Here is a 57,671-nt window from a genome sequence, read left to right on the forward strand (position 1 = left end):
GACTTGCTCATTACTTTTTTATCGCTTTTCTCACAATCCGTTAGGATTGCAAGGGCAGTTTCACTCGTTGTTCAGTTTTCAAAGAGCAATCTTTTCATTCGTGTAGCCGTATGTTTCAGCGGCGACTTAGATAATATATCACATTAGCCCATACGATTGCAAGTACTTTTTTTAATTCACACGTCATCCTATCAAATTAACAAGAAAACAGCGAGCACCCATACTATGCAGGAGCTGGCTTAGCCTCGATACAACGTATATTGGACCCGCTGATTGATTCGATTATCTCAATACTTCTTTTATATGAAGATGTCTTTCTATAGACAGGTTAATAATCGTTCCATTAATGGTTACCCATGGTCTGGTTAGGTGAGTGCGGTCCGTAAAAACGATTTCTCCGATACGCTCATCGCTCAGCTTAACTACGGTTCCATTATGGAACTGGGTTGCTTTCTCTACGAACGTACGAACGTAAGCAGGATCCAGCTTGCCGAAAGCATCGCTTTGAATTTGCTCCAAGACCAAATATGGAGAAACGGCTTTGCGATAGGCTTTGTTCAAGGTCATGGCATGAAAGATATCTGCTATCGCCACAATTTTAGCATAAGGATGTATTTTGGTTGAGTCGATGCCAAGGGGATATCCTGTACCATCTACCTTCTCGTGATGCTGCAGCGCGGCTAACTTGACCCCTTCATTCAGTGCGGGTACATTTTTAAGCAATTGATATCCAAGGACAGTATGCTTCTTCATTTCTTCCTTCTCATCTGGCGATAATGCGTTAGGTTTCGACAAAATCGCTTTGTCGATACGTACGTTTCCTATATCGTGCAAAAGGCCGGCGAATGCGATTTGCATCCAATCCTTTTGCGGGAATCCGGTCCACTGCGCAATTTGATAGGAAGTTAGTGCCGACGCGATACTATTATGAAGCAGATAGTCCTTCTCCATAAATTGCCGGGGCATAAAGGTCAACAAGTTATAGGTTTTTATATTCTCGAGCGTATTCTCGAGCTGCTTCCGAATATCCATAATTGGTAAGCTTGAGCCCGCAACGAAGGAGTTAAATACGTTGCGCAATACTTGAACCATTTTGTCATACTCTTCATGAAGCGAAGTGGTAACGAACGATACGTTCGTTACCTGCACGGCATCTTCATTTGTATTTTCGCGCGCTTTATTGGATGTGCCGCCTTCTATATCAACGCTCGCGACTAGGAATGCTTGCAATATTTCTATTTCTTTGGGGGTAATGACCTTCCCCTTTTGAAGTAGTATACTTCCCAGTGGAGTGAGGACATCTTCACTGATTTTGTCGCCTGGATTTAGTTGTGATAACGTTACCGCTGCCACGTGTGTCCTCTCCCCCTGTACCCGAAATATGACTTGCGAGCGTTATTCTAATGGCGTTTCACCGCTATCTTGCTCATCTATCTCATCCAATGCCTCATTATCTTCGCTGCGTGCTACACGAGTAACCGTTGCTACTGTATCGTCATCACGCGTATTGATAAGCCTTACACCTTGCGTATTGCGGCCCATGGTTGAAATGCCTTCCATGCTTGTGCGGATCATCGTACCGGAAGCGGTCATAATCATAAGATCCTCATCATTCTCCACGACCTTAAGCGATACGATCGGACCATTCTTTTCCGTAACGTTTAGCGTCTTAATTCCTTTGCCGCCACGGTTTTGAATACGGTAATCCGCTACTGGTGTGCGCTTTCCGTAACCCCTCGACGTAACGATTAGAATATCTTTGTCCGGGACAATAACATCCATATCGATAACCGAATCATCATCGTCCAGCTGGATACCCTTAACGCCCGTCGCCGAACGCCCCATCGAACGGACATCCTGCTCAGAATAACGAATCGACATGCCTTGCGCGGTTCCCATTATAATTTCTTGGTTGCCGTCCGTTAGCTTCACGCCGATTAAATCATCGTCCTCGCGCAGCGAGATTGCGATCAATCCGACTTTACGGATGTTGACGTAGTCATCAAGCGGCGTCTTCTTCACAACCCCTTGTCTCGTTGCAAAGAACAGGTAATGCTCCGAGTCGAACTCTTGCACCGGTATAACGGCATTGATCGTCTCGCCTTGTTCAATTTGAATGAGATTAATGATCGGTGTTCCGCGAGCTGTACGGCTCAAATCCGGAATCTCATAAGCTTTGAGTTTATATACCTTTCCTTTGTTCGTAAAGAACAAGAGAAAGTGATGAGTGTTGGAAACAAAGAGATGCTCGACAAAATCATCATCCTTGGTTCCCATTCCCACTACGCCCTTGCCGCCGCGTTTCTGGCTGCGGTAAGTCGTAACCGGAAGACGCTTAATGTAGCCGGAATGGGTAATGGAGATAATGACATCCTCGCGAGGAATCAGATCCTCGTCTAAAATTTCTTCATCGCTGGCCATAAGCTCCGTACGGCGCTCATCGCCGAAACGCTCCTTCACCTCTGCAAGCTCCGTGCTGATGATATCGAGCACAAGCTGCTCATCGGCTAGAATCGCTTTATATTCCGCAATTTTACGCATAAGCTCTTCGTATTCTGCTTCGATTTTGTCTCTTTCCAGACCGGTCAGACGCTGCAAACGCATATCCAAAATCGCCTGTGCCTGTTCATGAGTTAACGAGAACCTGTTAATCAATCCTTCACGGGCCTGATCGGCTGTTTGGGAGCCGCGAATTAATGCGATAACCTCGTCCAGATGATCGAGTGCGATTCGCAAGCCTTCCAAAATGTGCGCACGCGCTTCGGCCTTCTTAAGGTCGAACTCGGTCCGACGGCGAATAACCTCGATTTGGTGCTGCAAGTAATGGTAAAGCATATCGCGTATATTCAGCGTCTTGGGCTCACCATTCACAAGCGCAAGCATATTGATACCAAAATTAGATTGCAACTGCGTATGCTTATATAAATTGTTCAGAATGACGCCCGGATTGACATCGCGGCGAAGCTCTATAACTACACGCATACCGTTACGGTCCGACTCATCACGCAAATCGGTAATGCCTTCAATTTTCTTCTCGCGAACAAGCTCGGCTATTTTCTCAACCAGACGAGCTTTAATGACCTGGTAAGGAAGCTCATGCACGATAATGCGCGCTTTGCCTCCGTTCTCCTCAATGGTTGCACGCGCACGCATCGTTACCGATCCGCGGCCTGTCAAATAGGCTTGACGAATGCCTTGGCGCCCCATAACGAAAGCAGCTGTCGGGAAATCCGGTCCTTTAATATAATCCATTAACTCCAGTGGCGTGATATCTGGATTGTTTATTAATGCTTGGACGCCATCAATAACTTCGTTCAAATTATGCGGCGGAATATTTGTAGCCATACCGACGGCGATTCCTGTCACGCCGTTTACGAGCAGATTCGGATAACGTGCCGGCAATACAACCGGCTCCGATTCCTCTCCGTCATAGTTCGGAGCGAAATCAATCGTTTCCTTGTTGATGTCCCGAAGCAGCTCCATCGCAATTTTCGAAAGACGAGCTTCCGTATAACGCATAGCAGCTGCAAAGTCGCCATCAATCGAACCGAAGTTTCCATGTCCATCAACGAGCATATAACGCATGGAGAAATCTTGCGCCATCCGAACCATCGATTCATACACAGCCGAATCGCCGTGCGGATGGTACTTACCGATTACTTCCCCTACGATTCTCGCCGATTTCTTGTGAGGCTTGTCCGGCGACATGCCAAGCTCTGACATCGCATATAAAATTCGACGATGTACCGGCTTAAGTCCGTCCCTAACATCGGGAAGAGCACGGCTTACTATGATACTCATTGCGTAATCCATAAAGGAATCCCGCATTTCTGTACCGATATCCCGATCCTTTATTGATATACGTTGTTCTTCCGCCATGATTTACCTCCTTGACGCCATCTATCGCTGCTCTTTAATCAACATAACCTTATATTACTTTCTCAAAAAGCGGGCATATAAACCTGCTTTGCCCAAGCTTTTGGAATTCCTTCGAAATTGTTGCAAAACGTGATGAAAAATAGGTGAATCGCCGCTTTCCACATGCGAAATACTTCCATAAAATAAACAGACCCAACTTCCATTATATCACTCAATCCAAAGTCTGTCTCCTGATCATTTGGAACCCTACCTAAACGAAAACGGTCTACGAGAGGAGAAACTACGTTGCGTATTCAACGCGTCAAGAGTAAATGGGCAAAGACAAATATTATGCTTAAATCAGATTATTTACGCCAGTATATGCCCTCTACCAAGCTGTTTAGCCGCAGCAACGTACAATCTATGCTTGAAGAATACGGAATGGTCTACGTCAAACCGATAAACGGAACCTTCGGTAATGGCGTTATTCGCGTGGAAAGAACAACTGTCCCTTCTCTCGGCTATCGTTACCAGCTAGATACGGCGATTCGTTTCTACCCAACCTTCGAACAGCTTTATCAAAACCTTGTAAAGCAAAAGAAAAACCGAAAGTATATTGTGCAAAAAGGAATTCATTTGCTTCACCACCAGAAGCGGCGCTTCGATATTCGCGTAATGGTTCAAAAGAATCTTAGCAATGAATGGGAGGCTACCGGCATTATCGGACGCTTGGCACATCCGGCCAAAATCGTAACCAACTACCACAGCGGCGGAACTCCAATGGCGCTCGAGCGTCTTATGACCGATCATGCAACAACCTCCGAGCTGGCCTCCTTCAAAAATAGACTAAGAAAGCTTAGCATCACGATCGCGAACAATCTGCAGTCCGCCTATCCGAACATAAAGGAAATTGGCGTGGATATTGCCATTGATACGAAACTTCATCCTTGGATTCTTGAAGTCAATACATTTCCTGATCCCTTCATCTTCCGAAAGCTGCCGGACCAGAGCGTCTTTCACAAAATATATCGCTATGCGGTTGGATATGGCAGGTTTAAAAAAAGAAGCAGTCGTCCATAGCGGGCGGCTGCTTCTTCTCTAAACTGTCTTCTAGAAATCCAGATTCGTCACATATCGTGCATACTTCTGAATAAACTCACGGCGCGGCTCTACGTTATCGCCCATGAGCGTATCAAATACGACATCGGCTTCAATCGCATCTTCTATCGTAACTTGCAGCATCGTACGGCTTTCCGGATCCATCGTCGTCTCCCAAAGTTGGGTAGCATTCATCTCGCCCAGTCCTTTATAGCGCTGAACGTTAACCTTTACGCCTTCGCCAAACTCAGCGATAATCTGATCGCGTTCCTTCTCGGTTTGTGCGTAGCGAATCACCTTGTTACGCTCGACTTTGAAGAGCGGCGGCTGTGCGATATAAATGTAGCCCGCATCGATGATTTGGCGCATATACCTGTAGAAGAATGTCAACATCAGCGTACGAATATGAGCTCCGTCGACGTCGGCATCTGTCATGATAATGATTTTATGGTAACGAGCTTTGGCTAGATCAAAATCATCACTTATACCGGTGCCAAGCGCCGTAATGATCGCCCGGATTTCCGCATTGCCCAAAATGCGATCCAAACGAGCCTTCTCTACGTTCAATATTTTACCGCGAAGCGGCAAAATAGCTTGGAAATGCCGGTCACGCCCTTGCTTCGCGGATCCTCCCGCAGAGTCTCCCTCTACGATGTATAATTCACTGATCGAAGCATCCTTAGACGAACAATCCGCCAGCTTACCTGGCAGCGATCCAACCTCAAGCGCGCTCTTACGACGAGTCAGCTCGCGTGCTTTACGCGCTGCTTCACGAGCGCGTGCCGCTTGAAGACCCTTCTCGACAATTTTTCGCGAAACCGACGGATTCTCCTCCAAAAACTCCTGCAATTTTTCGGCGAAGAAGGATTCGACTATGCCTCGCACCTCGCTGTTGCCAAGCTTCGTCTTCGTCTGCCCTTCGAATTGCGGCTCTGGAATCTTGACGGAAATAATCGCAGTCAAACCTTCGCGCACATCATCACCGGAGAAGTTCGAATCATTATCCTTGATCAAATTCGTCTTCCGCGCATAATCGTTAATGATTCGGGTCAGAGCGCTCTTAAAGCCAGATTCATGCGTACCGCCCTCATGCGTATTGATATTGTTTGCGAATGAGTAAATGTTCTCGCTATAGCTGTCATTGTATTGCAGAGCTACTTCTACGTGGATATGATCCTTAGCGCCCTCTACATAGATCGGCGCCTCATGAAGCGCTTCGCGATTACGGTTCAAATAGAGAACGAATTCATTAATACCGCCCTCGTATTTGAACGAATTGGAGACGCCGGTCCGCTCGTCGGAAAGGACAATCTCGATTCCTTTATTCAAAAACGCCAGCTCGCGGATCCGCGACTGCAGCGTGTCGTAATCATAAACGGTCGTTTCCGTAAATATTTCCGGATCCGGAGTAAACGTGACCTGTGTACCCGTATCCTCTGTATCTCCGATGATTTTGATATCGTATTGCGGAGCGCCCTTGCGATATTCCTGCTGGAAAATATGACCCTCGCGTTTTACTTGAACAATAACGAGCTCGGACAGGGCGTTTACGACGGATACGCCTACGCCGTGCAGGCCTCCGGATACCTTATAGCCCTCGCCGCCGAACTTACCTCCCGCATGCAATACAGTCATAACGACTTCTAGCGTGGATTTTTTCAGCTTCGCATTCTCGCCTACCGGAATACCGCGTCCGTTATCGATAACGGTAACGCTGTTATTCTCATGGACGATAATTTCGATTTTCGTACAATAACCGGCCAAAGCCTCATCAATACTGTTATCGACTACCTCCCATACGAGATGGTGAAGACCTTTGCCACTAGTGGAGCCAATATACATCCCCGGACGTTTGCGAACCGCCTCTAACCCTTCCAGGACCTGTATCTGACTCTCGTCATACGTATGCTGCTCCAATGACATGCAAGCTCACTGCTCCTCTCAACTGCTCTTCCTGATCGCCTTCACTCTACCCGTTCGCCGCAAAATGATGGGCTCGTTTCTTCAAAGTAGAGGACGAAATAGGCGAATAATATATTTTCTGCTTCGTCACTACGATCGATTTCGGCTCTTCCTCGCCTATCGTTTCGACGTCCTTACGCTTACGTGCTCCTGCAACGAATTGCTTGGATAGTTTAGAGGATTGCTCGATCGAAATATCAAAAATGGCCACAAGCTCCGCAGCCCGAATAATTTTCTCGCCGCCTAAATGAATATACATATCCTCCGCTCACCTCTCCAATTCGCACTCTAACGCGTCACTCGGCCGTCTTGCACATAATAGATACCGGCATCCTGAAGCTTGCTCACATTCACGCTTTCAAGGCCGGTTGTTGTTATGAAAGTTTGTACTTTGCTTTGAAACGTCTCGATAAGCTGCGTCTGACGATTCTGATCGAGTTCCGACAACACGTCATCAAGCAACAAAAGCGGATATTCTCCGATTTCTTCGTTAATGAGCTCTATTTCCGCTAATTTTAAAGATAGGGCCGTCGTTCGCTGCTGCCCCTGTGATCCGAATATTTGCGCCTCCTTGCCGTTTATAAAAAACGCCAGATCGTCGCGATGCGGACCCACGAGCGTGACGCCTCTGCGAATCTCCTGATCTTTCACCTGTGTTAACTTTATCATAAATTGATCAAATAAAACAGATTCATCTTGAAGAGCGTCCGCATCATACGAAGGACGGTACTCAATTGTGAGCGTCTCTGACCCGTTCGTAATACCCGAATGGATTTGTTCCGCATACGATTGTAATTTATGTATAAAGTGTTTCCTTTTTTTCATGATTTTAACACCGTGCTCCGCCAACTGCATATTCCACACCTCGAGCATTGTCAAATTCGCGCCGCTTGAGTAGGATGCCTTCAAAAAATTGTTGCGCTGCTGAAGAACTTTGCCGTATTGCTGGAGCGTATGCAAATAGCCGGGCTGCACCTGTCCGATTTCCATATCAAGAAACCGTCTTCGCACACCCGGCGTTCCTTTTACAATTTCGAGATCCTCCGGCGCAAACATAACGACATTGACGGAGCCGATGAAATCGCTCAGCTTACGCTGCTCGAGTCCGTTAATTTTCGCTTTCTTGCCTTGCGCGGAAAACAATAAATCAAGCTTGATCGAGCCATACCGCTTATCGACCCCGCCAGAAATGCGAGCGGAATCGCTTTGCCAGCCTATGAGCTCCTTATCCTTCGACGTTCGATGCGATTTCGACAGCGCAAGCACAAATATCGCTTCAAGCAAGTTTGTTTTCCCCTGGGCATTTGGTCCGAGAAAAACGTTAACCTTATTAGACGTATGCAGATCCAGCTCGATGTAATTACGATAATTTTGCAGCTGTATGTTCGTTAAAAACACGTTTTGACCTCCCGGTCCGTTTGGGCGTTACGCTCTGCCAACTGTAAATACGCCGCAGCCCTCAACCTCAACTTTATCGCCGCCATACAGCTTTCTTCCACGGCGGTTATCCGTTTCCCCATTAATCAGAACTTTGTTTTCTTGCAGAAAAAACTTGGCATGGCCGCCTGTGGAAATACAATCCGACAGCTTTAGAAACTGTCCTAACGTTATATATTCGGTTTGAATGGCGATTTCTCTCATTGGAGCGATTCATTCCCTTCTTATGGTGGAATTTCGACCGACTAGCCAGTCGTACGGTAAGGCAAGATCACGTACATGCTGTATGCATGATCTACCGGTCGGATGATAATTGGGCTCATGGCGCCGGTGAAGCCGATAAAGAGCTGCTCGCTATCGATAACCTTGAGCACGTCGAGCATATATTTTGAGTTAAAAGCAATGCGCAGCGGTTCGCCGTTAAATTCCTTCGCTTCAAGCTGCTCCGTTACACGGCCAAGCTCGGTGGAGCTGGATGATATCTCAATCGAACCATCCTCTAGCGTCATAAGACGAACGATATTCGTTTTTTCCTCGCGCGACATCAAATAAGCACGGTCGATCGCGTCCATTACATTTTTTGTATCAAGAACAAGTTCTGTTTTGAACGTTTGCGGAATAATTTTAGAAGTATCAGGATAAGTTCCGTCCAGAATGCGTGTGTAGAACAAAACATTGCCAAGCTTAAATAGAACCTGATTGTCTGCTACTACGATATCGATAAGCGCGTTTTGCTCCGGCACCAGCTTTGACAGCTCTATAAGCGTCTTCGCAGAAATAACGACATTACTGAATTTGAAATCAGCTTCGATGTCGACTTGAGCGGTTCGGCTTGCCAGTCGATGGCGGTCAGTTGCAACGAACTTCAGCTCGCCTTCAAGTAAATGCCACAAAACACCGGTCAAAATTGGCGTTTGTTCGCTAACTGATGCGGCTAGCACAGTTTGACGAATCATCGCTTTCAATAAATCGCCAGGTACTTGCAGCAGCTCATTTTGTTCTATAGAAGGGAGAACCGGGAATTCCTCCGGATCAAGTCCGACCATTTGAATTTCAGTTGAGCCGGAGCGAATGATCGTTTGGTAAGTGCTGCTTACTTCAATTGTGATTTGATCGGATGGCAGCTTTTTCACGATTTCGACAAAAAATTTGGCTGGCAATACGACGCTTCCGGGCTTATCCACATGTGCATAAACGAATTGATCCTTTTCCACAGGGATAAAGCTTTGAATAGAGATATCGGTATCGCTCGCGGTCAGCGTAACGCCTAAATGAGTGACTTCGATTTTGATTCCGCCGAGTATCGGGATGGCTGGACGTGAGGATACGGCCTTCGCTACTTGTTGGATTGCATCATTTAGTTCATTTTTTGAGATCGATAATTTCATGGTTTCACTCCTAGCGTTCATATAGGTTTATCCAAGTATGGATAACGCGCGAATGTCGGTTGCTGTCAGGAAAAGGCGAATGCCGTTTTCCCCTTGTTTAGATGATGTTTTTTTAAAGATTTTTAGTAGTCGTAGTAGTAGGGGGCCTGAATATGTGGATAACCCCGTGGAATACCGATAAAGCAAGCCTATCCACATGTGCATAGCGTGTGCATAGGCTTGCTTGGTTGTTCACATATGATTTTTGATCTTTTCGGACAGGTTTTGAACAATTTTGTACAAGTCTTGATCAATCTTAAGCTGCTGCGTAATTTTCTCATGGGCATGGATGACTGTCGTATGATCGCGGCCTCCGAACGCCTCGCCGATTTTCGGTAAAGAGAAGTCGGTCAGCTCCCGGGATAAGTACATGGCAATTTGACGCGGATAAGCGACAGCCTTCGTACGTTTACGCGCTTTAAACTCCTCAAGCCGGAGACCGTAAAACTCGCCGACCTTCATCTGAATATCCTGGATGGTTATCATCCTTGGCCTGCTCGAAGGAATAATATCCTTAAGCGCTTCTGCCGCCAGGTGCGACGTAATATCGGCGTTTATCAAGGAGGAATAGGCGACGACCCGAATAAGGGCGCCCTCCAATTCACGAATATTCGTATCGATTTGGCTTGCAATATAGATCATCGCTTCATTCGGAATATCCAGATTTTCGGCCCTGGCCTTCTTGCGCAAAATTGCAATCCGGGTCTCTAGATCCGGTGGCTGTATATCGGTAATAAGTCCCCACTCAAAGCGGGACCGCAGCCGCTCTTCCAGTGTCGGAATTTCCTTTGGAGGCCGGTCACTCGAAATGACAATTTGCTTTCGTTCCTCGTGGAGAGCGTTGAAGGTGTGGAAAAATTCCTCCTGCGTCTGTTCTTTTCCCGCCAAAAATTGAATATCGTCAATAAGCAGAACGTCGATATTGCGGTATTTGGTCCGGAAGCTCTCGCCTCGATTGTCGCGGATTGCATTAATAAATTCGTTCGTAAATTTCTCCGATGAAATATAGAGAACCCTCGTATTCGGGTTATGATCCATGATGTAATGGCCGATCGCATGCATTAAGTGGGTTTTTCCAAGCCCTACGCCGCCATACAAAAACAATGGATTATAAGCTTTGGCCGGCGCTTCCGCAACGGCTAATGAGGCCGCATGCGCGAAGCGGTTATTTGCCCCAATGACGAATGTATCAAACGTATACTTCGGGTTAAGCATATGGGTATGCGTTTCTTCGTTCACGGCAGGCGAGTGTACCACCTTCGGCGGGAACAGCATAGCCGGCTCGGTGCTTCTAAGTTCTTCTATAGAGAAGCGAACGTCGACCTGTCTGCCCAAAAACTCATACAGAGTCGTTCTGATCAGCTTCGTATAGCGGCCTTCCAGCCATTCGGCCGCAAATGTTGTCGGCGCGGTTACTTCAAGCACGGATTCATCGACAAAAGAAGCTTTCGTTGCTTTGAACCAGGTGTCAAAGCTCGGTTTGCTTAGTTTAGTCTGGATGATCGACAATACTTGCTGCCATAAATCATAGGTATGGCTGTCCACAGACTGTCACTCCTTATCCAAATCGCCGCCAAGGGCGCAGTTACGTAGAAAAATGTCGAAAACAAGGGTATTATAACGAAAGCATCCACATTATGAAGAGAAATAAGCGAATGAGTTATAAATAGGGGAAGAGTTTGTTCACAATTTTATCCACAGGCTGTTGATAAGATTGAGGCGATATTGCTGTAATCCACAATGAAAACATAATTATCATAGCAAAAGATGCCTTATATTTCAACGGATTCGCATATTTTATCCACATACTCAACTGCTTGTGCATAAAAGTTATCTACACCACTACATATTGTTTATATCTTGTTAAGATTTCGACAAAGTTCGTTTTCCGCATCTGTGGATTATTCACATGTTATTAGTTTTTGATTATCGAAGCCGTTTCATGCGTTTATCCACAGACGTTACATCAAAATACATTGCAGGGAGGTGCTGCTGCGTGGGGAGTCATTGACTTTTGGCGGCTGACGTGGTTTAATAAAAAAAGCGTTTTTTAACAGGATAGAGCTACACGCTATATAGGAGGTGCAGAACGATGAGACCTACATTTAAACCGAATGTAAGCAAACGCGCGAAAGTGCATGGATTCCGTAAACGGATGAGCACAAAGAATGGACGTAAAGTTTTGGCAGCGCGTCGTCAAAGAGGAAGAAAAGTACTGAGCGCATAAGCAGAAGACCACGTCCGGTGGTCTTTTTTTTTTAGAAATATAAGAATGTATAAGTTTTACCCTTATACTTAGCTTATATTTCACCGCGAAACGAGCTTTTACCGCCTAAGGGTGGAGTCAGCCGTTTACGCTAGCATGAATAAGAGAACGGTGGCTGGCAGTCGTGCATAGAAAATTGCGTCTTCGCAACCGGGAAGACTTTAGCCGGATATATAGAGGCGGCAAATCATTTGCTAACGGGCAATTTGTCGTCTATTGGTCGAAGCAGCACTCGGCGGATCCTTTCCGCGTAGGGGTGTCCGCCAGCAAAAAGATAGGCAATGCGGTTGTACGCAATCGAATGCGCCGAATGATCAAGGAAATCGTTCGACAGCATGCAAACCGGATCGTTCCGAAGACCGACTTCATTCTAATCGTAAGAAAGCCAGCGACGCTGATGAAGATGAAGGAGATGGAGAAGAGCGTTCTTCATGTGCTGAAGAAGGCCGGTTTGCTGAAGAATGCGGGTCCTACCAAGGTTAAGCAGGCAGATTGACGCTATACTGCAGGCTTGATTTTGCATGCCCGGAAAACTCATCTCTTATACGCTGAAGAAAGCGGATGCATGGACAGGCTCCATGTTTCTTTGTCCCATAAAATATGGTATAGTCTAGATTGAAAATATAAGCGAGTGAACGCTTGATGTAATGGCTCTCAGAGAGGAGTTTTAATGTTGTTTCGGAACACGAAGAAAAAATGGATTTTAGTGGCTGGTTTAGTACTGTTGATGGGTTTGCTCGCGGGCTGTGGCGCCCCTACGGACCATACAACGGAAACCGCGGATTTGCTTGAGGGTAACTTTTGGGAAAAGAACGTCGTCTATTATTTCGCAATTACGCTCGATACGTTTGCCAGCTGGTTTGGTGAATCGTACGGACTTGCTATATTGCTTCTGACGATTATCGTAAGAACATTGATTTTACCTTTAACACTAAAGCAATACCGCAGTTCGAAAGCTATGCAAGCCTTACAGCCGGAAATGGCTGAGATCAAGAAGAAGCACAAGGATAACCCGCAGAAGCAGCAAGAGGAAACGATGAAGCTGTTCCAGAAACATCAGGTGAATCCGATGGCGGGCTGCTTGCCTTTAATTGTTCAAATGCCGATATTTATCGCATTGTACAATGCCATTTACATGAATCCGGATATTCGTGAGCATACGTTTCTGTGGCTCCAGCTTGGCGAGAAGGACCCGTATTATATTCTTCCAATCCTTGCTGCGGCAACGACTTATATTCAATCGAAGATGATGCAGAAGCAGCAAACGCAAATGATGCCTGGCATGGGTATGATGCTGGCGATCTTCCCGGTGCTTATCTTCGTCATGGCGATTTCATTCCCAGCGGCGCTTCCGCTTTATTGGGTATACAGCAACATTTACACCATCGTTCAAAACTACTTCCTGTACGTTCGTTCCTCTGACAAAGTCAAGGAGGTTGCTGTGAAATGAAGAAAATCGTTGCATCGGGCAAGACGATAGACGATGCTGTACGTAATGGATTAACACAATTGCAAGTGACTGAAGACCGCGTTAAAAAAATTGTGCTTGAGCAGCCCACTAAAGGTTTTCTGGGATTGTTCGGCGCAAAGGAAGCGAAAGTTGAGCTTGAGCTAATACCCGATCCTGTGCTGGAAGCGGAGCAATTTCTCCGTGAGGTGGCTAGTACTATGGGGCTGCAAGTGAACATCGATCGAAAGCACACGAGGGAAGGGACTTTTCTGGCCGTATCGGGCAGCGGAGACCTGGGTATGCTGATTGGACGTCGCGGACAAACGTTGGATGCACTACAGTACTTAGTAAATATTGTGGCTAACCGTTACTCAAACAGTCATTTGCGGATCGTGCTTGATGCAGAGGATTTTCGTGAGCGCCGCCGCAAGACGTTAGAGGATTTATCTGAACGTTTGGCAGGGCGCGTCATTAGGACCAGGAAAGAGGTTATTCTGGAGCCGATGTCGCCGCATGAGCGCAAAGTGATTCATTCGCAATTGCAAAACCACCCTAAGGTGAAAACATTCAGTAAGGGCGATGAGCCGAATAGGCGAGTCGTCATTGCGCTGAGGCAATAGAAGACGCGGTAGAAATTTATAGGATACTATATGCTATACGCAGCAATGGCTCTTAATGGTCATTGCTGTTTTTCCATTTGAGAGGTGCTGACAGCTAATGGTATACGATACGATTGCGGCCATTTCGACAGCAGTCGGAGAAGGCGGCATTGCCATAATACGAGTAAGCGGACCGGATGCAATAGAGGGGATTGCTCGTATTTTTCGTTCGAAAATAAGTCTAAAGGATGCGGAAACGCATACGGTTCATTACGGTCATATTGTTGATTCCACGTCTGGTGAGCCGGTTGAAGAGGTGCTCGTAACATTAATGCGCGGGCCTCGCTCCTTCACCGCTGAAGATGTTGTTGAAATAAATGCGCATGGAGGCGTCATCGCCGTTAAGAAAGTGCTGGATTTGGTTTTGCAACTGGAAGGCTTTCGCACGGCAGAGCCTGGAGAGTTTACGAAACGGGCATTCCTGAACGGCCGTATCGACCTGATGCAGGCCGAAGCGGTTATTGATTTGATTCGATCCAAATCGGACCGGGCTTTCTCAGTTGCGCGCAAGCAGGCGGAGGGAGTATTGTCCAAGCGGATCAAGGCGCTCCGCCAAACGGTTATTGAGCTGCTTGCGCATATTGAAGTGAACATTGATTATCCGGAGCATGACGTGGAGGAAATGACGAGTGCATTCATTCGTGACCAATGCGGCTTAGCTATTCATGAGATAGAGCGTTTATTAAAAACGGCGAATGAAGGCAAAATATTACGTGAAGGCATTGTGACAGCGATCGTGGGACGTCCGAATGTGGGCAAATCCTCGCTGATGAATGTGCTTACGCAGGAGAACAAAGCGATCGTTACAGATATTCCGGGGACGACCCGTGACGTGATCGAACAGTTTGTTTCGCTTAACGGGATTCCGCTTCGATTGCTTGATACCGCAGGTATTCGCGATACGGATGATGTCGTAGAGCGAATCGGTGTAGAACGATCCCGAAGTGCGCTTGAAGAAGCGGACCTCATTTTATTCGTTCTTAATTATAATGAGAAGCTGCAGGCGGAAGACCGCGAGCTCCTTGAGCAATTAAAGGACCGGCCGGTAATAATTGTTATAAATAAGACGGACTTGCCGCATCAATTAGAAATTGAGGTGGTGGAGGAAGCGCTTTTGGCAGCTCCTGTCGTGAAGATGTCGGTTGTTAAGGAAAAGGGACTAGACCGTTTGGAGCATGAGATCAGCGAAATGTTTTTTGAAGGACAGCTGGAAGCGAATGATTTGACCTATGTCAGCAATGTTCGACATATTTCTTTGTTGAAGCGGGCGAGGCAATCGTTGGTCGATGCAATAGAAGCATCTGATATGGGAATCCCTATCGATGTTATTCAAATTGATGCGAGGTCCGCATGGGAATCGCTTGGTGAGATTCTTGGCGATGAGGCCGGAGATTCATTGATCGATCAGATTTTCTCGCAGTTTTGTTTAGGGAAATAGATGGAAGTGAAGGTGAAGAACAATGGGATATATAGCTGGTGATTATGACGTAATTGTCATTGGAGCAGGACATGCAGGTTGCGAGGCGGCGCTTGCGGCTGCGCGTATGGGATGTGAAACGCTGCTGCTCACGATAAACCTCGATATGGTTGCCTTTATGCCATGTAATCCATCGATTGGCGGTCCGGCCAAAGGTCATGTCGTACGTGAGATTGATGCGCTTGGCGGGGAAATGGGACGGAATATTGATAAGACTTTTATTCAGATGAGAATGCTGAATACGGGGAAAGGTCCTGCTGTTCATGCGCTTCGCGCGCAGGCGGACAAATTCGATTATCAGCATTTGATGAAGAAGACGATTGAGGAAACTCCTCATTTAACGCTTCGCCAGGGCATGGCCGAGGAACTAATTGTAGAGGACGGAAAATGCTTAGGAATTGTGACAAAGACCGGTGCCGAATATCGCGCGCGCACAACGGTTGTCACCACAGGTACGTATTTACGAGGTAAAATCATAATGGGCGAGCTCATGTATGAGAGCGGTCCGAACAATCAGCAGCCGTCCGTGAGGCTGTCGGCAAGTTTAAAGGAGCACGGACTCGAGCTCGTACGTTTTAAGACGGGTACGCCCCCGCGCGTGCATAAGGATACGATTGATTTCTCGAAAACCGAGATTCAACCAGGGGATGAAAAACCTAAGTTTTTCTCGCATGAAACGGAGTCCTCCAATAACGAGCAGCTTCCATGTTGGTTAACCTATACGTCGGAAGCGACTCATAAAATTATTAACGATAATTTACATCGCGCTCCGATGTTTTCAGGCGCCATTGAAGGAACGGGTCCGCGGTATTGCCCTTCGATCGAGGATAAGATCGTCCGGTTCGCAGATAAACCGAAGCATCAAATTTTCTTGGAGCCTGAGGGCAAAAACACTTCCGAATATTATGTGCAAGGGCTGTCAACCAGCATGCCTGAGGATGTTCAATTAGGTATTTTGCGATCTATCCCAGGTTTGGAAAAAGTTGAAATGATGCGTAACGGTTACGCTATTGAGTATGACGCAGTAGTGCCTACGCAGCTGTGGCCGTCCTTGGAAACAAAGGTGATTGACAGTTTATTCACCGCCGGACAAATCAACGGAACCTCCGGTTACGAAGAAGCAGCAGGTCAAGGTGTTATGGCCGGCATTAATGCGGCTCGCAAGGTGCAGGGCAAAGAGCCGATCGTTATTGGACGTTCTGAAGGATATATCGGTGTCATGATCGATGATTTGGTGACGAAAGGAACGAATGACCCCTATCGTTTGCTCACTTCCCGTGCTGAGTATCGTCTGCTGCTTCGTCATGATAATGCAGACCTGCGGTTAACGCCAACTGGCTATGAGATCGGATTGATCCCGGAAGAGAGATACAATAAATTTTTACGTAAAAAAGAGCTCGTTGAGCTCGATATCGAACGGTTGCGCAGCGTCAAAGTAAAACCTGATCAAGTCAATGCTATTTTAGAGGCTGCCGGTACGGCTCCGATGGTGAATGGTACGGATGCGTTGTCGCTGCTGCGCCGACCTGAAGTGACCTATGCCATGCTTGAAATGGTTGTTCCTTCCACTCCGGAAATGACGGAAGAAATGAAGGAGCAAGTTGAGATTCAAATTAAATATGCAGGCTATATTGAAAAACAGCTGGTACAGGTTGAGCGATTGAACAAAATGGAGAAAAAGCGTATTCCGGATGACATTGATTATAGCGATGTTCACAGCTTAGCATCGGAAGCGAAGCAAAAGTTGACCTTAATCAGACCCCTATCGATAGGGCAGGCATCGCGTATTGCTGGTGTTACGCCAGCGGATATCTCCATATTGCTTGTATACTTGGAGCATTACAACCGAGTAACGGCTGCGAGAGGTTCATAAAATGGATACTACTTTGCTTTGGTTCACGAAAAGGATGGAGGAGAGTGGTCTTTCACTCTCTCCCGTTCAACTCGATCAATTTGAGTTATATTATCAATTGCTTGTCGAGTGGAATGAGAAAATGAATCTGACTGGAATTACGGAAAGAGATGCCGTTTACGAAAAGCATTTTTTCGATTCCGTGTCACTTTCATTTTTCACGAATATGAATGCGGTACATAAGCTGGCCGACATCGGTTCAGGAGCGGGTTTTCCCAGTATCCCTCTGAAAATTTGCTTCCCGCATTTGCAGGTTATGATAGCAGATTCCTTGAATAAGAGAATTCAATTTCTTGCCCATTTAACGGCAAAACTCGGATTGAATGATGTTGTATGCCTTCATGGCCGAGCAGAAGATATCGCTCAATTACCCGCCCATCGAGATTGTTATGATCTAGTGACGGCACGCGCAGTTGCACGCCTTAATGTATTGAATGAGTTCTGTTTGCCCTTTGTCAAAAAAGGTGGATTATTCGCGGCTATGAAAGGCTCTCAATCAGATGAAGAGGTGCGTGAGGCTGCATTCAGTCTCCGGGAGTTGAAGGGGAGATTTAAGTCGCAGCATCAGCTAACGCTTCCAAATGAACAATCAGAGCGGCATATTGTTTTCATTGAGAAGACAGAGGTTACACCTCGAAAATATCCAAGAAAAGCGGGCATTCCTCTCAAACAACCACTTATCTAATGACTATGAATTGTTTCACGTGAAACAAAAATAGGTGTCAAGCAGGAGATCGTTTTGTAATAGTCGAATGATTGTAGGTAGATGAATAGACTTACGATATAATAAATCGAATAGGATAGTTAAACGTGTTAGCGGTATGTTTGAATACCGCTAAATAACGGTTTAGCCATATTTAAATGAATACAGTAACGCTTGAGATAATAATGATGTAGAATTCATTGACCGGGTGTGAAATTAAGCCTTATTCTGAAGCATGTTTATCGCAAAAAACCTTGCAGCTGCTACTAACTGTATGAAATATAACCTGTGAAAATAGGAACGATTTCAGCGCAGATGCTATTCTCAAGGTTTATCTCATGATCGGGTGGTAATTATCGATATGAAAGAACAATTTTCTCGTTTATTCGGATTGTCCGATCAGCGCATTCCTCAAGATGAGGTTAGACAAATACCGATACATGAAATCGATGCTAGTCCGTTTCAACCGCGCACTATTTTTGATGACGAACGGATAGATGAGCTATGCCAAACGATTAAAACGCATGGCGTCATTCAACCGATCGTTGTTCGTATGCGCAACGGGAGATATGAAATTATTGCTGGTGAACGTCGTTGGCGTGCCGTTACAAAGCTTGGCTATGATACTATTCCGGGTATTATTCGTGAATTCAATGATTCACAAACCGCTTCCATTGCTTTAATTGAAAACCTTCAGAGAGAAAACTTGTCTGCGATTGAAGAAGCGATTGCTTATCAGAAACTCATTGAGCTGCATCAATTAACGCAAGAAAGTCTAGCTCAGCGCTTAGGCAAAAGCCAATCTACTATTGCGAACAAATTGCGATTGTTATTGTTAAGTGATACTATTAAAATGGCGTTAATGGAACGGAAGATTACGGAACGTCATGCGCGTGCTTTATTGTCATTAGATAATGAAGAGCTTCAACTGAAAGTATTAGATGAAATTATTACTAAGGATTTAAACGTTAAGCAAACAGAAACTAGAATATCCTTTTTGAAAGAATCGACGAAAATTAAAAAGGCGAAACGGGTGTCTTTTACAAAGGATGTGCGTTTGGCTCTTAATACGATTCGGCAATCGATCGAGATGGTTTCAGGATCTGGACTGCAGATAAAAACAAATGAGAAGGATCATGAAGACCATTATGAAATCGTCATTCAGATTCCTAAACGATAAAAATTTAGTTACCAATGCTATTATTAATAGAAATTAAGTGCCGTCCTCATTGAGGGCGGCGATGCCATTTGTAGATAAGTTAATAGGTTAAACGAATTGGCTTCACACTTAAAACTCGGCTTAAATTTAACAGTGCAATAAGCTTTTTGCCCTCTAACGAATGCAAGAGCCGTTTGTGTTTGCCGTTGTCCATTCAACATGTAAAACTAGCATATTAAAGTTGCACACATAGAGGTGAGCCGGTTTTGTCGAAAATTATTGCAATTGCAAATCAGAAGGGCGGTGTCGGAAAAACGACAACGTCTGTCAATTTAGCTGCTTGTTTAGCATCATTAGGTAAGAAGGTTCTGCTCGTTGATATTGATCCACAAGGGAATACAACGAGTGGACTTGGGATTAACAAAGGCGATGTAACGAACTGCATTTATGATGTGCTTATTAATGATGTGCATCCGAGGGATGCAATGTTCGAGACTTCTGTCCCTGGTTTGAAGATTATTCCCGCGACCATTCAATTAGCAGGTGCAGAGATAGAACTCGTACCTACAATTTCCCGTGAGCTGCGCTTGAAGAAGTCGTTGCATATGGTAAAGGATGATTTTGACTATATTTTGATTGATTGCCCGCCATCGCTTGGTATTTTGACAATCAACTCTTTAACAGCGGCAGATTCCGTACTAATACCTATTCAATGCGAATATTATGCGCTTGAAGGATTGAGTCAATTGTTAAATACGGTTCGACTCGTTCAAAAGCATTTGAATACATCGCTTCAAATCGAAGGTGTTCTTTTAACTATGCTGGATGCCCGAACGAATCTTGGTATTCAAGTTATTGAAGAAGTTAAAAAGTATTTTCAGCAGAAAGTATATCATACCATTATACCGCGTAACGTTCGTCTGAGCGAAGCGCCATCACATGGACAAGCTATTATCACATACGATCCACGATCTAAAGGTGCAGAAGTTTATACTGAACTTGCGAAGGAAGTGATCATGTATGAGCAAGCGGCTAGGTAGAGGGCTGGATGCGCTTATTCCATCGCTTTCTGTTAACGATGATGATAAGGTTATTGAAATTTCATTATCACAGCTTAGACCCAATCCATATCAGCCTCGTAAAACGTTCGACGAAGATTCCATCAAAGAGCTGGCGGAATCGATTAAACAGCATGGCATCATTCAACCGATAATTGTTCGTACCGTTCTAAAGGGCTATGAAATTATTGCTGGGGAAAGACGTTTCCGTGCCTCGCAATTTTGCGGGAACCCAACGATTCCTGCTGTAGTAAGATCATTCACGGATCAACAAGTGATGGAGATTGCTTTAATTGAAAATCTCCAGCGTGAGGATCTGAATGCGATTGAGGTTGCGATTGCGTATCAAGCGTTAATTGACAAATTTAAACTTACGCAAGAAGAACTTTCGATGAAGGTAGGAAAATCAAGATCACACATCGCTAACTTCGTAAGGCTGCTAACTTTGCCAACTGAAATAAAAGATAATGTTTCACGTGGAACAATTTCAATGGGGCATGCCCGAGCTTTAGTAGGCATTAAAGATGTAAAGACGCAGAAGGAACTGGCAGAGCTTACCGTTTCATTGGAATGGAGCGTTCGCGAGCTCGAAGAGGCTATTCAAAAACTTGATTCTAAACAGCCGGAAGATAAAGCAAAGGCAAAACTGAAAAAACGCGACCCGTATATCGATCACCTGGAGGAATCATTGCGTGAGCGCTTTAAAACAACGGTGAAGATTAAACAGCAAAAGGATAAAGGAAAAATCGAACTGCAATATTATAGCAAACAGGATCTGGAGAGACTGCTGGAGCTGCTTCAATACATGGCTTAATAACATATGTAATGCTCATACAATGGCATACCTAAGTTGTAATCTTGCTTTTGAAAGATTAAACTAAGGTATGCCATTGTTGTGGAATAACAGAAGTGGAGTGTGAGGTAAATTGGTTACTAATGAACAATCGGTTATTTACTTAGATCATGCAGCAACTTCATGGCCAAAGCCGCCAACGGTTACCGATGCGGTCGTACAGGCGATGCTTCATGATGCGGCAAATCCAGGCCGAGGCAGTCACGCGATGGCCGTACGAGCAAGTCGTATATTATTTGATACTAGGAAACAATTAAGCAAGCTGTTTAATATAAAGAACCCAAATGATATTGCATTTGCCTCTAATACGACGATGGCATTGAATATGGCAATCAAAGGCTGGCTTAAGCCAGGTGATCATGTCATTGCGACCTCAGTGGAGCATAATTCGGTAAGGCGTCCGTTGTATTATTTGGAGCAAAAGATTGGAATTGAAGTGACCTATATAGAAGCGGATGAGAGAGGGAATATTAAGCTGGATGAAGTGGCGAATGCCGTAAAGACGAATACTACTCTTGCCGTCGTTAATCATAGCTCGAACTTATTAGGCACCATTATGCCGATTGCTGAAATAGCTGAAATCACAAGGAAACATGGGATTAAGCTGCTTGTTGATGCGGCGCAAAGCGCAGGCATAATACCAGTAGACGTACGCGCGATGGGGATTCATATGCTGGCCTTTCCAGGTCATAAAGGATTACTTGGCCCGCAGGGCACAGGAGGGCTTTACATCGATCCTGAGCTTGAATTGGAACCTTTACTGCATGGCGGGACCGGAAGTCAATCAGAGGCACGTGAGCAGCCGCAGGTAAGGCCTGATCGATATGAGGCGGGTACGCAAAATACGCCGGGTATTGCGGGCTTAAAAATGGGTGTCATGCATGTTTTGAATGAGACCGTGCAGAACATCCATACTAAAGAATGGACATTGGCGCAAAGATTAATACAAGGACTTCAGCAGATAAAGGCGGTCAGACTTTTAGGTCCAAAACTCGGGGAGCAGCGCACTGGTATAGTCGCTTTTAATGTGGAGGGTATCGATCCTTCGGAGTTATCGTTTATTTTGGATCAACATTATCAGATAGCTGTGCGAGCAGGCTTTCATTGTACGCCATTAGCGCATGCATGTGCGGGCACTTCTGCGACAGGCGCTATCCGTGCAAGCGTAGGTATCTATTCAACGGAAGCAGAGGTAGATGCCTTAGCAGAAGCGATCACAGAAATAACGAAGCAATATGGGGTTTAGTTTTTATATGGGGGCGGAATAGCAACAATGGAAGATTGGACAACAAATCCGATGAATGCAGTAACGGCAGGTTTATTTTTATTAGTCATTATTTTATTCATCTGGATTGCAGTAATTGGCGGGCGGCTGAAAAAGCTTAGAAAACAATATACAGCGGTCATGGGGAATATGGGCGTGACGAACCTGGAAGATGTGATCATGGAGATTAAGGAAGGTCTTGCCGAACAGCAGCAGGAAACGAAACAATTGCAATCGCAGCTTAAAGAAATAAAAACCTCTTTGCCGCGGCAAAAAGGCAGAATAGGAATTATACGCTATAATGCATTTGCCGAGCAGGGCAGTGATCTAAGCTTTTCCATCGCCATTATTAATGACGAGAAGGATGGAGCCGTGTTCTCCGCTATTCATAACCGGGAAAATTCGTATGTCTATGCGAAGCCGCTTGCCAAAGGAGAATCTAATTATCCGTTAACGCCGGAGGAAAGAAAGGCGATTCTGGAAGCGAAATAAGATCCTCAACAATCGTCCATCAGCTGTTATCCGCTACGGCCGTTTGTTCCCTTGCACGGCTTGCATTGGTATGGTTAACAATAGCCGTAAATAAGCTTATCGAAATCGTATCAGCCATCTTCATCACGAGATGGAGCCGCGTATTTTGCAAAACGAAATATTCCATGAAGCCTCCTACGTTCACGATTCCGGTTATATGGATATCGCCGACAGGAGGCAGTTCTTTATTAACGCCTGCACCTGGGCGAACAGGGCCCATACCGACCTGAATGGAGCCAACGCTGGCAACCTGACCGAGGCAAGCATCAATGCCTATAATAAACGGCTTATGAAAACGGCGGTTAATTTCCATTAACGTGTCATCGAGATTCATAGCATGAACGGGTTCTTCCAATGTGCCAAACAGACTAAAATGAGGACTGCGGTACTTGGACAAGGACGTGCCGATGAGCGGACCAAGCGCATCGCCGGTGGAACGGTCGGTACCGATGCATACGACGACGATAGGACGGCCATCAGCCAATTCCTCAAGCATGGCAGTCAGACGATTGACAAGGATGCCAATAACGTTAACCGTAGTGTACGGTACCTTTAATGGTGTCTCTTTCATAAATGGAAGCTTCATAGAACCCCTCCAATAGAACAATATGTTACTAGTATATGGATGAGACAACCATTTTATACGTCCGATAGTTTAGAATAAAGATTTAGGCTGCAAAGGGGGACGTACTCATGTTAATTGCATTTGATTCGACACAGCAGGCGCTGCGAGCGGAGATGCTGCTCGAGTATGCAGAAGTTGAAATAGATATTTGCCCTACGCCAAAGGAAATAACGGCTGGCTGTGCACTTTCGATACATTTTCCGGAAGAGGATTTAACGATGGTGAAGGATGTCATTGTACAAGAGAATGTTGAGATAAGAGGCATATTTAAGCCCGTCGATAAGGGATATGAACAAGTAGATCTTTAAGCAGGTTTGAGGTTCGACCAAGGGTATAAGGAGGAATAGGCATGGCAATTGAAGAACTATATAAGGGTACGATTACAGGATTAACAGATAACGAGCTGTGGCTGAACTTCGGAAATGCAGCGCTTCGCGTTATTGTCATATTGGTTGTGAGCAGATTGATTGTATGGGCTATACATAAAACCATAAATCGAGGCGTATTAGAGCGTGAGATCAAGCGCTTGCCGAGCCATGTAAGACGTATGAGAACTGTAGGCAAGCTTTTGAAAAATGTTGCCTCCTATGTCGTATATTTTATTGCAGGCATGCTCGTATTGTCCGAGTTCGGAATCGATTTGGGCCCATTGCTTGCAGGAGCAGGCGTACTCGGTTTAGCCATTGGCTTCGGCGCTCAAAGTCTGGTAAAGGATATCATTACGGGCTTTTTCATCGTTCTTGAGGATCAGTTCGCCGTTGGTGACGTCATTCAGACGGGGCAGTTTAAGGGGACGGTCGAAATGATTGGGCTGCGTACGACTCGAATACAGAGCTGGACAGGAGAGGTGCATATCGTGCCAAACGGCATGATCAATGAGGTGACGAACTTCTCCATTAACAACACTTTGGCGGTAGTCGATATCTCGATAGCGTTCGAGGAAGAGGTAGACCGCGCTCTGGAAGTCATTCGATTTACGATGATTAGCATGCAGGATGAAAATTTGGTTAATGCGCCTGAGGTGTTGGGCATTCAGGCCATCGCTCCTACCGGCGTAACGCTTCGAGTGATTGCTGAATGTCGGCCGAACACGCATTCTATTGTTTCCCGTAAACTAAATATGGAGATCAAGAAAGCGCTGGACTCGAGCGGAATTGAAATACCATATCCAAGAATGGTGACTTATCATCGGAATGAAAAGGGAGGCGTGAAAGATGGAGCGTAAGCAGTTTGAGCTCGGCGATGTCGTTCAAATGAAAAAACAGCATCCATGCGGCTCTAATGAAATGGAAGTCATACGAATGGGAATGGACATCCGCATAAAATGCGTAGGCTGCAAGCACAGTGTCCTGATTCCGAGAGCGAAGTTCGAGAAGAATATGAAGAAGGTGCTTCGCTCCAAAGCATCCGATGAAAGCAGCATGGAAGCATAACAAGCACAATTTAAAAATTATTTGAGAAACACTTGCATGAAGACAAGCTGTATGATAAAATAATTTTTACATGCGGAGAGGTACCCAAGAGGCCCAAGGGGGCTGACTCGAAATCAGCTAGGCGTGTCAAAGCGTGCGTGGGTTCGAATCCCACCTTCTCCGCCATAAATGAACTCCTTATTATATAAGGGTTTGGGACTAGCTATTATAATAAATCGTTGCAGGTACATACCTAGATGATTCCATACACCTAACTAATTAACCTTCTACATGAAACCATGTGGGAGGTTTTTTGTTAAGGAGAAAGGGAAATGAAGCGATGAAATTTACTCAATTACAAGGTAACCGAATATCATTAATCCCACTTGAATTTGAGCATGCCGATTCGTTATTTCAATGCTCACGATTTCCTGAAATATGGGGGAGCCTCCCGATAAAAGTCCAAACAATAAAAGAAATGGAGAACTTCATTTATACAGCAATTTCAGGGAGAGAACGCGGAGAACAATTTCCGTATGCAGTTTTTGATCATAAACTAAACAAATTTGTTGGGATGACAAGATATTTGCGGATTTCACAAATACACAAAAATTTAAATATTGGCTGGACATGGTATTCCCCTAAGGTATGGAGAACAGCGGTTAATACAGAGTGTAAATACTTGTTATTAAAATATGCATTCGAGGATTGGAAAGCTGTTCGTGTCGAAATTATAACAACGACAACTCATAGCCGTTCTCAAAAAGCTATCGAGCGGTTGGGAGCAAAAAAGGAAGGAATATTAAGAAAAAAATATAATGAATTAGATTACGTAATATACAGTATTATTGATGAGGATTGGTACGAAGTTAAGAATCGACTTGAGGGATTTTTAGAACATTCATACACTGTATAAATCCATCATAACGCGCTAAACGGGGCTTGGGACCGAGAAGTTACTGTATATCTCCATCATAACAAGAAGCTTGGCATGAATAAAAAAGAAGAGAGCTCTTGCGAGCCCGCTTCATTGACGGTGGTTGATAGTTGAGTCGATCAATTCTCAATAAAGCGTGTGAAACATTGGAGCTGTCATTCGTCAATTGGAGCAAGTCAGCAATCGCTTCGTTAAATCCTCTTGAGCACAATCATACGTATCCGTTGAACGGTTTGACGTACGAATGGTCGAATGCGCGTGTGTTACAGACAAGTGTCTTTGGCACAACCCTCCGCTTCTTTCCTGAGTGAACGAAATCCTCTGGAGTTCCTTTCGAAATACAAGGACGTATAAGTTTTACCTATATACGAGCCATATATTTCACAACGAAACGGTCCAACGGAACCACACCTCTCTTACACCGTCGAACATTAGATTGACCCGCAGAAGTCTTAAATATGCACGACCATTTACAAAATGTTAATGTCCCATCCGCTTCCACTTGCGTTCATGGTTGGTCGTTTGCGGGAAGCGCTCGCCTTTGCTGAGCGTCACCTTCTTTGGGTTTTGAATGCCCATGTGGTACGAATTTGCGCCGTCTTCAATATAAGTTCCGTCATTCGGTGCTCTGTCGCCTTGTTCAAATCTTGTCCATTCGCCCATTCCAATCGCCTCCAGCTTATTCTGGTTTGTAGAACGCATGCAAATCAGCAGTCGTTCGAAACCTTAGTATTCGCAGCAGAGCATTATTGCATAAGTAGCAGAATACGGCTATAAACGTATGCGGCAAACCTTTTCGAAAAATCTTTACTTGTAATAGGCAATTTGATTTGGTATAGTGTAGAGATGCGAGCAGAAGCTCGTTCCTTGCTCCATTTATGGGGCCGTTAGTCCAAAAGGAGGTGAAACAATATGCGCAAATATGAAGTGATGTACATCATTCGTCCAGAAGTTGAACAGGAAAATGTTCAAGCTCTCGTTGATAAATTCAATGGCATCATCTCCAACGGCGGAGAGGTCACTAAGACAGACGTGATCGGCAAACGCCGCCTTGCGTATGAGATCAACAAGCTTCGTGACGGTTATTTCGTTCTGGTACACTTCAATGCAACGACTGAAGTTGTGAATGAACTTGACCGCATCATGAAGATTACGGATGAAGTTATTCGTACGTTGATCGTCAGAGACGTCGCTTAGTCTACGCAGGATTGTTCGATTGGGAGGTCGGAAACGATGTTAAACCGTGTTATATTGATTGGTAGATTGACGAGAGACCCCGAGCTGCGCTATACGCCTGCGGGTGTTGCAGTTACACAATTTACGATCGCGGTAGATCGTCCGTTTACAAGCGGCGGCGGCGAACGTGAAGCGGATTTCATTCCGGTTGTAACTTGGCGTCAGCTGGCAGAAACCTGCGCCAACTATTTGCGCAAAGGCCGTTTAACAGCGGTTGAGGGACGCATTCAAGTGCGGAACTATGAGAACAACGAAGGCAAGCGCGTCTATGTGACGGAAGTTATTGCTGATAACGTTCGCTTCTTAGAGTCCAATCGTGAAGGCGGAGCACCGCGCGAAGAGGGCGGAGGCAGCAGCTACAGCAGTTTTGGCGGCGGTACAAGCGGTGGCGGAGGCTACTCCGGCGGCAACGCTTCTAATGGAGGCGGAAACAAATCAAACAATAACTCGCGAAATGACAGCCGTGACCCGTTCCAGGATGACGGACGCCCAATTGATATATCGGAAGATGATCTGCCTTTTTAAATTTTTCAACGAAACGGAGGATATGACTCATGGCTTTCAAGCAAAGAGATAACGGCGGCGACGAGCGTCCAGAACGTAAGTTCAGCGGACGTAAAGGCGGACGCAACAAACGTCGTAAAGTATGTTTCTTCACTGTAAACAAAATCGCTAAAATTGATTATAAAGATACAGATTTGCTGAAAAAGTTTATCAGCGAGCGCGGTAAAATCTTGCCGCGCCGTGTGACTGGAACAAGCGCGAAATACCAACGCTTGCTTACAATCGCAGTTAAACGTTCACGTCAAATTGCATTGCTTCCATATACAACGGAATAGGTTATAGGAGCAAAGAAGCCTGTTGGGATCCTCCGACAGGCTTCTTTTTATACTAACACAAGTTTTAACAATGTTAATTGGGCTCATTCTTCACCCGGTGAATGATTCTTATATATTCCCTTGGAGAGAAGGGATAGGAGCGGTCCATCGTATTCGTGGAGTATTTGGTTGAATAGATGGTGAACGAGTAATTGTAGGGGGCCAAAAAAGTTTCATTAGATCGCTGCCTGGCTATATGATAGCTCCATACGCCTCCTGCGACGATAATAAGTATAAATACAAATGCGGAAACCGTTATTTTTCGCGCCAGCATGAAAATCACTCCTTTCTTACTAAAGAGTAATCCCCTATATGGCCGAATTTCATTCCTGCAGGCGGTATAATCGTTCGATTTCTTTTGACAACGTAAGGAGAGGACGATATACTTAGTAACAGCATAAAAACAATATCATAATCGTTTTAATCGGAGGAGCCTGCCAACAGCGGGCTCTTTTTGCGTTTTTTCTCGTAATTTATCGAAAAGCACGTACTTTTAGTTAAATTTGGGAATACTTAATAAGTACATCAAGCAGGATTAAGGAGGAAGAACGTTGTCTTTGCTGCATCTCGTTATTATTTTGCCTTTTATGTTCGCCGTAGTCAGTCCGTTTCTGCATAAAATGGCGCAGCGTATTCACACCGGTTGGTTGATTTTACCTGCTTCCGTATTTATGTTCATTTATTTTCTGGGACGGCTGCCTCAGGTGCAAGACGGGGAGCGGGTAACGTCATCCGTACCTTGGATACCCTCGCTGGGAGTCGACTTTACCGTTTATTTAGATGGGCTAGGGCTGTTATTCGCGCTTCTCATTACGGGAATTGGCTCCTTGGTCATTCTTTATTCGATTTTTTATATGAACAAAACAAAAGAAGCCATTGGAATGTTCTACCTTTATTTGTTGTTATTCATGGGGGCTATGCTCGGCGTGGTGCTTTCCGATAATCTTATCGTTCTGTACGGCTTCTGGGAGCTGACGAGTATTTCGTCCTTTCTGCTGATCGCTTTCTGGTATCAAAGGGAGAAGTCGAGGTATGGCGCACTAAAGTCGATGCTCATTACCGTTTTTGGCGGTTTGGCTATGCTCGGCGGATTCGTCATGCTTTATTTGATGACGGGTACGTTCAGCATTCGGGAGATCATTGGAAATGCAGCAAGCATGACTGACCATAGCTTATTCGTACCGGCTATGCTGTTGGTTCTGCTCGGAGCCTTCACGAAATCGGCGCAATTTCCTTTCCACATTTGGCTGCCTGATGCGATGGAGGCTCCGACGCCAGTAAGCGCATATTTGCATTCCGCAACGATGGTTAAAGCCGGCTTGTATTTGGTCGCACGGTTCAGCCCCGTATTTGCGGGAGAAGCGGGCTGGTTTTGGCTCGTATCTGCAACGGGAATCGTGACGTTGACCTATGGATCATATCGGGCGTTAAAGCAGACCGATTTGAAGTCGATGCTCGCCTTCTCAACGATTAGTCAGCTTGGGCTCATCATGAGCTTGCTCGGTCTAGGCTCGGCGGCGGCCGTTTATTCGGGAACGAGCGAGTCTTTATTTTACGTGAAAGCGACGATGGCGGGCATCTTTCATCTCATCAACCACGCGGTGTTCAAAGGCGCCTTGTTCATGGTTGCCGGCATCGTCGACCATGAGACGGGAACCAGAGATATACGCAAGCTTGGCGGTTTAATGTCGGTCATGCCCGTTACTTTCTCTATCGCTGTAATCGGAACCTTCTCCATGGCAGGCCTGCCGCCGTTTAACGGCTTCCTGAGCAAGGAGATGTTTTTTACGGCGGTTCTGAACATTATGGAGATGGACGTATTCCATATGCAGTTTTTAGGGGTAATCTTTCCGGTTATCGCCTGGGTGGCCAGCATCTTTACGTTCGTATACAGCATGCTGCTGCTATTTAAAACCTTTACGGGCAAGAAGCAATTTGAAAAGCTGGAGAAAAAGCCGCATGAAGCCCCTCTGGGGATGCTGCTTCCGCCAGTTGTGCTGGCATCGCTTGCCGTTGTGTTCGGTTTATTTCCTAATTTGCTGTCCTATACGCTGATCGAGCCGGCTATGGCGGCGATTCACCCGACGATGCTTCTGCCTGGACAACAATTCGATGCGGCCATTCATATTTGGCATGGGTGGACGACCGAAATATTTATGACAATCGGCGTTATCGCATTTGGAGTTGTCTTATTCAAGCTTCACCATCGTTTAAAAGTTCTCAACCAGCCGCTATTTAGCGGCATGACGTTAAATAAAACCTACGATGGCGGATTAAGCATGCTTGATCGAGGAGCAAAGGGTCTGACGGATCGTTACATGACAGGCTCTATCCGCCACTATTTGATTTATATTTTTATTTTCCTAATCGTTTCCATTGCGGTTACGATGGGCAGCTCCGCGAATATCCGGTTCGACTTTTCTGCATTCGCACCGATGTCGCTGTACGAGGCGGTTATTATTTTCGCGCTCATCGTGCCGGTCATCGCGGTTCCTTTCGCACGCTCGCGGATGATGGCCATTATTTTGACAGGTACGGCAGGGTATATGGTTACTTTGTTCTTCGTTATCTTCCGGGCGCCGGATTTGGCTCTGACCCAAATGATCGTGGAGACGGTATCCGTTACCTTGTTCCTTCTTTGCTTCTACCATCTGCCTAAGCTGAAGAAGGAGATTGTCGCTTTACGCTTTAAGCTGTCGAACTTTATCATTGCGCTCGGGGTCGGCGTTGTCATGACCTTAATCGCTTTAAGCGCAAGCAGCAGCCGTTCGTTTGAGTCGATTTCCAAGTTTTTCATCGAAGAAAGCTACAATCTTGCCGGCGGTAAAAATATCGTCAACGTCATCCTCGTTGATTTCCGCGGATTCGATACCATGCTCGAAATTGTTGTACTTGGCATTGCGTCGTACGGGATCTACGCGCTAATCAGATTGAAGCTGCCCGGCGAGCAAGAGTCGGCCGGCGCAGGCTATTGGGAGAGCGGAAGCAAGCTGCCGATCAATGGGATAAAGAGCAACGATGTCATATTGCAGACCATATCCAAGGTCGTTATCTTTATTATTTTGACGTTTTCCTTGTACCTGTTTTTTTCGGGCCACCATGAACCGGGCGGGGGCTTTATCGGAGCTCTAATGACGGCTGCTGCATTCGTGCTGCTGGCTATGGCATTCGGCATCAAGACGATTCGGGAAGTGATTCCGATCGATTTCCGCAGGGTGAGCGCAGCCGGCATCCTTGTGGCTTTGCTGACGGGTATCGGGTCCTTCGTATTTGATGCTCCGTTTCTAAGTCATGCCTTTGGGTACTTTCCCTTGCCGCTGCTTGGCCAAACGGAGCTGGCAACCGCTCTGCTGTTCGATTTGGGCGTTTATTTGACGGTAGTAGGCATTACGATGACGATTATCCTGGCGATAGGGAGGGATAACTAAAGATGGAACTATACATGTCACTAGCGATAGGCGTGCTGTTTACGGTCGGCGTATACCTGGTCTTAACCAAGAGCCTGTTGCGCATTATATTAGGCACCTCGCTTCTTACGCATGGCGTTCATTTGCTCTTGCTTACGATGTCCCGCTTAAAAACGGGAGCCGCTCCGCTGCTTGGGCAAGAGGCGGATGTCTATGTAGATCCGCTTCCGCAGGCGCTTATTCTGACTTCGATTGTCATTAGCTTCGGCGTCACCTCCTTCTTCTTCGTGCTCGCATACAAGGCGTATCAGAAGCTGGGGACCGACGATATGGAACAATTAAGGGGGAAAGAAGATGAATAATCTGCTCGTATTTCCGCTTCTTATCCCATTATGTACAGCCGCTATTCTTATCTTTTTTAAAAATAACATACCCGTACAAAGGTGGCTAAGCGCCCTGAGCTTATTGGCGACCGCGGCTGCTGCGTGGACGATCCTGCATCAGGTGAGAGCGGAGGGCATTCAGACGCTGTATATGGGAGGTTGGCTGCCGCCTTACGGCATTGTGTTTGTCGCGGATATGCTCGCCGCGCTGCTTGTTCTTGCAACGACAGCGGTAGGTGCATTTTGTTTATTCTTCTCGTTCGGTACGGTAGGGGAGCAGCGGGAGCGTTATTACTATTATCCGTTTTTTCAGTTTTTGCTGGTGGGGGTTAACGGCTCATTTCTGACGGGTGATTTGTTTAACCTGTTTGTGTGCTTCGAGGTCATGCTCATATCCTCCTATGCGCTCATCGTATTAGGCGGCACGAAGCGGCAGCTGCGCGAAACGTTAAAATATATATTGATCAATATTTTATCGTCGACATTATTTGTTGCCGCCGTTGCGTATTTATACGGCGTCACAGGCAGCTTGAATATGGCTGACCTGTCTCTGCGCGTAGCTCAGGCGGGCCAGGACGGCGTGTTAAACGTCATTGCCATTTTGTTTATGATCGTATTTTCGCTCAAAGCGGGTTTGTTTCTATTTTTTTGGTTACCAGACTCCTACAGTGTTCCGCCTGCGGCCGTATCCGCGTTATTCGGCGCATTGCTTACGAAGGTGGGCTTGTATGCGCTGATTCGTACATTCACGCTTATCTTCTGCCACGATCCGCTTGTCACGCATAACTGGATCGCTTGGATGGCTGCCGCGACGATGATCTTGGGTGCGTTCGGTGCCATTGCCTATTCCGATGTGCAGCGCATCATGAATTATAATGTCGTCATTACGGTTGGCTTCATCGCCTTTGGACTAGCGGTGGCCTCGAAGGAAACGCTTGACGGCGTCGTCTTTTATTTGCTGCATGACATGGTTGCCAAAGCATTGTTGTTTTTATTGGGCGGTATGATCGTCCATCTATCCGGTACAAGCAAGCTGAAGGAAATGGGCGGCATGATTAAGCGTTATCCGGCGGTAGGCTGGATGTTCTTTATCGCGTCGCTGGCAATCGCCGGCATTCCGCCGCTTAGCGGCTTCGCCGGAAAACTCCTCCTTATTCAAGGAGGCTTGCAGGAGCAATATTATTGGCTGACGGGCGTATCGCTTGCATCAAGCTTTATTGTGCTCTATTCGTTAATCAGACTATTCATGAACGCCTTCTGGGGAGAAGAGAAGCAGCTGGCGAGTTCGCCGGCTGCGGTCCCCAAAAGCATGGTTTGGTCTGTGGCAGGCTTGTTTATTATCGTCATAATGATGGGCTTTGGTTCCGAGTGGGTATACCGGTTGGCGTCGGAAGCGGGAAATACGTTAATGAACCCGGCTCTATATATAGATGCCGTGCTGAAGGAGTAGATGGGATGGCCTTGCAAATATTATTAAACCTGATCATTGCCTTCGTATGGATGTTCTTATACAACGACTGGTCAGTTCCAAGGTTTACGGTCGGCTATCTGCTTGGCGTCATTTGCATCGGACTGCTTAGCCGCTTTTGGCCGCATGATTTTTATATGAAGAGATTATGGGCGGTCATGAAGCTGCTTATTCTGTTCGTCAAAGAGCTGTTTATTTCGAGCTTTGCGGTCATGCTGCAAATTATTCGTCCAAGGTTGGAGATTCGTCCGGGGATATTCGCGCTGGAGACGGAGCTGACGTCCGATTGGGAAATCACCGTTCTTTCTTGCCTGATTTGCCTAACCCCAGGCACGCTTACGCTTGACGTGGGACGAGACGGTCGTACGTTGTATATTCACGCGATGGATATCGAGGATGCGGCAGAGCTGTCCAAGCAAATCAAGGGCACGTTTGAAAGAGCGATTATGGAGGTGACGCGGTCATGATGTCTAGTCTTCTGCTTATATCGTTGGCAATATTGTCGATAGCGGTTGTTGGCTGCATGTACCGGCTGCTGAAAGGACCGTCTATCTCGGATCGTATCGCAGCGCTCGACATGATCGGAGTCCTTCTATTGTCTATGATCGCCATCATATGCATGCTGCTCAAAACGTATGCCTATTTTGACATTATATTAGTCATCGGCATCTTAACCTTTATAGGAACAACTGCTTTTGCGCGATATATTGAAAGAGGTGTTGTTATTGAAAGCGGAGATGATGAGTCAGACAGGTGAGATTCTAATCGGACTGGTTGTCCTAATCGGAGCGCTTATCAGTGCGCTGAGCGCCTTTGGGCTAGTACGGTTGCCGGATGTTTACCTGCGATCGCATGCGGCAACCAAAAGCGCGACGCTTGGCGTTCTTTTCATATTAGCCGGAGTTTTTCTGTACTTCGCGTTTTATTTGGAACATGTCAGCGCCAAGCTGCTGCTCGGAATTGTTTTCGTATTTATAACGGCGCCGGTTGCCGGGCATTTAAATGGGAGGGCGGCGTACCGGTCCGGTGTCCCCTTGTGGGAGCGCAGCGTACAGGATGATTGGTCGGTCTCGATTAAGAAGGAACGGGAAAAGCAGTAACCCCACAATCCGATCATTCGCCGGGGTATGAAGCAGCTCTCATGCAGAGAGCTGCTTCGTTTCTATCATTACCTTCGCCGGGTTATTCGGCTTTTTCCGATCTTTATCTTTGGCTTTGAAGCTTTGGGCTTCGTGAAAATTTTGCCCGTGCTGCTTTTTGGCTGATCGTCCTTCACGATTTTGCCGGTTGAGGCGGATGGTTTAGTTGTAATGGCTTTAGGCGAAGCTGATGTTGAAGTTGATGTATTGGCGTCTTTGGAACGCTTGAATATCGAGCCGGTACGGTCAACCGTAACCGGAGGCGCAAGCTTATGATCATCCGCCGTCGGAGTTCTGTAGGAGGATTTTGGCTTGTAGATATCCTTGGATGTGTATCCGCGATAATTGCCTCCATAATTGCCCTTATCGAACAGGTCATCAAGCAAGCTGGCAATTAAGTAACCCTCAAGAAACCCGGGGCTGTAGTTTTGGCGCACATATTCCTTGGAGTCTATTTCAATTAGCGTATCTTCCGGCGCATCGGGCGCTTGCTGTAAATGTATGATTTCGTCGGAGTAGACAAGAAACATCCGCTCGGTGCTTTCTTCACTTTGCTGGTCAGGCTTCCGCTGCTTCACAAATTCGGCAGCAACCTGGGGTACCGTTTGATTTTCGGCACGATACACGTAGGAGGTTTGATTGCCTGAGCCATTGACCGATTCTAACGGATATTGCTCCTTTACGGTTTCCGATACGGTGCAAGCGGTAAGCAAAGGAACGATAAAGCTTAGCAGAAGCAGGTACTTAATCGATTGATGCCACCATTTGTTCATCGTTATTCTCCTATCCGCCGCGGAGCACGCGTACATCGGCAGGCAGAACGCTTTCTCCTTCATAGAGCATGAAGCGTCCGTTCTGCCATTCGACCCGCAGCAGCTTCATATCGTCTGACTGATACTGCCAAACATGCTGTTCGCCTCCTTGCATGTAAGGCGTTTTGCCGCTTGCTGCAATTAATCCGGAGAATTGCTCCTCCATATGGTAAGAACGGTCATCCAGCTCCAAAATAGTCGGCACCTCGTCTATCGAATCCAGTCGGCCGTCAATCGGGCTATAGAGCGCATAGGTTGTTCTTTCCCGTTCTTCAATTGCTAAATAGCGAATATCAACGCCATCTTGCAGGGTAAGCACAACGGCGTTTCGCGCCCGATTGTTTGTTCGGCCTGTGACCTTGTACGTAACCAAGGAAACCTCGCATACATCTCCAGGGGACAATGTCAAAATGCTTTTCTCAGCAACAGCCGGCTGGGAAGGCGTGAGTAGGTTTTTAATTCGTTTCAACAAGCTCATCTTGTATGCTCCTTATATAAAGTTAGACAGACCCGATGATCAGCGCGCCGGCAATATGAAGGGAGCCGACAAACAGCGCGTACCCGATCTTGCCTTCATGAATGCCTTGCTCCAGCTTCATACCGCTCATAGCGGTAACGATTTTCTCAACCATCCATTCCAATACAAGCAAGAGGACGAAGGAGATGAGGGAGATGACGAGCGCTTCCAGCATTTCACTGGATTTTGCGATGGAGTGAGCCAAAATATACGCTTGAGCAAACAGCTTTATGACGAAGCGGGTTGTTACTGCAGTGTTGCCGTTTTTTATTTCCTGCAAATCGTTGTACTTCGTGAAGCGGGAATCCAGAAACATGATGATGAATAATAAAACGGCACCTGCACCCGTCCACACGGGAATGCGAATAAGATCAATCCACGACATCGTAAATTCCTCCAAAATTTCCAAATTAAAAAAATGACCGCTTTCGGTTAAAACCGGGAGTCCGATTCGTAACGCCAGCGGTCATACTATACAATATTTCCCAGTTAAAGGGTAGGGTTATTGCTTCTCGTATTGCTTCATGAGAGCTGCAAGCTCATCTTCGACCGCTTTGTCTTTGCCCAGCTTCGCGAATTCTTCATCCAAGGATTTGCCCTTGGAGGTCATTTCGTTGCTCGCTTCGGCTTGCGCTTCCATTTGCAGCATTTTCTCTTCCATTCGCTTCATGCCGGCCGACGCCGTATCGGATCCGAAGCCTGCGATCGCTTTATTGATCTCATTCTGAGCTTTGGCGGCATTATAGCGTGCGACAAGCGTTTCTCGCTTATTCTTGAGCTCGGTAAGCTGCTTCCGCATTTCATCGAGCTTCGCACGAAGGTTGTCAGCGAGAAATTTGTTTTGGTCGAAGCTCGCCCTGTACTCATTCACCTTCTGTTCAGCTGCTTTTTTCTCTTCTAAAGCACGGCGGGCCAGGTCGATGTTTTGAGCCTGAGCGGCAAGATGCGCTTGTTCGCCGCGTTTCTCGACTAACTGTGTTTGCTCCTCGAAGAGCTGTTTGAATTTTTTCTCGATGGCGATTTGAGCGGCTACCGCTTTCTCCGCATCTGACAAGTCCTCTTGCATATCGCGAATATATTGATCTGTAAGTTTGACAGGGTCCTCTGCTTTTTCAATTAGAGAGTAAACATTCGATAATGTAAGGTCTCGCAGTCGTTTGAAAATAGACACTTAAATCCCTCCTAAGGTATTTTTGACATATGTATAGATACGCAAAAGCGAAGGGCAAGGTTGCAAGAAAATGGAAGGGAAATACCATTCGCGTTCTCTTTTAGTGAAATGTTACAATTAGTAAAAAAAGTACATCTGCATGAGAAGAAGAGAGGGATTGTCGGTATGGAGAATGTCAGAACGGGAACCGGGCGGTTCAAAAAATTTATACTGAACAACAAATTCGTTTTGTTTCTGCTCGTATTGCTGCTTATTGGACTCAATATTATGGTATTGACCAAAATATCCTACATTTTCACTCCGTTTACGGTATTGCTTAAGACGCTGCTGCTGCCGGTTATTTTAGCTGGAATCGTCTACTATTTGCTGAACCCCGCCGTCGATTATTTGGAACGAAAGGGGATTAAGCGCGTTATTTCGATTATTGCCCTTTTTCTGCTTGCGGCGGGGCTGATCACGATCATACTCGTAGCGGTCATTCCTTTTCTGATCGAACAGGTGACGGGGCTGCTGCAGAATCTGCCTGAATACGTGGAACAGCTTAGGGAGAAGTTTGAGCAGTTTATGGGAAGCGCGGGTTTTCTGCAAATTCAGGAATGGTTCAACCTAAATCCCACAGAGCTTACGGGTAATGTAACGGAGCAGGCTACCTCGATATTGAACGGTGTGCTTTTCAGCCTGGGCTCCATTGTAGGGGCGCTTAAAGAGGTGATCCTCGCTATATTGACGCTGCCGTTCATTCTATTCTATCTGCTGAAGGACGGGAAGCAGCTGCCGCAAAAGATTGTCGGCTTTCTGCCGAATAAGCTGCAGCCGCAATCGAAACGGATCATGGCAGAGATGAATAGCCAAATCAGCAGCTATATTAGAGGACAAATCATTGTCAGCTTTTGTATCGGCATTTTGTTATATACAGGCTATTTGATTATCGGTCTTGAGTATTCGCTTGTTCTTGCTCTGGTTGCGGCATGTACAAGCATAATTCCTTATCTGGGACCGGCCATTGCGATTACCCCTGCATTAGTCGTAGCGATGGTCACGTCACCGGTTATGCTGCTGAAGATGATCGTCATATGGACGATCGTTCAGTTTATTGAGGGTAAGTTCATCTCACCGCAAATTATGGGCAAAAGCTTGCAAATTCATCCGATTACGATTATTTTCGTTATTTTGACGGCTGGCAATTTATTCGGCATCGCAGGCATCGTCCTTGCGGTCCCGGGCTATGCGGTACTGAAGGTTATCGTTATTCACCTGTTCGAATGGTTTAAGGATCATTCCTCCCTCTACCAGGAGGAGAACAGCGGGAAAGATGCGTAAGCCTTCTGTATTCGCTAAAGCAGACGGAAACGCTCCAGAAGCTTGAAGTATAAAAATACACCGCCGAAGGCGATGACGTAGGAGAGGAATGTAAACCCAATATTCCAGTGGTTGCTATAAAATACTTTACCGAATAGCAGTCCTGTAAACTCCAGCAAGGTCGTAAACAGGATGAATAGAAACATAATGAGCGCCGCCATGCTGCGATTGGTCATAATGGACTTTATCATGAAGCAGGCAAGTACCGGGTATAGTCCGAGATCCAGCGGCAGGGCAGAGATGGATTCGTTATTCGGCATAATGGGGGTAAAGATCCAAAATTTGAAATGAAAGCCTATGTTGTTAATCGCTAATGAGAAGACAGCTCCGACCGGGAAAATCAATAAAAGCGTTTTTGGGCTTTTAAGCGCTAAATATATACCGAATATCCAAGGAATGATGAATCCGCCAATAAAGTTAAATAACATCAGAAATTCCTTCCTTGTTCATTTTTTTTAAGATTCCCCATGTTTTCAGCAGAATATGCTCGCAGGCAAAAAAAAGAGGACGGTGTCGACTGACACGGTCCTCTAATATGAGCCTATACGGCATCGATTTTGAGCAGATCCTCGCGCTGCTGAATTGTCAACTCCACCTTATTTACCCGATGCTTGCTTACCTCGCGGACAGTGAAAAGCAAATGTTTATATTCAAATTGCTTACCGGGCCTTGCGTCATACATTTCACTGTACAACCAGCCGCCTACCGTATCCACCTCGTCATGCTTCAGCTCTACGCCGATGAGGACGCTAAGCTCGTTGAGTGAAACTTTGCCATCCAGAAGATAAGAGTGATCGTCCAGCTTTTCAATATCCTTGCGTTCATCTCCATCGAATTCATCACGGATATCGCCGACTATTTCTTCAAGAATATCCTCGATCGTAACGAGTCCCGATGTACCGCCGTACTCATCCACGACAATGGCGATGTGCATGCGCTCTTGCTGCATCCGCTTCAGAAGCGTCTTGACCGGCTGCACCTCGGACACGGTCATGACGGGATGAATAAGCGTTTGAAGATCGGTTTCTTTGTTTACTTGATATTGTAGAAATAATTGCTTCGTGTTGATCATGCCGATAATATGGTCTTTGCTGTCGCCGGCAACCGGGAAGCGGGTGTATTGCTCCTTGCGAATAATATCCATGTTCTCTTTCAAGGAATTATTTTTATATAAGACGGCCATATCGGTACGAGGGACCATGATTTCTCTTGCCAGCATTTCATCGAAAGCAAAGATGCGGTTTACGTAACCGTACTCGGTATTGTTAATTTTGCCGCTCTCCAAGCTGTCGCTCAAAATAATTTGAATTTCTTCTTCGGTGTGAGCATCTTCATGCTCTTTCGCAGGTCTTAGACCAAATAAACGAACCAGGAAGTTGGCGGAACCATTCAAGATCCAGATGAATGGATACATGACTCTATAGAAAAAAATAATCGGTTTGGCTACAGCAAAGCTTACGAACTCTGCTTTCTGAATGGCGATGCTTTTCGGTGCAAGCTCACCAATAACGACGTGAATAAAGGTAACTCCGATAAAGGCGATTAGAAAGGCTAATACATGACTCAGACCGCTGTCTAAGTTCCACTGCTCGAATACGGGAAGGAGCATTTTCTCAACGGTAGGCTCTCCGAGCCAGCCAAGACCGAGAGCGGTTATTGTAATACCAAGCTGACACGCGGATAGGTAACCATCCAAGTTGCTTGTTACTCGTTGAACGGCAAGCGCATTTTTCTTTCCTTCAACGACTAATTGGTCGACACGGCTGGACCGAAGCTTGATAATAGCAAATTCGGTAGCTACGAAAAAAGCGGTTAACACAACTAGCAAAGCAACCATAAATAGATTAAATCCTATACCCATAATGAATGTTCACGATCCTTTTTTATTAGTTTTTAAATCACATACGCTAATAGTACGAACTTTTCGTATATTCATCAAACCTCCTATGCGTTCAAAATCGGTAGCATATCGTCATAAACGCTTGTTTTAACGGACGAGTAGAGTTTAATTAGCCAATACCTCACGTTTGCGGAGTCGTTCACATGGTTTATTGAATAGTTCATATGAACTTATTATTTGAACGAAAAAGAACGGCAGTAAGCCGTCCATTTTTTGGGAAATAAAATAGAGGGATGCGAAGCTGATCGAGATTTCGGTATAATAGAATCTGTCCGATGCGGGCGTTGGCCTGTTTAAAACCGATTAGCCTGCTGCTCTGACCAGTCTCCGATGATGGGAAGCTTATAGAGCCTGCCCTGGAGAGTAAGCAGCATAAGCCCGATCCATAAAACAAATCCGACCGGTAACAGCAGTAAGCCGAGAAGCCATCCGACCAAGGGAATAAATCCGAACAAGATATTAAGGACAATAAACGCGGCAGACACGACGATCGATTGAAAAGCATGTAATCTCACGAAGCGGCTTTGTTTCTCAAGCACCAGAAAAATAATGCCGGTTATAAATCCCCCTAAATAACAAAGTAAGCCCGCTGTTTTAGGGTTCAGGCCGGTAGAGGACGGGTCCGGTTGCAGGAATGGAGGTTGCATAACGTACGATCACCCTTTCTATTTCACATATTCTTGCAATGATTGTATTCGGAACAAGCTGTCAGTAGACCTTTTTTCTATTCATTTTTAATTGATGTAGCAAATGGAACGGAGTTGTTGGAAAAAATGAACATCGCTTTTTTCTTATTGCCAAAGCAGGAGGTCGTATGCTTCACGCAAGATATGACGCTGAGGCAAACGCTGGAGAGAATGGAATACAACCGCTACACGGCGGTGCCTATCCTTGATGAGGACGGCGGCTATGCGGGTACGGTTACCGAGGGCGACCTGCTTTGGTTCGTCAAAAAATATGCCGATCTGACGCTTGAACATACGAATAAAGTGAAGTTGACTGACGTGCCTCTGAGGTTGAATAACAAGACGGTGCGGATTGACGCGAACATGGACGATCTGATTTCACTTGCGAAGGTGCAAAACTTCGTGCCGGTCGTCGATGACATGAACCGGTTTATCGGCATCGTGCGCAGAAGCGAGATTATCGATTATTGCGAGAAGATCATTATGGAGCAGCAAAAGGTTTAACTTTTTATGCTATAATGAGTTGTAAAAGTTTCGTAAGAAACCAGATTATATACGCAAGAGGTGAACGGTTTGAATACCGGCTTGAAACCAGTGCTATGGAGCTTTGCGGCACTCCTTTTATTATTGTCCTTAGTTGTGCCGTTGTTAAACGTAATATCCTTGCTTCTGCTGATGGTGCCCTACGTCGTCCTGTATACGACGCTTCCGCCAAAATTATTTGTGCTGCATCTCGTTCCGGTATGGGTGATCGCTTTTTTCGCAGGGGGGCCGGCAACGCTTATTATCGGGCTTTTCTTTCTCATCCCGTCCATTATCATGGGGCACTTGTATATGAAGCAAGCGCCAGCCTCGAGAGTCATTCGGACGGTAGGCGTCGTTTTTCTGGCTCAATTGATGCTGGAGCTGCTTATATTCGAGGTGTTTCTGGATATTTCGCTCATTCGCGAGATGAGCACGATGGTCAGAGATACGATGGATAATATGCTGGCGCAAGGCGTGCTTCCGAAGGAGTGGAATTCGGAATTTACCGATGCGGTCGTCCGCATGATGATTAATTCGCTTCCGATGACGTTCATTATGATTGCTGCCGGGTACACGATCATTACGCAATACATCGCCCGCAGAGCGGTGAAGTGGAGCGGTGGACCTGATGTGCCAAGTTTTATGCCGGCCAGGGAATGGCGTCTGCCGCGCGTGTTAGTGGTGATCTATTTGATCGTGTATGTCATTGAGCTATTCTCGTCCACGACAAGCGAAACCTTCTTCGCGGTCGCGGTTATGAACTTGGTGCCGCTGCTTAGTTTTGTATTTGCGTTTCAGGCTGTCGGATTTTTCTTCTTCCTCGCCCATCAGCGGGGGTGGAACCAGGCGGTGCCGGTGCTTATTGCGATTCCGGTGCTTATCTTCCCGCCGCTAAGCTTAATCGGCGTGCTGGATACCGCTTTTCCAATCCGCAAGTCTTTCACGAAACCATAGCACAGGAGCGGATCGGAAATGCCGAAGTTTTTGGTTACACGATGGCACGGAATGCATCAAATTTGGGCCTTTATCGCAATGGCGCTCATGACGGTGGCGCTCGCATGGTTTCAATGGCTGCTTGGGCTGCTGGCACTCGTATTAACGGGCGCTTTGGGCGTCTATACCGTAATGGCTGAGCGGGCGTTCCGCAAGGATTTGAAATCTTATTTAGGCACGCTCTCCTATCGGGTGAAGAAGGCAGGCAATGACGTGGTCAGCGAGCTGCCCTTCGGTATTATTCTATATAATGAAGAACGTACGGTGGAGTGGCATAATCCGTATATCGCGGGCATGCTGGAGCGGGAATCCGTGGTCGGCGTGCCGTTAGCGGAGCTGTTCCCGACGCTGCAGCAGGTGAAAGAGCGCGAAGGGACCATTGAAGCGACGATCGGTTCGCATGTGTACCAGCTTATATTTAAACAGAAAGAACGGATATTGTACGTCAAGAACATTACCGATCTGTGGCAGCTGGGCCGCAAATACGAGGATGAGAAGCTTGTACTCGGCGTGGTCATGATCGATAACCTCGAGGAAGTTTCGCAGGGGCTGGACGATCATCAGCGCAGCTCGATGCTGTCGAAGGTGACGGCGGAAATTACGGAGTGGGCACAGAAGTACCATATTTATTTGAAGAGATTGACAAGCGACCGCTTCCTCCTTGTCACGGATCAGAAGACGCTCAGGGTGCTGGAGCAGTCCCGCTTTATCGTCCTTGACGAGGTGAGGGAAATAACGGGCGATCATAAGATCCCCGTCACGCTGAGCATCGGGTTCGCGGCTGGGGCCGACCATATTATAGAGCTCGGGCAATGGGCGCATATGAGTCTGGACATCGCGCTTGGACGAGGCGGCGATCAGGCGTCGGTTAAGGTTGGCAGCCGTCAATCCTTCTACGGCGGCAAATCCAATGCGGTGGAGAAGCGAACGCGCGTAAGAGCAAGGGTCGTCGCTCATGCGCTGCGCGATCTCATCCGGGAGAGCCACAATGTTGTCATTATGGGCCATAAGATGCCCGATATGGATGCCATCGGGGCGGCGATTGGGGTTATGAAAGCGGCGCAGCTGTTCGGCAAAGAAGCGTACATCGTGCTCGAGGGCGTGAATCCGGCGATCGAGAAGATGATGGAGCTGATTCGCGAGGACGAGAAGCTGTCCAAGCGTTTCGTATCGCCGGAACAGGCATTCGCGTTAGTTACGCCGCAGACGCTCGCGGTCGTAGTGGATACGCATAAGGCTTCGATGGTGAAGGAGCCGAAGCTGCTAAATCAAACTGATCGTATCGTTGTAGTCGATCATCACCGCCGCAGCGAAGAATTCATTTCTAATGCGATATTGGTCTATATGGAGCCTTACGCATCATCGACCTGCGAGCTCGTAACGGAGCTGCTGCAATATATACATGACCGCGTTGTGCTTGATGTACGGGAGTCGACGGCGCTGCTTGCAGGCATAACGGTAGACACGAAGAGCTTCTCGCTTCGCACAGGCGCCCGGACGTTCGAGGCGGCTTCGTTCCTTCGCAGAAACGGCGCGGACTCGATGATGATTCAGCGCATGCTGAAGGAGGATCTCGAGGAATATGTACGCAAAGCGGAAATCATTAAGCATGCTGAGGTGCTTTACGAGCATGTGGCGATCGCGGTTACGGAAAGCGGACGGAAATATTCGCAGCTTCTCATTGCGCAATCAGCCGATACGCTGCTGAATATGACGGATATTTTGGCTTCCTTCGTTATCGGGGAGCGCTCTGACGGACTTATCGGCATTAGCGCACGTTCGCTTGGCCATATGAACGTTCAGGTAGTAATGGAACGGATGGGCGGAGGCGGGCATTTGACGAATGCTGCCGCTCAGCTGGAAGGCACCGTTCAGGAGGTTGCAGATCGTCTGAAGAAGGTTTTGGACGAAATCGAATCGGAAGAGGGGTTATTTGAATGAAAGTGATCTTTTTGCAGGATGTTAAAGGACAAGGGAAAAAAGGGCAAGTGAAGGAGCTCTCCGAAGGCTATGTGCGCAATTTCTTGCTGCCGAAAGGGCTGGCGAAGCCGGCATCCGACGGGAACCTGAAGACGCTGGAGCTGCAGGCTGCTTCTGAGCAGAAGCGCAAGGAGAAGGAAAAGGAAGATGCCCGGGAGCTGGGCAAACGATTGGAAGAGATGACAGTTGTCATAAAAACAAAGGCCGGCGAGGGCGGAAGACTATTCGGCGCCATTACGAGCAAGCAAATTGCCGAGGCATTGTCCGCGCAAGACATTAAGATCGATAAACGTAAAATTGAGCTCGAGGATCCGATTCGTACGCTTGGCGTAACGCAGGTTGCCGTTAAGCTTCATCCCGAAGTGAAGGCGAAGCTGAGCGTGCAGGCGGCTGAGGAGTAAGCGTATATATAACAAAGGAGAGACCCATGAGTACAGAGCTGATGTTTGACCGTGTCCCACCGCAAAACCTGGAAGCCGAGCAGGCCGTCCTCGGGGCGGTGCTGCTGCAGGCTGAAGCGCTCATCACGGCGATGGAGAGGGTACGAAGCGAAGATTTTTACAGCGGTCCTCATAGACATATTTTTGAAGCGATGGTTGAGCTTGCGGAGGAAAACCAGCCGGTTGACCTCGTAACGCTGACCGCTCATCTGCAGGATCAGCAATTGCTCGAGGATATTGGCGGAGTCAGCTATTTAGCCAGGCTCGCCAATGCCGTGCCGACGGCGGCGAACGTTGATTATTACGCGCAGATCGTAGAAGAGAAATCGATGCTGAGGCGGCTTATCCGAACGGCGACGAACATCGTATCCGACGGCTATGCCAATTCGGAGGATGTCGGCGTTCTGCTCGGAGACGCGGAGAAGAAAATTCTCGAAATTTCGAATCGCCGGGCAGGCGGCGGCTTTATCTCCATCCGCGATGTGCTGATGGAAGTGTTCGAGAAGGTAGAGCAGCTGTATTCGAATCGCGGAGGCACGACGGGCATACCGTCGGGCTTCACCGATTTGGACCGGATGACGGCCGGCTTTCAACGAAGCGATTTGATTATCGTTGCTGCCCGTCCTTCGGTAGGTAAAACGGCATTTGCGCTCAATATTGCCCAAAATGTCGGCGTACGCGCCCGCGAGACCGTAGCCATCTTCAGTCTGGAGATGTCCGCCGCCCAGCTCGTACAGCGGATGGTCTGCGCGGAAGGAAACGTCGATGCGCAGCGGATGAGGACGGGCCATCTCGAAGGCGATGATTGGGAGAAGCTGACGATGGCCATCGGTGCCCTGTCAGAGGCTGAAATCTATATTGATGATACACCCGGCATTACCGTTGCCGAGATACGCTCAAAGTGTCGGCGTCTAAAGAAGGAACGCGGCCTGGGCATGATTCTAATCGATTACCTGCAGCTTATTTCCGGCCGCGGCAAAGCCGGTGAGAATCGGCAGCAGGAGGTTTCGGAAATTTCGCGTACGTTGAAGCATATTGCCCGTGAGCTCGAGGTACCCGTTATTGCGCTTTCGCAGCTCAGCCGGGGCGTTGAACAGCGGCAGGACAAGCGTCCGATGATGTCTGACCTTAGGGAATCCGGATCCATTGAGCAGGATGCCGATATTGTATCCTTTCTTTACCGGGATGATTACTACGATAAAGAGTCGGAGAAGAAGAACATTATCGAAATTATTATCGCCAAGCAGCGTAACGGACCGGTCGGTACCGTCGAGCTTGCGTTTCTGAAGCAATTCAATAAATTCGTCAGTCTTGACCGAACGCATGAAGAACCGTCACATGCTTCATGAATTTCCGAACAATTGCATGGGCAGCTATGCAATTGTTCGTTTTTAGTTTGACTTCTCGGAGTTGGACTGCTACACTATTAGTGCTGTCTTTTGACGTTATTATAAGTTAAGACGGTAATTTTCGGTGTTCATAAACACCGGACGGGGGTATAATTATGTCTACGGTAGTTGTTGTTGGTACACAGTGGGGAGACGAAGGTAAAGGCAAAATCACTGATTACTTGGCTGAGGGAGCCGACGTCGTCGCTCGTTACCAAGGAGGTAACAATGCCGGACACACGATCCTCATTGACAACAAAAAATACAAATTGACGATGATTCCATCGGGTATTTTTAATCACGACAAAACTTGCGTCATCGGTAACGGGATGGTTATTAATCCGGAAGCGCTGATCGACGAAATTAATTATATTCATGATAACGGATTTTCGACGGCTAACCTCAAAATTAGCGACCGCGCTCATGTTATTATGCCGTACCACCTCGTGCTGGACGGACTTGAGGAAGACCGTAAAGGCGATAACAAAATCGGTACGACGCGCAAGGGAATCGGTCCTTGCTACATGGACAAAGCAGCGCGTAACGGTATCCGGATCGCTGATCTGATGGACGCGGAAGAGTTCGAGTCGAGAGTTCGCGGCATCATCGTAGAGAAGAACCAATTAATCCAGCAGGTTTATGGCGGCGAGCCGCTTGACGCAGACAACATCGTTCGTGATTACCTTGGTTTCGCAGAAACGCTTCGTCCTTATGTAACCGATACTTCGGTCGTTCTAAACGATGCAATCGACGCAGGTCAAAAGGTTTTGTTCGAAGGCGCTCAAGGCGTTATGCTTGACATTGACCAAGGAACGTATCCGTACGTTACGTCTTCCAACCCGTCGGCTGGCGGCGTATGTATCGGTTCGGGCGTAGGCCCTTCGAAAATTCAACAGGTTATCGGCGTTGCCAAAGCCTATACGACTCGCGTAGGCGATGGCCCGTTCCCGACGGAGCAGGATAACGAGATCGGCCAACTCATTCGCGACAAGGGTCATGAATACGGTACGGTTACAGGCCGTCCGCGCCGCGTCGGCTGGTTCGATACGGTAGTTGTCCGTCACGCGCGCCGCGTCAGCGGCATTACGGGTCTGTCGCTTAACTCCCTGGACGTGCTGACAGGCCTGGAAACGGTGAAAATTTGCACGGGCTACAAATTGCGCGGCGAAGTCATCGAGATTTACCCGGCAAGCCTCAAATTGGTATCCGAATGCGAAGCGGTCTACGAAGAGCTTCCAGGCTGGTCGGAGGATATTTCCGGCGTGAAGACGCTTGAGGATCTCCCGGAGAACACGCGTAACTACGTTAACCGCGTATCCGAGCTGACAGGCATTCCGATCGCGATCTTCTCGGTTGGCCGTAACCGCGAGCAGACGAATCCGGTTCGTCCGATTTACGAATAGAATAAGCTGATGCATTTAGAATATAGTCGAAGACCGCTCAGGCAGCTGCTGCCAAGGCGGTCTTTTCTTTGTCCAAATGGAATGTACTGCCGTTTTGTTGACCATAATGATATGTAATAGATTATGGAAACTGATGCCGATGGATAGGGTTAGAATCGGCAGCGGTGAAGGGAATGGTGTGCGCGTGTTAAAAAAGATCGGATGGCTGTCAAAGCTGGTAGCGGCGGGGCTTATTTTAAGCTTCTTGTCGATCTGGACAACGGGATATATCGTGACGAGCTACGTAGAGACGCTATTAAAGCAGTTTAATTTGCCGCTGGAGGTACCTCCGATGGCGATGTCGGGCGTATGGGGAAAGCTATGGGGAGCAGATCCGTTAATGACAACGGATTTAGTAGATAAAGAGATTACGCCGCAAACGGATGCCGGAGGCGATGATTATGGCGAACCGCCGGTTGCGGTAGACGCTTTCGGCCAGGAATCTGATCTGCCCATCACGGACATCGGGGCAGGCGGCGGAACGCAGGCGAACGGCGGCGCTGCGCCGGGGGCGGAAGCAACAGAGGAAGGCACGGCAGGCATAGACGGGACCGAAACGGCCATTACGACGGATGATTTGACGGAAGTGAAGGACCAAATGAGCGATGAGGATAAGGAGGTATTATTCGGACTATTGATGAGCAAATTGCCGCAGGAGTCATGGCAAACGATCTCGCAATATGTCGAAAATGGTCTAACAGAGCAGGAGCTTACGTCCATTCAACAAATTATGGCACAGCATCTCGACAAGGCCGAATACGAGCAAATGATGGATATTCTGAAAAAATATTAATATTTTAAACGTCGTGTAAAGGTTGCTCCAATTGTTGGGCATATGATAGGATATTAGGCGAGTGATCCGACAGGATAATTCGTCTTTTTTTATGTCGGAAACCGGAAAAATAGTTGCATAAGCGCGAAAAGGAGACAATCATGACCGTTTTCAGGGACAAAGGTCGGATTCGGAAGATATGGAATCAAACGATTCAATATTTTCGCAGAGACCGGTCGCAACACTTGAATGGCAAGACGAAACCACAATCCGTAAGCGATAAGGCAGCCATCCCATTTTGGCGAAAAAAATCGGTTCAGTTGACGGGCGGAGCTCTCGTACTCCTCACCGTAACTGGATTTAGCGGCATCCAATATGTTCAAGCTAACACCGTGCAATTCTATAATGTATATATGAACGGAACTGCTATTGGGTCCGTAAGCGACCCGGATGCAGTCGAGCAGCTTGTTCTATTAGAAACCGAGGAAGTCCAGCAAGCTAATCCTGATGTCAACATGATCCTTGACACGGGAACGATCACATACGAAGCCGACAGCGCATTCAAGGCAGAGCCTGAAACGGAAGCCACACTGCAAAAGCTGAAGGGCATGTTTACCTCTTATGCGGTAGGCGTAGAGGTGAAGGTTGACGACAAGGTTATCGGGATTGTGAAGGACCAGAAGACGGCGGATGATGTATTGCTGCGTGTGCAAAGCAAGTTTGCTCCTAAGCTGGCAGTTGCGGGCAAAGAGAAAAAAGAGGTTAGGTCGCTTTCGTTTAATGCTGGCGGGCAAGCAGCGCCGGAGACGGAGAAGAAAGCCGCTGCGAAGGAGCCTGGACGCGAGGTGACGGAAGTCGCCTTCATAGAGGCTGTCATGACCGAGATGGTAGATGCCGAACCGGCTGAAATTATGGAAGCGGAAGCCATATATAAGATGCTGATACAAGGCAGCATTAAGCCGACGAAATACACGGTGCAAGCAGGGGATTGCGTAGGCTGCATCGCGCAGAAGTTTGATATATCGCCTCAGGTTATTTACGAGAACAATACATGGATTAAAGACGATAAGATTACGATCGGGGATGTGCTCGACCTGACAGTGCTTCAGCCGGAGTTGACGGTGAAGACGGTCGAAAATTTAGTCGAGATTGAAACGATTGATCCGCCGGTTGAAGTGAAGAAAAATGCGGAGATGCGCGTCGGCGAATCGAAGACGTTATCCGAAGGTACGTCAGGCTCCACGCGTATGACATATCGCATCGTGAAGCAGAACGGTTACGTCGTTTCCGAAGAATTGTTAACGAAGGATGTTATTAAGGAGCCGACTCCGAAGATTGTCGAACGCGGTACTAAGGTTGTTTTGGGCGAAGGCTCCGGCCGCTTCGCAATGCCGGTAGCCGGCGCGAGACTTACGAGCAAGTTCGGCCAGCGCTGGGGACGCATGCACAATGGCGTCGATTTCGTCGGCAACAAGAGCATTCTTGCATCCGACACGGGTGTCGTTGAGTTTGTTGGAACCAAGACAGGCCTTGGCAAGACGATCATCATTAATCATAAGAATGGCTTCAAAACCGTATACGGCCACTTAAGCGCCTACAGCGTAAGCAAAGGCAATATTGTCGAAAAAGGCGAAAAAATTGGCACAATGGGCAGTACGGGAAATTCCACGGGCGTTCATTTGCATTTTGAAGTTCATAAGAATGGCGTTATACAAAACCCTTTAAAGTACTTATAATTTCATAACCGGTTACGTTCAAGAAGATACACTTTCGCTTATGCGGGAGTGTTCTTTTTTTTTCTGTCATTATCGCGGCGCGTTTAAGGAAAAACCTTGCTTACATGAAGGAAGTTTCATTGTGAACTCCGCATTAACGTGTGTTAAAATAGAAGGTATGACAAAGGACAAGCGACGGGCGGGTGTAGCGATGCACGGAAAAATATTAGTGGTCGATGACGAACAGCCGATAGCAGATATACTTAAGTTTAATTTGGAGAAGGAAGGGCATCAGGTCATATGCGCTTTCGATGGCGGCGAGGCGGTTCGGCTTGCTTTCGAGGAGAAGCCTGATTTGATTCTGCTCGATTTGATGCTGCCGGTGAAGGACGGCATGGACGTATGCCGCGAGGTGCGCACAAGGCTGCAAATGCCGATTATTATGCTCACTGCAAAGGATACCGAAATCGATAAGGTGCTTGGATTGGAACTGGGCGCGGACGATTATGTGACGAAGCCGTTCAGTACGCGCGAATTATTGGCGCGGGTGAAGGCACATTTGCGCAGGCAGCAGAAGCCGGCAGCCGCAACTGCGGGCTTAAGCGGCGCTTCCAGCGGTACCAGCGCAGCGGATACTCCCGCCGAGCCGGAGCCGCAGGGCTTCAAGCTGTTTAATTTATTTATTGATACCGACATGTATGTGGTCTATAAGGACGGCGAACCGCTCGACCTGACCCATCGGGAATACGAGCTGGTCTATTATATGGCCCGCAACAGCGGTAAAGTGATGACGAGAGAGCATTTGCTGCAGGCGGTGTGGGGATTCGAATATTTCGGCGACGTGCGGACGGTCGATGTGACGATTCGCCGGCTGCGCGAGAAGATCGAGGATGATCCGAGCCGGCCGGAATATATTATGACGCGGCGCGGGCTTGGCTATATGATGCGCAACTCCAAGACCGGGAGCTTCGGCCCAGGATGAAGGGCAAAAGCTTCTTCCGCACGATTCATGTCAAGCTCGTCATTATTTACTTGCTGCTCATATTGGTTGCGATGCAGTTAATAGGTGTTTATTTCATCAGCACGGTTAAGAATTCACTTATCGACAGCTTCACGAACAATCTGAAGGAGCAAGCCGATATTTTGTCCAAGTTTGCGGCACCGAGCTTAGCTGCAAAGCCTGATCCCGAAGGGGATTCCGCAGCAAGCACGACGGAGGATCTGAGTTTGGTCGTTCGCAATTTGTTCAGCATAAGCGGCGCCGAGGTGCAGGTTCTCGATTCGAACGGCAGAGTTGTAGCGACATCGCTGCAGGGACATCAGTCTTATATCGGCAAGAAGAACAAATCGCTTGCGGTTAGCAGGGCGCTCCAGAACATATCGGACAATGAAGAAGAAATTATAGACGAAGACAATATACGGAAGAAAATGATCGCGCAGCCGGTTACGGTCAATGACAATAAAGTCGTTGGCGCGGTATATGTTTTAGCGTCTATGGACGAGCTGTACGAAACGGTGAACCGGGTTAATCAAATTTTCTTCTCCGGAACCTTAATCGCGCTGGGCTTGACCGGCGTGCTCGGCATATTGCTGGCCCATACGATTACGAGTCCGATTCAAGGATTAACGCGGCAAGCCGAGGCTGTCGCCGAGGGAAAATTCGATTTGCAGGTGCCGGTGCTGGGCGAAGACGAAATTGGCAGACTTAGCATGGCATTCAACGATATGACGAAGCGCTTGAAAGAAGCGCTGTCGGTTAATGAGGAAGAGAATGAGAAGCTGGCCTCCATTCTATCGAATATGAGCGACGGAGTCGTAGCTGCGGACGAGCATGGCAAAATTATCGTATGGAATCGCCGCGCGCTCGAGCTGCTTGACGTGCGGACCTGCGAGGGCTGCGAGCTGTCCGAGCTGTTCGAGCTGTCGGAGCAGAAGCTGCATGAGCTCCAGCAGGGACGCGGCCAGACGCTAATAATCGAACGCGATTCCGATGAGCAGGAGACCAATGACAGCAGCGAAGGCATTCTGCGGGCGACTTTCACACCGATTCACCGCCGTGACATAGGGATTACCGGAACGATTGCGGTGCTGCAGGATGTCACGGAGCAGGAGAGGCTTGAGCAATCGCGGCGCCAGTTCGTTGCGAACGTCTCGCATGAGCTGCGCACTCCGCTGACGACGATAAAAAGCTATGCGGAGGCGCTTAATGATGGCGCGCTGGAAGAGCGGGAGCTGTCTGAACGCTTCGTTGGCGTTATTCGGAACGAGACCGAGCGCATGATTAGGCTCGTGACGGATTTGCTGCACCTGTCGCGGCTTGATTCGAATCAAGCGCCGCTCAGGCGGCGGCAGACCAATGTGCATGACATGTTGGATGAGGTCGCGGACCGATTCTCGTTCCAGCTTAGGCAGAAATCGATAAAAGCGGCGATTCGTGTGGATCACGGACTTCAGTCGGCTTGGCTCGATCGTGACCAAATCGATCAGGTGCTCGATAATCTATTCTCGAATGCAATCAAATACACGCTGGACGGCGGAACGATTGAATTATCGGCGAGGAAGCCTGCCGATTCGGCACTCATGGCCATTAGCGTCAAGGATACCGGCATCGGTATTCCGAAGAAGGATTTAGACCGCATCTTTGACCGGTTCTATCGGGTAGACAAAGCACGCTCCCGCAACATGGGCGGAACGGGGCTTGGGCTTTCGATTGCCCGGGAAATTGTGAAGGCGCATGGCGGAACGATCTCGCTCCATTCCGAGCTGAATGAGGGGACGACGGTTACGTTTACCCTCCCGATGCTGCAGGAAGGGGGGGAGTCGGCATGAAGGAGAGAATAAAGACGACGGCGCTTATTATGCTTGTTGCTCTAAGCCTTCTGCAGAGCTATCTGCTTGCCTACAGCATGCCGGGGCTTGGCGCAACGATACGAAGCGACCAGGATTATGTGAATGCCGAGCCGATGGGGCCGGCGGCGAGTGTGGAGAGCGTTATTTTTCCGGAGGAGCTTATTATCCATCTTGGCGAAAATAAGCACACGGTTATTTATCCGGGCACGCAGTTCTATGAGATGATTTTGAATCAGCGCATTCAGGGGCGGGAGTTCAAAGGTTTCCAGCGCAGTCCGGTGAATGTGCTCGATTGGGAAGAGGTTAGAAAAGAAGACATCGGTATCGAGCTGCGGTTCGATAACGGCATCCCGGTTGAGCTGCTTCAGAAGCTGCTTAAGCTGGAGGGCGACCTGCTGTTCTTGAATGAGACGATCGACCGGATATGGATATTTAAGACGTCCGGTACGGAGGAGGTTCGTACGTTCTTCTTCAGTGCGGACGGTCAAATGGTATACGAGTCGGTCCGTGCCGATCTGACCGTGCGCGACGTGCAGGACTATGTGGGGTTTGGACAATTCCAGCCTGCATACACGATGACGACCGACGGGCTCTATATACCGGACGAACCCATTCAGTCGACGGATATGGTGTTTCCGTACGAGGTTTATTCGCCTGATCTAATGCAGCGCAGTTTGTTCTTCGATCCAAGCACGACAAGGGCGTTCGAGGATCGCAGCGGCTCGCAAATTTTTACGGACGGCAAGATGGGCTTGCAGGTGGAGCAGAACGGGATGTGGATCAGCTATACCGATCCGGCAGCGCCGCAAAGCATGGAAAATTTATTGAGCGACAACGTATATGCTTCCGTCGATTTCGTAAATCAGCATGGCGGCTGGGACGGCGTTCACCGGTTCGTGAATCCGATGCCTGAAGGCGCCGGTACGCATATTCGGTTCAAGCAGTATGTGGAGCAGTACCCGGTCATTGAAACGCCGCCATTCCGATACGGTTATATGAGGCTGAGGGTACAGCAAGGCGTTGTGACGGAGTATGCGAGATCATTGATCACGCTGGGCGCGCAATCCGAATCTCGAACGGTCCGGTATTTGCCGGGCGGGGAAGCCTTGAAGGAAAGCTTGCTTGCGTATCCGAGACGCGGCGAGGTAACGGCAATGTTCCCGGCGCTGCAGGCAGCTCCGGTGGATGAGAAGCTGCTGCGTTTCAGTCCTGTATGGGCGGTTCGCCTGCTGGACGGCACGGAGGAAAAGCTGATGGACGCTTATCCTGGCAGTTACGAGCCCTCCCGGCAGAACGGGCAGGCAGATTCCGCCTCGGGAGAAGCGTTGGAAGCCAGCCGCTAGTCTGTGGGGAGAACAAACGTTAAACATGACAATGGGGGGTGACGGCGCGTGGATTGGGGACGGGCGAAAAATGTGCTTATCATGTCGTTTTTATTGCTCAATATTTTGCTGGGGTATCAGCTTTGGCTGGATATTCGGGAGCAGTTGAACGTGAATGTAAATACGGCGGAGCTGCCGCAGGATAAGGTACTGCTCATGCAGCAGAAGCGCATTTCGCTGGAAGCCAATCTGCCGCTGGAAACGCCGAAGCTTGGCGATTTGACCTATTTGCTTCATTCGGAGAGCCGTAACAATGCGGAGCCGATTACGCTGGATACTCCGGTTGACAGTAAAATTATTTTTACAAAGTCGGAATTGGTGAAGGCGCTCGGCGACCGAATACCCGAGCTTGATAATTACGCTTATGACTCCCTTAACAGCAGTGTCGATGTGTTTGTTTTACACCGGGTGGTCGAGGGACACCCCATGTTTGATGTAAGGCTGATGCTTTATATCAGCAATCAGAAAATAACCGCCTTTCAGCAGGATCGCGTTGAGCTGTTAGGATCTGGCGAGGCAAAACAGGTTTTGCCGGCGACGAAAGTCGTGGCAAGCCTGATTGAAACCTATTTGCCCGACGGGGCGGTCATTACCGATATTCAGCTGGGCTATCACGGTCAAATCTTTGATTCGGAGAAGCAGGTGTCGTTGCCTTCATGGCGCGTATTGCTGGAGAACGGACCTCCGTATTATGTACATGCGATCAGCGGGGAAGTAGCGACGGATGAAGTGAACGAGAAAGCGGCGGCGAACGGTTAACGGGAGCGGGAGAAGGGACAGGATAGAGCAGCTATGGGATTGAGATTTACGGTGTTGGGGAGCGGATCGACAGGCAATGCGACGATCGTGCAAGGAAACGAGAAGACGGTGCTTGTGGATGCGGGGATGAGTGCGAAGAAGCTCGATGAGCTCATGCATGAACGAGGGGTAGCCGGCCATCAGCTGGACGCGCTGTTCGTGACGCATGAGCATTCCGATCATATAAAAGGCTTAGGCGCTTTGGCCCGAAAGTATGAGTTGACGATTTATGCGAACGAGGCGACTTGGGGGGCAATGGAGCGGCATGTCGGCACGATTGCTCCCGAGAAGCGGGTATATATTGAAACGGGCGAAGAGATATCGTTTGGAACGATGCTTGTTCAGTCGTATCCGATTTCGCATGATGCGGCGGAGCCGGTCGGATATTGCTTTATTGAGAATGGCGAGAAGCTGAGTCTGGCGACAGATCTCGGTTATGTAAGCGAGAAGGTGAAGCGTCAAATTATAGACTCGGATGTGCTTGTGCTTGAATCGAATCACGATACGGAAATGCTCCGCATGGGACGATATCCTTGGAATACGAAACGCCGCATTTTAAGCGATGTCGGCCATTTATCGAATGCGGCAGCGGGCGAAGCGCTGCTCGAGCTCATGACGGACCGAACGAAACGGGTCTATCTGGCTCATCTTAGCCTTGATCACAATGTCATGGACTTAGCGATGCTGACCGTGAATACGATATTAGAGGATAACGGAATATTTTATAAGAAGGATGAGCATCCGCTGCGGGCAACGTACCACGACAGGCCTACGCCATGGGATGAAGTGAGGCGGAAATAAGCGACTCCAGCTGCGCGTCAAGCGCATCGGCTTTGGAGCTTAGCTCTTCTCTTGTAATAATGCCTTTCTCTATGAATAGCTCTAGCATTGCGCTTAAGGTGAGAACGGTACGGTAATGGTCATCCTTCAAATCGGCGAGCTTTGCAGCGAGCTGTACATGCTCCCAGGCTGCTGGCGTTTTGGCTTTCATATCAGCATCTCTCCTTTGGTTGTGGGACAAATAGGCGGTGTTTTTCGTCCGAATCTATTATTATTTTAGTCATTTCTTCCGAAAACATTCCTAGATTGAAAAAAAATAGTCTTGATGTCTCAGGCATCGAGAGGAGCGATTGTTATGGGCCTATTCGACGATGATTTCTATTCGACCAAAGTATCCCGGCGTGTCTCGCGCGAAAGTAAGAGGGAAGACTTTGCTTTTCCATATAAAAGCGGCGGACGCAAGTGGTCCAATGTACGCATTGCTTTCGTATCCTCCTTCACGAGCGCGATTGCCGCAACGCTGTTGTTCGGCGCGTTTTTTGGCGGCGGCAGCGGAGTGATCGGCGGGGGAGGCGCCGCGCCGGCTGCGGGCGTCATTCAGACGGTAGATCCGCTTGAGCGTCCGATACAGGCGTCAGCGAAGGTGAGGCCGGCGGTCGTGAGCATCATTAATGAGCAGCTGTTTTCTTTTGGAAAGGGTAGTGAAGAGGCTGCGGGCGAAGAGAGCGGCTCGCTGCGCGAGGCTGGCGTTGGTTCAGGCGTTATTATTAATAAAATTGACGGAAAAGCCATTATCGTTACGAATTATCATGTGATTGATAACGCGGCAGCGGTGAAGGCCGTACTGATGAACGGAGAGCGCCGAGAGGCTCGTGTCGTAGGCAAGGATCAAATTTCGGATCTCGCAGTACTTGAGATGGATGCGAAGGGAATTGACGTGGTCGCTGAAATCGGCGATTCGTCGACGCTTCGCGCTGCCGAATATGTCATTGCGATCGGAAATCCGCTCGGTCTCGGCGATTCCGTGTCCTCGGGCATTATAAGCAAGACGCAGCAAATCGTGCCGGTATCGCTGAATCAGGACGGCGTCTACGATTGGGAGCAAGAGGTCATCCAAATCAATGCGTCGATTAATCAAGGAAACAGCGGCGGACCGCTGATTGATCTGAATGGGCGCGTAATCGGGATCAACAGTATGAAAATTGCCGACATCGGCGTAGAGGGAATCGGCTTCGCGATACCGATTAATCATGCGATGCCGATTGTGGAGAGCCTGATGAAGCTCGGTTATGTGCCACGGCCTTATCTCGGCGTATATACGCTGGATTTGGAGCAGTACTGGGAGCAGCAGGCGATGTCGGATGCATTCGGGGGTTCGGGTGAAGAAGGCGGCGGTTTGCCGGAGGAAGAGGAAGTTGGTGAGGATGCGGGCGCCGGGGAAAGCGGAGCTGAGCTTAAGCTGCCGGATGAGGTTTATGACGGCGTTATCGTGCTGGAGGCAGTCGGTCCGGCGAAGGAAGCCGGCTTGTCGTTCAACGATATCATCGTGAAGCTGGATCGCC

General features: G+C 47.7%; 60 protein-coding genes and 1 tRNA gene (1 of these 61 running past the window's edge). 42 read left to right on the forward strand and 19 right to left on the reverse strand.

From position 1 onward, the window contains the following. Positions 1-282: 282 nt before the first annotated feature. Together L1N85_RS15730 and gyrA are read right to left on the reverse strand one after the other, a co-directional pair. A complete protein-coding gene (locus tag L1N85_RS15730; protein WP_235240033.1) occupies positions 283-1,353 on the reverse strand; it encodes an HD-GYP domain-containing protein in 1,071 nt (356 codons plus the stop codon). Positions 1,354-1,395: 42 nt separating this feature from the next. Next, positions 1,396-3,879, reverse strand: a complete 2,484-nt coding sequence (gene gyrA / locus L1N85_RS15735) for a DNA gyrase subunit A (protein ID WP_235240034.1) — start codon at positions 3,877-3,879, stop codon at positions 1,396-1,398. Positions 3,880-4,164: 285 nt separating this feature from the next. Here gyrA and L1N85_RS15740 point away from each other — a divergent pair, with 285 nt between their 5' ends. Next, positions 4,165-4,938, forward strand: coding sequence for a YheC/YheD family protein (locus L1N85_RS15740; protein WP_235240035.1), 774 nt, complete (start codon positions 4,165-4,167; stop codon positions 4,936-4,938). Positions 4,939-4,968: 30 nt separating this feature from the next. Here L1N85_RS15740 and gyrB read toward each other — a convergent pair whose 3' ends face one another. From gyrB to dnaA, 6 genes are all read right to left on the reverse strand, one after another. Beyond that, entirely contained in the window at positions 4,969-6,879 is a 1,911-nt protein-coding gene (gene gyrB, locus L1N85_RS15745) for a DNA topoisomerase (ATP-hydrolyzing) subunit B (protein ID WP_235240036.1), read from the reverse strand. Positions 6,880-6,925: 46 nt separating this feature from the next. Next, entirely contained in the window at positions 6,926-7,177 is a 252-nt protein-coding gene (gene remB, locus L1N85_RS15750; RefSeq protein ID WP_012772007.1) for an extracellular matrix regulator RemB, read from the reverse strand. A 29-nt stretch (positions 7,178-7,206) separates the two neighbouring features. Then, a complete protein-coding gene (gene recF, locus L1N85_RS15755; RefSeq protein ID WP_328285225.1) occupies positions 7,207-8,316 on the reverse strand; it encodes a DNA replication/repair protein RecF in 1,110 nt (369 codons plus the stop codon). A 27-nt stretch (positions 8,317-8,343) separates the two neighbouring features. Beyond that, positions 8,344-8,559, reverse strand: coding sequence for a S4 domain-containing protein YaaA (gene yaaA, locus L1N85_RS15760; RefSeq protein WP_235240037.1), 216 nt, complete (start codon positions 8,557-8,559; stop codon positions 8,344-8,346). A gap of 41 nt (positions 8,560-8,600) precedes the next feature. Next, the gene (gene dnaN / locus L1N85_RS15765) at positions 8,601-9,743 is read right to left on the reverse strand and encodes a DNA polymerase III subunit beta (RefSeq protein ID WP_235240038.1); all 1,143 of its coding nucleotides are present in this window, start codon (positions 9,741-9,743) and stop codon (positions 8,601-8,603) included. A 231-nt stretch (positions 9,744-9,974) separates the two neighbouring features. Further along, on the reverse strand, positions 9,975-11,327 hold the full coding sequence (gene dnaA, locus L1N85_RS15770; RefSeq protein ID WP_235240039.1) for a chromosomal replication initiator protein DnaA: 1,353 nt from the start codon (positions 11,325-11,327) through the stop codon (positions 9,975-9,977). Between the two features lie 547 nt (positions 11,328-11,874). Between dnaA and rpmH the strand changes: the two genes are divergently transcribed. The 12 genes from rpmH to L1N85_RS15830 all read left to right on the forward strand — a co-directional run bounded on the left by rpmH (position 11,875) and on the right by L1N85_RS15830 (position 23,075). After that, positions 11,875-12,009: a 50S ribosomal protein L34 gene (gene rpmH, locus L1N85_RS15775; RefSeq protein WP_084134421.1), complete on the forward strand. Its 135-nt coding sequence runs from the start codon at positions 11,875-11,877 to the stop codon at positions 12,007-12,009. Between the two features lie 163 nt (positions 12,010-12,172). After that, on the forward strand, positions 12,173-12,544 hold the full coding sequence (rnpA, locus tag L1N85_RS15780; protein ID WP_235240040.1) for a ribonuclease P protein component: 372 nt from the start codon (positions 12,173-12,175) through the stop codon (positions 12,542-12,544). A 174-nt stretch (positions 12,545-12,718) separates the two neighbouring features. Then, the gene (locus L1N85_RS15785) at positions 12,719-13,498 is read left to right on the forward strand and encodes a YidC/Oxa1 family membrane protein insertase (RefSeq protein WP_235240041.1); all 780 of its coding nucleotides are present in this window, start codon (positions 12,719-12,721) and stop codon (positions 13,496-13,498) included. After that, positions 13,495-14,118: an RNA-binding cell elongation regulator Jag/EloR gene (gene jag, locus L1N85_RS15790; RefSeq protein WP_235240042.1), complete on the forward strand. Its 624-nt coding sequence runs from the start codon at positions 13,495-13,497 to the stop codon at positions 14,116-14,118. The genes L1N85_RS15785 and jag overlap by 4 nt, the downstream gene beginning before the upstream one ends. A gap of 97 nt (positions 14,119-14,215) precedes the next feature. After that, positions 14,216-15,595: a tRNA uridine-5-carboxymethylaminomethyl(34) synthesis GTPase MnmE gene (mnmE, locus tag L1N85_RS15795; protein WP_235240043.1), complete on the forward strand. Its 1,380-nt coding sequence runs from the start codon at positions 14,216-14,218 to the stop codon at positions 15,593-15,595. A 22-nt stretch (positions 15,596-15,617) separates the two neighbouring features. Next, a complete protein-coding gene (gene mnmG / locus L1N85_RS15800; protein ID WP_235240044.1) occupies positions 15,618-17,507 on the forward strand; it encodes a tRNA uridine-5-carboxymethylaminomethyl(34) synthesis enzyme MnmG in 1,890 nt (629 codons plus the stop codon). A gap of 1 nt (position 17,508) precedes the next feature. After that, on the forward strand, positions 17,509-18,231 hold the full coding sequence (gene rsmG / locus L1N85_RS15805) for a 16S rRNA (guanine(527)-N(7))-methyltransferase RsmG (protein WP_235240045.1): 723 nt from the start codon (positions 17,509-17,511) through the stop codon (positions 18,229-18,231). 379 nt (positions 18,232-18,610) lie between these two features. Beyond that, the gene (noc, locus tag L1N85_RS15810) at positions 18,611-19,429 is read left to right on the forward strand and encodes a nucleoid occlusion protein (protein WP_235240046.1); all 819 of its coding nucleotides are present in this window, start codon (positions 18,611-18,613) and stop codon (positions 19,427-19,429) included. 245 nt (positions 19,430-19,674) lie between these two features. Next, positions 19,675-20,448: a ParA family protein gene (locus tag L1N85_RS15815; protein WP_235240047.1), complete on the forward strand. Its 774-nt coding sequence runs from the start codon at positions 19,675-19,677 to the stop codon at positions 20,446-20,448. Next, positions 20,429-21,280, forward strand: coding sequence for a ParB/RepB/Spo0J family partition protein (locus L1N85_RS15820; protein ID WP_235240048.1), 852 nt, complete (start codon positions 20,429-20,431; stop codon positions 21,278-21,280). The genes L1N85_RS15815 and L1N85_RS15820 overlap by 20 nt, the downstream gene beginning before the upstream one ends. Before the next feature lie 112 nt (positions 21,281-21,392). After that, positions 21,393-22,565 (forward strand): aminotransferase class V-fold PLP-dependent enzyme, encoded by a 1,173-nt coding sequence (locus L1N85_RS15825; protein ID WP_235240049.1) that lies wholly within the window; start codon positions 21,393-21,395, stop codon positions 22,563-22,565. Between the two features lie 27 nt (positions 22,566-22,592). Continuing rightward, complete coding sequence (locus L1N85_RS15830) at positions 22,593-23,075, forward strand: DUF4446 family protein (RefSeq protein WP_235240050.1); 483 nt, start codon at positions 22,593-22,595, stop codon at positions 23,073-23,075. Positions 23,076-23,094: 19 nt separating this feature from the next. On the opposite strand, the gene yyaC is transcribed toward L1N85_RS15830, so the two are convergent. Next, on the reverse strand, positions 23,095-23,700 hold the full coding sequence (gene yyaC, locus L1N85_RS15835) for a spore protease YyaC (protein ID WP_235240051.1): 606 nt from the start codon (positions 23,698-23,700) through the stop codon (positions 23,095-23,097). Between the two features lie 107 nt (positions 23,701-23,807). Between yyaC and L1N85_RS15840 the strand changes: the two genes are divergently transcribed. From L1N85_RS15840 to L1N85_RS15860, 5 genes are all read left to right on the forward strand, one after another. Then, positions 23,808-24,047, forward strand: coding sequence for a DUF3343 domain-containing protein (locus L1N85_RS15840; RefSeq protein ID WP_235240052.1), 240 nt, complete (start codon positions 23,808-23,810; stop codon positions 24,045-24,047). Between the two features lie 41 nt (positions 24,048-24,088). After that, positions 24,089-24,964, forward strand: coding sequence for a mechanosensitive ion channel family protein (locus L1N85_RS15845; protein ID WP_235240053.1), 876 nt, complete (start codon positions 24,089-24,091; stop codon positions 24,962-24,964). Then, positions 24,954-25,172, forward strand: coding sequence for a DUF951 domain-containing protein (locus L1N85_RS15850; RefSeq protein ID WP_235240054.1), 219 nt, complete (start codon positions 24,954-24,956; stop codon positions 25,170-25,172). Before L1N85_RS15845 ends, L1N85_RS15850 begins: the two co-directional genes overlap by 11 nt. Positions 25,173-25,246: 74 nt before the next feature. Beyond that, positions 25,247-25,337, forward strand: a tRNA-Ser gene (locus tag L1N85_RS15855). Between the two features lie 127 nt (positions 25,338-25,464). Then, complete coding sequence (locus tag L1N85_RS15860; protein WP_235240055.1) at positions 25,465-26,067, forward strand: GNAT family N-acetyltransferase; 603 nt, start codon at positions 25,465-25,467, stop codon at positions 26,065-26,067. A gap of 501 nt (positions 26,068-26,568) precedes the next feature. On the opposite strand, the gene L1N85_RS15865 is transcribed toward L1N85_RS15860, so the two are convergent. Beyond that, complete coding sequence (locus tag L1N85_RS15865) at positions 26,569-26,751, reverse strand: YjzC family protein (RefSeq protein WP_235240056.1); 183 nt, start codon at positions 26,749-26,751, stop codon at positions 26,569-26,571. Positions 26,752-27,000: 249 nt separating this feature from the next. On the opposite strand from L1N85_RS15865, the gene rpsF reads away from it, so the two are divergent. From rpsF to rpsR, 3 genes are read left to right on the forward strand one after another with little or no spacing between them, the layout of a single operon-like run. Next, the gene (gene rpsF / locus L1N85_RS15870) at positions 27,001-27,285 is read left to right on the forward strand and encodes a 30S ribosomal protein S6 (protein ID WP_235240057.1); all 285 of its coding nucleotides are present in this window, start codon (positions 27,001-27,003) and stop codon (positions 27,283-27,285) included. A 36-nt stretch (positions 27,286-27,321) separates the two neighbouring features. Then, entirely contained in the window at positions 27,322-27,849 is a 528-nt protein-coding gene (gene ssb / locus L1N85_RS15875) for a single-stranded DNA-binding protein (protein WP_235240058.1), read from the forward strand. Positions 27,850-27,878: 29 nt separating this feature from the next. Beyond that, positions 27,879-28,163: a 30S ribosomal protein S18 gene (rpsR, locus tag L1N85_RS15880; protein WP_235240059.1), complete on the forward strand. Its 285-nt coding sequence runs from the start codon at positions 27,879-27,881 to the stop codon at positions 28,161-28,163. 73 nt (positions 28,164-28,236) lie between these two features. On the opposite strand, the gene L1N85_RS15885 is transcribed toward rpsR, so the two are convergent. Then, positions 28,237-28,476, reverse strand: coding sequence for a hypothetical protein (locus tag L1N85_RS15885; protein WP_235240060.1), 240 nt, complete (start codon positions 28,474-28,476; stop codon positions 28,237-28,239). Positions 28,477-28,753: 277 nt separating this feature from the next. Here L1N85_RS15885 and L1N85_RS15890 point away from each other — a divergent pair, with 277 nt between their 5' ends. From L1N85_RS15890 to mnhG, 6 genes are read left to right on the forward strand one after another with little or no spacing between them, the layout of a single operon-like run. Continuing rightward, complete coding sequence (locus L1N85_RS15890; RefSeq protein ID WP_235240061.1) at positions 28,754-31,630, forward strand: Na+/H+ antiporter subunit A; 2,877 nt, start codon at positions 28,754-28,756, stop codon at positions 31,628-31,630. A 2-nt stretch (positions 31,631-31,632) separates the two neighbouring features. Further along, positions 31,633-31,971, forward strand: coding sequence for a Na(+)/H(+) antiporter subunit C (locus L1N85_RS15895; protein WP_235240062.1), 339 nt, complete (start codon positions 31,633-31,635; stop codon positions 31,969-31,971). Further along, positions 31,964-33,442 (forward strand): Na+/H+ antiporter subunit D, encoded by a 1,479-nt coding sequence (locus L1N85_RS15900; RefSeq protein WP_235240063.1) that lies wholly within the window; start codon positions 31,964-31,966, stop codon positions 33,440-33,442. Before L1N85_RS15895 ends, L1N85_RS15900 begins: the two co-directional genes overlap by 8 nt. Before the next feature lie 5 nt (positions 33,443-33,447). Then, entirely contained in the window at positions 33,448-33,927 is a 480-nt protein-coding gene (locus L1N85_RS15905; RefSeq protein WP_235240064.1) for a Na+/H+ antiporter subunit E, read from the forward strand. Then, the gene (locus L1N85_RS15910) at positions 33,924-34,217 is read left to right on the forward strand and encodes a Na(+)/H(+) antiporter subunit F1 (RefSeq protein ID WP_235240065.1); all 294 of its coding nucleotides are present in this window, start codon (positions 33,924-33,926) and stop codon (positions 34,215-34,217) included. Before L1N85_RS15905 ends, L1N85_RS15910 begins: the two co-directional genes overlap by 4 nt. Then, positions 34,201-34,560 (forward strand): monovalent cation/H(+) antiporter subunit G, encoded by a 360-nt coding sequence (gene mnhG / locus L1N85_RS15915; RefSeq protein WP_235240110.1) that lies wholly within the window; start codon positions 34,201-34,203, stop codon positions 34,558-34,560. The genes L1N85_RS15910 and mnhG overlap by 17 nt, the downstream gene beginning before the upstream one ends. Before the next feature lie 68 nt (positions 34,561-34,628). Here mnhG and L1N85_RS15920 read toward each other — a convergent pair whose 3' ends face one another. From L1N85_RS15920 to L1N85_RS15935, 4 genes are all read right to left on the reverse strand, one after another. Further along, on the reverse strand, positions 34,629-35,372 hold the full coding sequence (locus L1N85_RS15920; RefSeq protein WP_235240066.1) for a DUF4247 domain-containing protein: 744 nt from the start codon (positions 35,370-35,372) through the stop codon (positions 34,629-34,631). Positions 35,373-35,382: 10 nt separating this feature from the next. Next, positions 35,383-35,889 (reverse strand): DUF4178 domain-containing protein, encoded by a 507-nt coding sequence (locus L1N85_RS15925; RefSeq protein ID WP_235240067.1) that lies wholly within the window; start codon positions 35,887-35,889, stop codon positions 35,383-35,385. 22 nt (positions 35,890-35,911) lie between these two features. Next, the gene (locus tag L1N85_RS15930) at positions 35,912-36,313 is read right to left on the reverse strand and encodes a DUF350 domain-containing protein (protein ID WP_235240068.1); all 402 of its coding nucleotides are present in this window, start codon (positions 36,311-36,313) and stop codon (positions 35,912-35,914) included. Positions 36,314-36,430: 117 nt separating this feature from the next. Next, a complete protein-coding gene (locus tag L1N85_RS15935; RefSeq protein WP_235240069.1) occupies positions 36,431-37,099 on the reverse strand; it encodes a PspA/IM30 family protein in 669 nt (222 codons plus the stop codon). A 165-nt stretch (positions 37,100-37,264) separates the two neighbouring features. On the opposite strand from L1N85_RS15935, the gene L1N85_RS15940 reads away from it, so the two are divergent. Beyond that, complete coding sequence (locus L1N85_RS15940; RefSeq protein WP_235240070.1) at positions 37,265-38,419, forward strand: AI-2E family transporter; 1,155 nt, start codon at positions 37,265-37,267, stop codon at positions 38,417-38,419. Between the two features lie 14 nt (positions 38,420-38,433). On the opposite strand, the gene L1N85_RS15945 is transcribed toward L1N85_RS15940, so the two are convergent. The 3 genes from L1N85_RS15945 to L1N85_RS15955 form a co-directional block, all read right to left on the reverse strand. Next, positions 38,434-38,886, reverse strand: coding sequence for a CBO0543 family protein (locus L1N85_RS15945; protein ID WP_235240071.1), 453 nt, complete (start codon positions 38,884-38,886; stop codon positions 38,434-38,436). A 113-nt stretch (positions 38,887-38,999) separates the two neighbouring features. Beyond that, positions 39,000-40,319 (reverse strand): hemolysin family protein, encoded by a 1,320-nt coding sequence (locus L1N85_RS15950; protein ID WP_235240072.1) that lies wholly within the window; start codon positions 40,317-40,319, stop codon positions 39,000-39,002. Positions 40,320-40,651: 332 nt separating this feature from the next. Beyond that, positions 40,652-41,005, reverse strand: coding sequence for a DUF4870 domain-containing protein (locus L1N85_RS15955; protein WP_235240073.1), 354 nt, complete (start codon positions 41,003-41,005; stop codon positions 40,652-40,654). A gap of 126 nt (positions 41,006-41,131) precedes the next feature. Between L1N85_RS15955 and L1N85_RS15960 the strand changes: the two genes are divergently transcribed. From L1N85_RS15960 to L1N85_RS16020, 13 genes are all read left to right on the forward strand, one after another. Further along, entirely contained in the window at positions 41,132-41,548 is a 417-nt protein-coding gene (locus tag L1N85_RS15960) for a CBS domain-containing protein (protein ID WP_235240074.1), read from the forward strand. A 69-nt stretch (positions 41,549-41,617) separates the two neighbouring features. After that, positions 41,618-42,523, forward strand: coding sequence for a DUF2232 domain-containing protein (locus tag L1N85_RS15965; protein ID WP_235240075.1), 906 nt, complete (start codon positions 41,618-41,620; stop codon positions 42,521-42,523). Positions 42,524-42,541: 18 nt separating this feature from the next. Beyond that, a complete protein-coding gene (locus L1N85_RS15970; RefSeq protein ID WP_235240076.1) occupies positions 42,542-44,503 on the forward strand; it encodes a DHH family phosphoesterase in 1,962 nt (653 codons plus the stop codon). Next, a complete protein-coding gene (rplI, locus tag L1N85_RS15975) occupies positions 44,500-44,943 on the forward strand; it encodes a 50S ribosomal protein L9 (RefSeq protein WP_235240077.1) in 444 nt (147 codons plus the stop codon). Before L1N85_RS15970 ends, rplI begins: the two co-directional genes overlap by 4 nt. A 26-nt stretch (positions 44,944-44,969) precedes the next feature. Continuing rightward, a complete protein-coding gene (gene dnaB / locus L1N85_RS15980; RefSeq protein WP_235240078.1) occupies positions 44,970-46,331 on the forward strand; it encodes a replicative DNA helicase in 1,362 nt (453 codons plus the stop codon). A gap of 155 nt (positions 46,332-46,486) precedes the next feature. Beyond that, a complete protein-coding gene (locus L1N85_RS15985) occupies positions 46,487-47,773 on the forward strand; it encodes an adenylosuccinate synthase (RefSeq protein ID WP_235240079.1) in 1,287 nt (428 codons plus the stop codon). Between the two features lie 139 nt (positions 47,774-47,912). Continuing rightward, a complete protein-coding gene (locus tag L1N85_RS15990; RefSeq protein WP_235240080.1) occupies positions 47,913-48,605 on the forward strand; it encodes a hypothetical protein in 693 nt (230 codons plus the stop codon). Between the two features lie 140 nt (positions 48,606-48,745). Further along, positions 48,746-50,320: a M23 family metallopeptidase gene (locus L1N85_RS15995; RefSeq protein WP_235240081.1), complete on the forward strand. Its 1,575-nt coding sequence runs from the start codon at positions 48,746-48,748 to the stop codon at positions 50,318-50,320. 190 nt (positions 50,321-50,510) lie between these two features. Then, entirely contained in the window at positions 50,511-51,281 is a 771-nt protein-coding gene (yycF, locus tag L1N85_RS16000) for a response regulator YycF (RefSeq protein ID WP_235240082.1), read from the forward strand. Positions 51,282-51,352: 71 nt separating this feature from the next. Then, complete coding sequence (locus tag L1N85_RS16005) at positions 51,353-53,128, forward strand: cell wall metabolism sensor histidine kinase WalK (RefSeq protein WP_407946451.1); 1,776 nt, start codon at positions 51,353-51,355, stop codon at positions 53,126-53,128. Further along, entirely contained in the window at positions 53,125-54,492 is a 1,368-nt protein-coding gene (locus L1N85_RS16010) for a YycH family regulatory protein (protein ID WP_235240084.1), read from the forward strand. The genes L1N85_RS16005 and L1N85_RS16010 overlap by 4 nt, the downstream gene beginning before the upstream one ends. A gap of 48 nt (positions 54,493-54,540) precedes the next feature. Further along, positions 54,541-55,290 (forward strand): two-component system regulatory protein YycI, encoded by a 750-nt coding sequence (gene yycI / locus L1N85_RS16015; protein ID WP_235240085.1) that lies wholly within the window; start codon positions 54,541-54,543, stop codon positions 55,288-55,290. A gap of 33 nt (positions 55,291-55,323) precedes the next feature. Then, positions 55,324-56,130: an MBL fold metallo-hydrolase gene (locus L1N85_RS16020; protein WP_235240086.1), complete on the forward strand. Its 807-nt coding sequence runs from the start codon at positions 55,324-55,326 to the stop codon at positions 56,128-56,130. Here L1N85_RS16020 and L1N85_RS16025 read toward each other — a convergent pair. Next, positions 56,099-56,320, reverse strand: coding sequence for a hypothetical protein (locus L1N85_RS16025; RefSeq protein WP_235240087.1), 222 nt, complete (start codon positions 56,318-56,320; stop codon positions 56,099-56,101). The genes L1N85_RS16020 and L1N85_RS16025 overlap by 32 nt on opposite strands. 144 nt (positions 56,321-56,464) lie before the next feature. On the opposite strand from L1N85_RS16025, the gene L1N85_RS16030 reads away from it, so the two are divergent. Continuing rightward, a protein-coding gene (locus L1N85_RS16030) for a S1C family serine protease (protein ID WP_235240088.1) crosses the window boundary here: on the forward strand, positions 56,465-57,671 show its 5' portion. It continues 143 nt past the right edge of the window; 1,207 of the gene's 1,350 nt are visible here — the first part of the coding sequence; the start codon lies at positions 56,465-56,467; its stop codon lies off the right edge, out of view.

It is taken from the genome of Paenibacillus alkaliterrae (assembly GCF_021532375.1).
Lineage (GTDB): Bacteria > Bacillota > Bacilli > Paenibacillales > Paenibacillaceae > Pristimantibacillus > Pristimantibacillus alkaliterrae.

Bases quoted from the DNA above. Each gene is read 5' to 3' on its own strand.
- yaaA (WP_235240037.1), bottom strand. From the start codon at position 8,559: ATGAGAGAAATCGCCATTCAAACCGAATATATAACGTTAGGACAGTTT.
- L1N85_RS16005 (WP_407946451.1), top strand. From the start codon at position 51,353: ATGCAGTTAATAGGTGTTTATTTCATCAGCACGGTTAAGAATTCACTT.
- L1N85_RS15970 (WP_235240076.1), top strand. From the start codon at position 42,542: ATGCCGAAGTTTTTGGTTACACGATGGCACGGAATGCATCAAATTTGG.
- L1N85_RS15885 (WP_235240060.1), bottom strand. From the start codon at position 28,476: ATGCTGGCGCGAAAAATAACGGTTTCCGCATTTGTATTTATACTTATT.
- rpsR (WP_235240059.1), top strand. From the start codon at position 27,879: ATGGCTTTCAAGCAAAGAGATAACGGCGGCGACGAGCGTCCAGAACGT.
- mnhG (WP_235240110.1), top strand. From the start codon at position 34,201: ATGAGTCAGACAGGTGAGATTCTAATCGGACTGGTTGTCCTAATCGGA.
- mnmE (WP_235240043.1), top strand. From the start codon at position 14,216: ATGGTATACGATACGATTGCGGCCATTTCGACAGCAGTCGGAGAAGGC.
- L1N85_RS15865 (WP_235240056.1), bottom strand. From the start codon at position 26,751: ATGGGCGAATGGACAAGATTTGAACAAGGCGACAGAGCACCGAATGAC.
- L1N85_RS15925 (WP_235240067.1), bottom strand. From the start codon at position 35,889: ATGAGCTTGTTGAAACGAATTAAAAACCTACTCACGCCTTCCCAGCCG.
- L1N85_RS15945 (WP_235240071.1), bottom strand. From the start codon at position 38,886: ATGTTATTTAACTTTATTGGCGGATTCATCATTCCTTGGATATTCGGT.
- L1N85_RS15985 (WP_235240079.1), top strand. From the start codon at position 46,487: ATGTCTACGGTAGTTGTTGTTGGTACACAGTGGGGAGACGAAGGTAAA.
- L1N85_RS15930 (WP_235240068.1), bottom strand. From the start codon at position 36,313: ATGTCGTGGATTGATCTTATTCGCATTCCCGTGTGGACGGGTGCAGGT.
- L1N85_RS15850 (WP_235240054.1), top strand. From the start codon at position 24,954: ATGGAGCGTAAGCAGTTTGAGCTCGGCGATGTCGTTCAAATGAAAAAA.
- rpsF (WP_235240057.1), top strand. From the start codon at position 27,001: ATGCGCAAATATGAAGTGATGTACATCATTCGTCCAGAAGTTGAACAG.
- L1N85_RS16020 (WP_235240086.1), top strand. From the start codon at position 55,324: ATGGGATTGAGATTTACGGTGTTGGGGAGCGGATCGACAGGCAATGCG.
- dnaN (WP_235240038.1), bottom strand. From the start codon at position 9,743: ATGAAATTATCGATCTCAAAAAATGAACTAAATGATGCAATCCAACAA.
- L1N85_RS15990 (WP_235240080.1), top strand. From the start codon at position 47,913: ATGGATAGGGTTAGAATCGGCAGCGGTGAAGGGAATGGTGTGCGCGTG.
- L1N85_RS15895 (WP_235240062.1), top strand. From the start codon at position 31,633: ATGGAACTATACATGTCACTAGCGATAGGCGTGCTGTTTACGGTCGGC.
- L1N85_RS16025 (WP_235240087.1), bottom strand. From the start codon at position 56,320: ATGAAAGCCAAAACGCCAGCAGCCTGGGAGCATGTACAGCTCGCTGCA.
- rsmG (WP_235240045.1), top strand. From the start codon at position 17,509: ATGGATACTACTTTGCTTTGGTTCACGAAAAGGATGGAGGAGAGTGGT.
- L1N85_RS15840 (WP_235240052.1), top strand. From the start codon at position 23,808: ATGTTAATTGCATTTGATTCGACACAGCAGGCGCTGCGAGCGGAGATG.
- gyrA (WP_235240034.1), bottom strand. From the start codon at position 3,879: ATGGCGGAAGAACAACGTATATCAATAAAGGATCGGGATATCGGTACA.
- L1N85_RS15960 (WP_235240074.1), top strand. From the start codon at position 41,132: ATGAACATCGCTTTTTTCTTATTGCCAAAGCAGGAGGTCGTATGCTTC.
- L1N85_RS15845 (WP_235240053.1), top strand. From the start codon at position 24,089: ATGGCAATTGAAGAACTATATAAGGGTACGATTACAGGATTAACAGAT.
- gyrB (WP_235240036.1), bottom strand. From the start codon at position 6,879: ATGTCATTGGAGCAGCATACGTATGACGAGAGTCAGATACAGGTCCTG.
- L1N85_RS15830 (WP_235240050.1), top strand. From the start codon at position 22,593: ATGGAAGATTGGACAACAAATCCGATGAATGCAGTAACGGCAGGTTTA.
- L1N85_RS16010 (WP_235240084.1), top strand. From the start codon at position 53,125: ATGAAGGAGAGAATAAAGACGACGGCGCTTATTATGCTTGTTGCTCTA.
- L1N85_RS15955 (WP_235240073.1), bottom strand. From the start codon at position 41,005: ATGCAACCTCCATTCCTGCAACCGGACCCGTCCTCTACCGGCCTGAAC.
- L1N85_RS15910 (WP_235240065.1), top strand. From the start codon at position 33,924: ATGATGTCTAGTCTTCTGCTTATATCGTTGGCAATATTGTCGATAGCG.
- L1N85_RS15905 (WP_235240064.1), top strand. From the start codon at position 33,448: ATGGCCTTGCAAATATTATTAAACCTGATCATTGCCTTCGTATGGATG.
- dnaB (WP_235240078.1), top strand. From the start codon at position 44,970: ATGAGTACAGAGCTGATGTTTGACCGTGTCCCACCGCAAAACCTGGAA.
- mnmG (WP_235240044.1), top strand. From the start codon at position 15,618: ATGGGATATATAGCTGGTGATTATGACGTAATTGTCATTGGAGCAGGA.
- L1N85_RS15950 (WP_235240072.1), bottom strand. From the start codon at position 40,319: ATGGGTATAGGATTTAATCTATTTATGGTTGCTTTGCTAGTTGTGTTA.
- L1N85_RS15995 (WP_235240081.1), top strand. From the start codon at position 48,746: ATGACCGTTTTCAGGGACAAAGGTCGGATTCGGAAGATATGGAATCAA.
- yyaC (WP_235240051.1), bottom strand. From the start codon at position 23,700: ATGAAGCTTCCATTTATGAAAGAGACACCATTAAAGGTACCGTACACT.
- yycF (WP_235240082.1), top strand. From the start codon at position 50,511: ATGCACGGAAAAATATTAGTGGTCGATGACGAACAGCCGATAGCAGAT.
- L1N85_RS15900 (WP_235240063.1), top strand. From the start codon at position 31,964: ATGAATAATCTGCTCGTATTTCCGCTTCTTATCCCATTATGTACAGCC.
- jag (WP_235240042.1), top strand. From the start codon at position 13,495: ATGAAGAAAATCGTTGCATCGGGCAAGACGATAGACGATGCTGTACGT.
- rplI (WP_235240077.1), top strand. From the start codon at position 44,500: ATGAAAGTGATCTTTTTGCAGGATGTTAAAGGACAAGGGAAAAAAGGG.
- rpmH (WP_084134421.1), top strand. From the start codon at position 11,875: ATGAGACCTACATTTAAACCGAATGTAAGCAAACGCGCGAAAGTGCAT.
- noc (WP_235240046.1), top strand. From the start codon at position 18,611: ATGAAAGAACAATTTTCTCGTTTATTCGGATTGTCCGATCAGCGCATT.
- ssb (WP_235240058.1), top strand. From the start codon at position 27,322: ATGTTAAACCGTGTTATATTGATTGGTAGATTGACGAGAGACCCCGAG.
- L1N85_RS15940 (WP_235240070.1), top strand. From the start codon at position 37,265: ATGGAGAATGTCAGAACGGGAACCGGGCGGTTCAAAAAATTTATACTG.
- L1N85_RS15785 (WP_235240041.1), top strand. From the start codon at position 12,719: ATGTTGTTTCGGAACACGAAGAAAAAATGGATTTTAGTGGCTGGTTTA.
- L1N85_RS15920 (WP_235240066.1), bottom strand. From the start codon at position 35,372: ATGAACAAATGGTGGCATCAATCGATTAAGTACCTGCTTCTGCTAAGC.
- L1N85_RS15820 (WP_235240048.1), top strand. From the start codon at position 20,429: ATGAGCAAGCGGCTAGGTAGAGGGCTGGATGCGCTTATTCCATCGCTT.
- remB (WP_012772007.1), bottom strand. From the start codon at position 7,177: ATGTATATTCATTTAGGCGGCGAGAAAATTATTCGGGCTGCGGAGCTT.